The organism is Psychrobacter immobilis (assembly GCF_904846185.1).
GTDB lineage: Bacteria > Pseudomonadota > Gammaproteobacteria > Pseudomonadales > Moraxellaceae > Psychrobacter > Psychrobacter immobilis_B.
In genome coordinates this window covers 1-57,671 of sequence record NZ_CAJGZQ010000019.1, presented here as the reverse complement: position 1 = coordinate 57,671, position 57,671 = coordinate 1, and the positions used below count along the sequence as shown (strand labels likewise).

At 42.8% G+C, this 57,671-nt stretch carries 53 protein-coding genes (1 of these 53 running past the window's edge); 35 read left to right on the top strand and 18 right to left on the bottom strand.

The genetic code is table 11. The features are described 5' to 3' along the window. From JMW94_RS10950 to JMW94_RS10935, 4 genes are all read left to right on the top strand, one after another. Positions 1-487, top strand: partial view of a LysR substrate-binding domain-containing protein gene (locus JMW94_RS10950; RefSeq protein ID WP_201604428.1) — the 3' portion only. The gene continues 461 nt to the left of window position 1, outside the view; the window shows 487 of its 948 coding nt (coding positions 462-948); its start codon lies beyond the left edge, outside the window; its stop codon occupies positions 485-487. A gap of 231 nt (positions 488-718) precedes the next feature. Continuing rightward, positions 719-1,990: an aspartate aminotransferase family protein gene (locus JMW94_RS10945; protein WP_201604427.1), complete on the top strand. Its 1,272-nt coding sequence runs from the start codon at positions 719-721 to the stop codon at positions 1,988-1,990. 259 nt (positions 1,991-2,249) lie between these two features. Next, entirely contained in the window at positions 2,250-3,650 is a 1,401-nt protein-coding gene (locus JMW94_RS10940; RefSeq protein WP_413786196.1) for a VOC family protein, read from the top strand. Between the two features lie 170 nt (positions 3,651-3,820). Continuing rightward, positions 3,821-5,311: an aldehyde dehydrogenase family protein gene (locus JMW94_RS10935; RefSeq protein WP_201604425.1), complete on the top strand. Its 1,491-nt coding sequence runs from the start codon at positions 3,821-3,823 to the stop codon at positions 5,309-5,311. Positions 5,312-5,410: 99 nt separating this feature from the next. On the opposite strand, the gene JMW94_RS15025 is transcribed toward JMW94_RS10935, so the two are convergent. Next, entirely contained in the window at positions 5,411-5,533 is a 123-nt protein-coding gene (locus JMW94_RS15025) for a hypothetical protein (RefSeq protein WP_265088320.1), read from the bottom strand. A gap of 69 nt (positions 5,534-5,602) precedes the next feature. Here JMW94_RS15025 and nhaC point away from each other — a divergent pair, with 69 nt between their 5' ends. The 3 genes from nhaC to JMW94_RS10920 all read left to right on the top strand — a co-directional run bounded on the left by nhaC (position 5,603) and on the right by JMW94_RS10920 (position 9,196). Next, on the top strand, positions 5,603-7,063 hold the full coding sequence (nhaC, locus tag JMW94_RS10930) for a Na+/H+ antiporter NhaC (protein WP_201604424.1): 1,461 nt from the start codon (positions 5,603-5,605) through the stop codon (positions 7,061-7,063). Positions 7,064-7,080: 17 nt separating this feature from the next. Beyond that, a complete protein-coding gene (locus JMW94_RS10925; protein ID WP_201604423.1) occupies positions 7,081-8,367 on the top strand; it encodes an NAD(P)/FAD-dependent oxidoreductase in 1,287 nt (428 codons plus the stop codon). Between the two features lie 373 nt (positions 8,368-8,740). Continuing rightward, on the top strand, positions 8,741-9,196 hold the full coding sequence (locus JMW94_RS10920; protein WP_201604422.1) for a hypothetical protein: 456 nt from the start codon (positions 8,741-8,743) through the stop codon (positions 9,194-9,196). 143 nt (positions 9,197-9,339) lie between these two features. On the opposite strand, the gene JMW94_RS10915 is transcribed toward JMW94_RS10920, so the two are convergent. Next, a complete protein-coding gene (locus tag JMW94_RS10915) occupies positions 9,340-9,978 on the bottom strand; it encodes a TetR/AcrR family transcriptional regulator (protein WP_193009127.1) in 639 nt (212 codons plus the stop codon). Between the two features lie 317 nt (positions 9,979-10,295). Here JMW94_RS10915 and JMW94_RS10910 point away from each other — a divergent pair, with 317 nt between their 5' ends. The 10 genes from JMW94_RS10910 (at position 10,296) to JMW94_RS10865 (ending at position 24,157) form a co-directional block, all read left to right on the top strand. Next, on the top strand, positions 10,296-11,447 hold the full coding sequence (locus tag JMW94_RS10910) for an acyl-CoA dehydrogenase family protein (RefSeq protein ID WP_201604421.1): 1,152 nt from the start codon (positions 10,296-10,298) through the stop codon (positions 11,445-11,447). Positions 11,448-11,551: 104 nt separating this feature from the next. Continuing rightward, on the top strand, positions 11,552-12,760 hold the full coding sequence (locus JMW94_RS10905; RefSeq protein WP_201604420.1) for an acetyl-CoA C-acetyltransferase: 1,209 nt from the start codon (positions 11,552-11,554) through the stop codon (positions 12,758-12,760). An 85-nt stretch (positions 12,761-12,845) separates the two neighbouring features. Beyond that, positions 12,846-15,017 (top strand): 3-hydroxyacyl-CoA dehydrogenase NAD-binding domain-containing protein, encoded by a 2,172-nt coding sequence (locus JMW94_RS10900; RefSeq protein WP_201604419.1) that lies wholly within the window; start codon positions 12,846-12,848, stop codon positions 15,015-15,017. 52 nt (positions 15,018-15,069) lie between these two features. Beyond that, on the top strand, positions 15,070-16,137 hold the full coding sequence (locus tag JMW94_RS10895) for a CaiB/BaiF CoA transferase family protein (RefSeq protein ID WP_201604443.1): 1,068 nt from the start codon (positions 15,070-15,072) through the stop codon (positions 16,135-16,137). A 71-nt stretch (positions 16,138-16,208) separates the two neighbouring features. Further along, on the top strand, positions 16,209-17,894 hold the full coding sequence (locus JMW94_RS10890) for an AMP-binding protein (protein WP_201604418.1): 1,686 nt from the start codon (positions 16,209-16,211) through the stop codon (positions 17,892-17,894). A gap of 443 nt (positions 17,895-18,337) precedes the next feature. Further along, positions 18,338-19,261, top strand: a complete 924-nt coding sequence (locus JMW94_RS10885) for an ABC transporter ATP-binding protein (protein WP_201604417.1) — start codon at positions 18,338-18,340, stop codon at positions 19,259-19,261. 64 nt (positions 19,262-19,325) lie between these two features. Further along, entirely contained in the window at positions 19,326-21,020 is a 1,695-nt protein-coding gene (locus JMW94_RS10880; RefSeq protein WP_201604416.1) for an iron ABC transporter permease, read from the top strand. Between the two features lie 102 nt (positions 21,021-21,122). Continuing rightward, positions 21,123-22,127, top strand: a complete 1,005-nt coding sequence (locus tag JMW94_RS10875) for an ABC transporter substrate-binding protein (RefSeq protein WP_201604415.1) — start codon at positions 21,123-21,125, stop codon at positions 22,125-22,127. A gap of 141 nt (positions 22,128-22,268) precedes the next feature. After that, a complete protein-coding gene (locus JMW94_RS10870) occupies positions 22,269-23,411 on the top strand; it encodes a TIGR03364 family FAD-dependent oxidoreductase (RefSeq protein WP_201604414.1) in 1,143 nt (380 codons plus the stop codon). After that, positions 23,411-24,157: an HAD family hydrolase gene (locus tag JMW94_RS10865; RefSeq protein ID WP_201604413.1), complete on the top strand. Its 747-nt coding sequence runs from the start codon at positions 23,411-23,413 to the stop codon at positions 24,155-24,157. Before JMW94_RS10870 ends, JMW94_RS10865 begins: the two co-directional genes overlap by 1 nt. 191 nt (positions 24,158-24,348) lie before the next feature. Here JMW94_RS10865 and JMW94_RS10860 read toward each other — a convergent pair whose 3' ends face one another. The 4 genes from JMW94_RS10860 to JMW94_RS10845 all read right to left on the bottom strand — a co-directional run bounded on the left by JMW94_RS10860 (position 24,349) and on the right by JMW94_RS10845 (position 27,575). After that, positions 24,349-24,894 (bottom strand): GlcG/HbpS family heme-binding protein, encoded by a 546-nt coding sequence (locus JMW94_RS10860; protein WP_201604412.1) that lies wholly within the window; start codon positions 24,892-24,894, stop codon positions 24,349-24,351. A 70-nt stretch (positions 24,895-24,964) separates the two neighbouring features. Beyond that, entirely contained in the window at positions 24,965-26,176 is a 1,212-nt protein-coding gene (locus JMW94_RS10855) for a CynX/NimT family MFS transporter (protein WP_201604411.1), read from the bottom strand. 152 nt (positions 26,177-26,328) lie between these two features. After that, complete coding sequence (cynS, locus tag JMW94_RS10850; RefSeq protein WP_201604410.1) at positions 26,329-26,799, bottom strand: cyanase; 471 nt, start codon at positions 26,797-26,799, stop codon at positions 26,329-26,331. Between the two features lie 113 nt (positions 26,800-26,912). Then, positions 26,913-27,575, bottom strand: coding sequence for a carbonic anhydrase (locus tag JMW94_RS10845; RefSeq protein WP_201604409.1), 663 nt, complete (start codon positions 27,573-27,575; stop codon positions 26,913-26,915). Positions 27,576-27,713: 138 nt separating this feature from the next. Between JMW94_RS10845 and cynR the strand changes: the two genes are divergently transcribed. Further along, positions 27,714-28,622 (top strand): transcriptional regulator CynR, encoded by a 909-nt coding sequence (cynR, locus tag JMW94_RS10840; protein ID WP_201604408.1) that lies wholly within the window; start codon positions 27,714-27,716, stop codon positions 28,620-28,622. A gap of 47 nt (positions 28,623-28,669) precedes the next feature. Continuing rightward, a complete protein-coding gene (locus JMW94_RS10835; RefSeq protein WP_201604407.1) occupies positions 28,670-29,056 on the top strand; it encodes a DUF6122 family protein in 387 nt (128 codons plus the stop codon). A gap of 212 nt (positions 29,057-29,268) precedes the next feature. On the opposite strand, the gene JMW94_RS10830 is transcribed toward JMW94_RS10835, so the two are convergent. Both JMW94_RS10830 and JMW94_RS10825 read right to left on the bottom strand, forming a co-directional pair. Beyond that, positions 29,269-29,757, bottom strand: a complete 489-nt coding sequence (locus JMW94_RS10830; RefSeq protein WP_201604406.1) for an META domain-containing protein — start codon at positions 29,755-29,757, stop codon at positions 29,269-29,271. Positions 29,758-30,061: 304 nt separating this feature from the next. Then, positions 30,062-30,511, bottom strand: coding sequence for a PACE efflux transporter (locus JMW94_RS10825; RefSeq protein WP_060491354.1), 450 nt, complete (start codon positions 30,509-30,511; stop codon positions 30,062-30,064). Positions 30,512-30,601: 90 nt separating this feature from the next. Here JMW94_RS10825 and JMW94_RS10820 point away from each other — a divergent pair, with 90 nt between their 5' ends. From JMW94_RS10820 to JMW94_RS10790, 7 genes are all read left to right on the top strand, one after another. Further along, entirely contained in the window at positions 30,602-31,480 is an 879-nt protein-coding gene (locus JMW94_RS10820; protein ID WP_201604405.1) for a LysR family transcriptional regulator, read from the top strand. Between the two features lie 644 nt (positions 31,481-32,124). Beyond that, on the top strand, positions 32,125-33,012 hold the full coding sequence (locus tag JMW94_RS10815) for a hypothetical protein (RefSeq protein ID WP_201604404.1): 888 nt from the start codon (positions 32,125-32,127) through the stop codon (positions 33,010-33,012). A gap of 24 nt (positions 33,013-33,036) precedes the next feature. After that, on the top strand, positions 33,037-33,621 hold the full coding sequence (locus JMW94_RS10810; RefSeq protein ID WP_201604403.1) for an alpha/beta hydrolase: 585 nt from the start codon (positions 33,037-33,039) through the stop codon (positions 33,619-33,621). Positions 33,622-33,865: 244 nt separating this feature from the next. Continuing rightward, entirely contained in the window at positions 33,866-34,507 is a 642-nt protein-coding gene (locus JMW94_RS10805) for a hypothetical protein (protein ID WP_087816189.1), read from the top strand. A gap of 74 nt (positions 34,508-34,581) precedes the next feature. Beyond that, entirely contained in the window at positions 34,582-35,295 is a 714-nt protein-coding gene (locus JMW94_RS10800; RefSeq protein ID WP_201604402.1) for a hypothetical protein, read from the top strand. A gap of 118 nt (positions 35,296-35,413) precedes the next feature. Next, positions 35,414-36,148: a DUF6977 family protein gene (locus JMW94_RS10795; RefSeq protein ID WP_407691873.1), complete on the top strand. Its 735-nt coding sequence runs from the start codon at positions 35,414-35,416 to the stop codon at positions 36,146-36,148. A 768-nt stretch (positions 36,149-36,916) separates the two neighbouring features. Continuing rightward, positions 36,917-39,253 carry a FepA family TonB-dependent siderophore receptor gene (locus JMW94_RS10790; RefSeq protein WP_201604401.1) on the top strand — a complete coding sequence of 779 codons (2,337 nt, stop codon included), beginning with the start codon at positions 36,917-36,919 and terminating at the stop codon, positions 39,251-39,253. Positions 39,254-39,509: 256 nt separating this feature from the next. Here JMW94_RS10790 and JMW94_RS10785 read toward each other — a convergent pair whose 3' ends face one another. The 4 genes from JMW94_RS10785 to JMW94_RS10775 form a co-directional block, all read right to left on the bottom strand. Beyond that, positions 39,510-40,280, bottom strand: coding sequence for an ABC transporter ATP-binding protein (locus tag JMW94_RS10785; protein ID WP_201604400.1), 771 nt, complete (start codon positions 40,278-40,280; stop codon positions 39,510-39,512). A gap of 100 nt (positions 40,281-40,380) precedes the next feature. Further along, on the bottom strand, positions 40,381-40,905 hold the full coding sequence (locus tag JMW94_RS10780; protein ID WP_413786195.1) for an iron chelate uptake ABC transporter family permease subunit: 525 nt from the start codon (positions 40,903-40,905) through the stop codon (positions 40,381-40,383). A 35-nt stretch (positions 40,906-40,940) separates the two neighbouring features. Further along, positions 40,941-41,075, bottom strand: coding sequence for a hypothetical protein (locus JMW94_RS15020; RefSeq protein ID WP_265088319.1), 135 nt, complete (start codon positions 41,073-41,075; stop codon positions 40,941-40,943). A gap of 117 nt (positions 41,076-41,192) precedes the next feature. Continuing rightward, complete coding sequence (locus tag JMW94_RS10775; protein ID WP_201604399.1) at positions 41,193-42,236, bottom strand: siderophore ABC transporter substrate-binding protein; 1,044 nt, start codon at positions 42,234-42,236, stop codon at positions 41,193-41,195. A 460-nt stretch (positions 42,237-42,696) separates the two neighbouring features. Here JMW94_RS10775 and JMW94_RS10770 point away from each other — a divergent pair, with 460 nt between their 5' ends. The 3 genes from JMW94_RS10770 to JMW94_RS10760 all read left to right on the top strand — a co-directional run bounded on the left by JMW94_RS10770 (position 42,697) and on the right by JMW94_RS10760 (position 44,970). Continuing rightward, complete coding sequence (locus JMW94_RS10770) at positions 42,697-43,647, top strand: energy transducer TonB (RefSeq protein ID WP_201604398.1); 951 nt, start codon at positions 42,697-42,699, stop codon at positions 43,645-43,647. A 123-nt stretch (positions 43,648-43,770) separates the two neighbouring features. Next, positions 43,771-44,460 (top strand): MotA/TolQ/ExbB proton channel family protein, encoded by a 690-nt coding sequence (locus JMW94_RS10765; RefSeq protein ID WP_201604397.1) that lies wholly within the window; start codon positions 43,771-43,773, stop codon positions 44,458-44,460. 108 nt (positions 44,461-44,568) lie between these two features. Continuing rightward, entirely contained in the window at positions 44,569-44,970 is a 402-nt protein-coding gene (locus JMW94_RS10760) for an ExbD/TolR family protein (protein WP_201604396.1), read from the top strand. Positions 44,971-45,344: 374 nt separating this feature from the next. Here JMW94_RS10760 and JMW94_RS10755 read toward each other — a convergent pair whose 3' ends face one another. Continuing rightward, on the bottom strand, positions 45,345-46,310 hold the full coding sequence (locus tag JMW94_RS10755; protein ID WP_201604395.1) for an alpha/beta hydrolase: 966 nt from the start codon (positions 46,308-46,310) through the stop codon (positions 45,345-45,347). 372 nt (positions 46,311-46,682) lie between these two features. On the opposite strand from JMW94_RS10755, the gene JMW94_RS10750 reads away from it, so the two are divergent. The 3 genes from JMW94_RS10750 (at position 46,683) to JMW94_RS10740 (ending at position 49,932) form a co-directional block, all read left to right on the top strand. Further along, a complete protein-coding gene (locus JMW94_RS10750) occupies positions 46,683-47,351 on the top strand; it encodes a hypothetical protein (protein WP_060491341.1) in 669 nt (222 codons plus the stop codon). Between the two features lie 138 nt (positions 47,352-47,489). Continuing rightward, the gene (locus JMW94_RS10745; RefSeq protein WP_201604394.1) at positions 47,490-48,290 is read left to right on the top strand and encodes a TonB-dependent receptor plug domain-containing protein; all 801 of its coding nucleotides are present in this window, start codon (positions 47,490-47,492) and stop codon (positions 48,288-48,290) included. A 511-nt stretch (positions 48,291-48,801) separates the two neighbouring features. Then, positions 48,802-49,932 carry an SIP domain-containing protein gene (locus JMW94_RS10740; protein WP_201604393.1) on the top strand — a complete coding sequence of 377 codons (1,131 nt, stop codon included), beginning with the start codon at positions 48,802-48,804 and terminating at the stop codon, positions 49,930-49,932. 584 nt (positions 49,933-50,516) lie between these two features. Here the strand turns inward: JMW94_RS10740 and JMW94_RS10735 are convergent. After that, the gene (locus JMW94_RS10735) at positions 50,517-50,846 is read right to left on the bottom strand and encodes a LysR substrate-binding domain-containing protein (RefSeq protein WP_060491337.1); all 330 of its coding nucleotides are present in this window, start codon (positions 50,844-50,846) and stop codon (positions 50,517-50,519) included. Between the two features lie 95 nt (positions 50,847-50,941). Between JMW94_RS10735 and JMW94_RS10730 the strand changes: the two genes are divergently transcribed. Further along, positions 50,942-51,571, top strand: a complete 630-nt coding sequence (locus JMW94_RS10730) for a WG repeat-containing protein (protein ID WP_201604392.1) — start codon at positions 50,942-50,944, stop codon at positions 51,569-51,571. A gap of 47 nt (positions 51,572-51,618) precedes the next feature. On the opposite strand, the gene JMW94_RS10725 is transcribed toward JMW94_RS10730, so the two are convergent. From JMW94_RS10725 to JMW94_RS10715, 3 genes are all read right to left on the bottom strand, one after another. Further along, positions 51,619-52,707 (bottom strand): MFS transporter, encoded by a 1,089-nt coding sequence (locus JMW94_RS10725; protein ID WP_227685487.1) that lies wholly within the window; start codon positions 52,705-52,707, stop codon positions 51,619-51,621. A gap of 303 nt (positions 52,708-53,010) precedes the next feature. Further along, positions 53,011-53,625 carry a nitroreductase family protein gene (locus tag JMW94_RS10720; protein ID WP_201604390.1) on the bottom strand — a complete coding sequence of 205 codons (615 nt, stop codon included), beginning with the start codon at positions 53,623-53,625 and terminating at the stop codon, positions 53,011-53,013. Positions 53,626-53,732: 107 nt separating this feature from the next. Next, positions 53,733-54,695 carry a DMT family transporter gene (locus JMW94_RS10715; protein WP_201604389.1) on the bottom strand — a complete coding sequence of 321 codons (963 nt, stop codon included), beginning with the start codon at positions 54,693-54,695 and terminating at the stop codon, positions 53,733-53,735. A 171-nt stretch (positions 54,696-54,866) separates the two neighbouring features. Here JMW94_RS10715 and JMW94_RS10710 point away from each other — a divergent pair, with 171 nt between their 5' ends. Next, the gene (locus tag JMW94_RS10710; protein WP_201604388.1) at positions 54,867-55,391 is read left to right on the top strand and encodes a MarR family winged helix-turn-helix transcriptional regulator; all 525 of its coding nucleotides are present in this window, start codon (positions 54,867-54,869) and stop codon (positions 55,389-55,391) included. Between the two features lie 347 nt (positions 55,392-55,738). On the opposite strand, the gene JMW94_RS10705 is transcribed toward JMW94_RS10710, so the two are convergent. After that, positions 55,739-56,674 carry a LysR family transcriptional regulator gene (locus tag JMW94_RS10705; protein ID WP_201604387.1) on the bottom strand — a complete coding sequence of 312 codons (936 nt, stop codon included), beginning with the start codon at positions 56,672-56,674 and terminating at the stop codon, positions 55,739-55,741. Between the two features lie 95 nt (positions 56,675-56,769). Here JMW94_RS10705 and JMW94_RS10700 point away from each other — a divergent pair, with 95 nt between their 5' ends. Further along, positions 56,770-57,339, top strand: a complete 570-nt coding sequence (locus JMW94_RS10700) for a DMT family transporter (protein ID WP_201604386.1) — start codon at positions 56,770-56,772, stop codon at positions 57,337-57,339. The last annotated feature ends 332 nt before the right edge of the window (positions 57,340-57,671 follow it).

Here is a 57,671-nt window from a genome sequence, read left to right as displayed (position 1 = left end):
TTTTTTATATGGCGATGGCATGTGGGGCAATATGGAGGCCATAAAATTGTTCGATGAATATTGCGTTGCGGTCTGTCAGCCGCAGTATTTACAAGATAAGACGCTGAGTACCGAGTGTTTAGATGACTATGTCCTATTGCAAATAAGCTCGCGTTTAAGTGCGTGGTATGAGTACTTTAAGCAACAAGATATCAGCGTCGACGGCACCTTTGTAGGGCCACGTTTTGAGACTTTTCATGCTTGCATCTCTGCCGCCTTACTGGGCTATGGTATAGCCTTGGTGCCGTTGCGTTTGGTTGAGCCTGAGCTACAATCAGGCGCTTTAGTCATGGCGTGGGATTATGCGGCAAAGGGTCGCGGCAGCTATTATGTGACTTATCCTGTTTCTTCGGGACAATCGCATAAGGTCAAAGCAGTTTTAGAATGGATTAAGGCTTATTTAACAATCTCAGATCAGCGTGAAAAGGCGTTAGGGCTTGCTTTATAATTTATATCTTATTATTGTATTCTACAAAGTTATCTGCTGTGAAAATTTAACAAGCTAAAAAAACAAAAAAACTGCCTTAATACGCAGTTTTTTTGTTTTTAAAGGATTCGTTTAGGAAGTTGATTCACTGGTAATGACAAAAAGGAATGCCACCACAACTATTATTCGTTTGCTGCCGGAATGATGTTTTGTTGAAATGAGTCTAACTCAAGGAAGAGATAGAGATTCATCATGGATAAGCTTTATAACGTGACCGATGCCTTTACGATGGTGCATACGCTCACGCTCGTCAAAGGCAAAAATGCCAGAGTTTGGGACAACAATGACCGCAGCTATATCGATTTTGTCGGTGGAATTGGTGTTTTAAACTTTGGTCATTGCCACCCTCACATCGTTGACGCCATCATTAATCAAGCCCAGTCGCTGATTCACTATGCCTACAATGCGGCAGCGCATCAGCCGTACCAAACCTTTATGCCGCGATTGTGTGAGCTTGTACCTATTAGCGGCGAGCTGGCAGGGATGCTCACCAACTGCGGTGCAGAAGCGACTGAAAACGCCATAAAAATAGCACGCATAAAAACGGGTCGCACAGGCGTCATTGCCTTTGATGGTGGCTTTCATGGGCGCACACTGGCTGCCGTCAATCTCAATGGTAAGGTCGCGCCTTATAAGCGCGGGCTTGGTGCATTAGGGAGCGGCGTTTATCATATTCCTTTTCCCAGTCCTGATAACAACGTCAGCGACGAGCAAGCGATTGACGCGCTCCAGCGTTTATTTATGGTAGAAACCGATATCGACAATATCGGTGCCATCATCGTCGAACCTGTACAAGGGGAAGGCGGTTTTCAATTGATGTCGCCCACCTTTGCGCAGTATCTACGTAAGTTTTGTGATGAGCATGGCATGTTACTTATCATGGACGAAATCCAATCCGGTTATGGTCGTACGGGTACGCCGTTTGCTTTTACCCATTTAGGGATTGAGCCTGACCTTATTTTACTTGGCAAGAGTATTGCGGGCGGCTTGCCCTTAGGCGCAGTTATAGGCAAGGCTAGTGTGGTCAATGGTCTAACTAAAGGCAGTTTGGGCGGCACTTATTCGGGCAATCCAGTTGCTTGCGCCGCTGCCAATGCCACGCTTGATATCATGCAAGCCAATGACGTTTGGCAGTCAGCCAAGCATTATGCAGAAACAATTCAGACGACCATCAGCCAATGGCAGAAAGAAGGTATCTCGCCTTGGTTATTTGGTCTTACCGGTATCGGCGCGATGCGCGGTATCGAGCTGCGCCATCCTGAGCATGATGTGCATCCAAGTGTGATGGCGCAAGTATTAACCAAAGCCCGCGAGCGTGGTCTATTGCTCATGCCAAGTGGGCAACATCGCCATATTATTCGCTTATTACCGCCACTTACCATAGAGCCTGACACCCTAAAAGAAGGGTTGGATATTCTAAAGGAGGTACTCATCGCGCTTCCTGATGGATTGCCTGCCGCTTAATGCTTAGGAATGCTTAGGAATGCTTAGGAATGCTTAGGAATGCTTAGGAATGCTTAGGAATGCTTAGGAATGCTTAGGAATGCTTAGGAATGCTTAGGATAGATAGCGCATCGTCATAAGCAAATGCTCGAAATCAAATACTTATTATTAAGCTAAAGATTTATTAACTCTATTACAAGGATGTTTATTTGTGAAAAATAGTAGCGTCAGTCCAGATAAGGATTTTATCTGCAGCGATGATATCCGTCATCATTTTTCTATGGCGATGTCAGCCATGTATCAGAACGAGGTGCCGCTATACGGTGACTTGGTTGATTTGGTCAGTGATGTCAATGCAGAGGTGTTGACCTCACATCCCGATGTCAAATCACAACTGCTACATACGGGCGAGATTGAGCGTCTGAGCATGGAGCGCCACGGGGCGATTCGACTGGGTACCGCAGCAGAGCTGAGCATGATGCGCCGTCTCTTTGCGGTGATGGGTATGTACCCTGTTGGCTACTACGATTTAGCGCCTGCTGGTGTGCCAGTCCACTCAACTGCTTTTCGTGCTCTTGACTCGCATTCATTGCATAAAAGTCCCTTTCGCGTCTTTACCTCGTTATTGCGTTTAGATTTGATTGCCGATGAAACTTTACAACAAGAAGCCACGGCCACACTGGCGCAGCGTCAGATATTCACTACTGGCGTTATTGAGCTTATCGAGATTTTTGAGGCGCAAGGTGGCTTGACCACTGAGCAAGCACAGCAGTTTGTCCAAGAAGCGCTAGAGACATTTCGTTGGCATGATAAAACGCCGGTGGCAAAAGCGCTCTATCAGCGTCTACTAGATCAGCATCCACTTGTCGCTGATGTGGTCGGCTTTAAAGGTCCGCATATCAATCATTTAACGCCTCGAACCTTGGATATTGATGCTGTACAACAAGGCATGCAAGCCCGTGGCATACCTTCAAAAGCCATTATCGAAGGGCCACCGCGTAGAGCGTGTCCTATATTATTAAGGCAAACCAGTTTTAAGGCGCTACAAGAAGCGGTTAGCTTTAAAGTTGCTAATAACTTAGACGCTAGCCATGAAGAGTATGAGCAAGGGTATCATACCGCGCGCTTTGGAGAGATTGAGCAACGCGGTGTGGCATTAACGCAAAAGGGTCGCGCGCTTTATGATGAATTATTGGCTGCAGCTCGCCGCCAGCTTGGCGCTACCCCAAATGAGGATAATGCGGCTCAGTACAATCAAATTTTAGCCGAAGTATTTACCGCTTTTCCTGATAATTATCAAACTCTACACGATGAAGGGCTGGCGTATTTTTATTACCAGTTGACGGATAGCACCCTAGATTCTGAAGATGGTCAAGCATTATTGGCCGCTACCTTAACCAATGATGATTTGAATAAAGTGCCTAATGCTAAGCTGAGCGCTCTGATTAATGATGAGGTGCTTCGCATTGAACCTATCGTTTATGAGGATTTTTTGCCCGTCAGTGCCGCCGGTATCTTTCAATCAAACCTACAACAGGCGCAGCCAAGCCAATATGACGGTTACTCAAGCCAACAAAATTTTGAGCGTGATTTGGGAGCAGCTATTCACGATGAGATGGCATTGTATGAAGCGATGCAAGCTCAAAGTCTTGAGCAGTGCCTTTCTAGTGTCAGTATTTAGTACAAATTATGCTAGAAATGTCTAGCGTATAGCCGACTTATTAGCACGTCATTCCAAAAAGGAATGACTGCAAGAAATTTATTATTTTGCAACTTAGTAGGTAGCAGGGTAATTTTATAAGTCAGTCAAGGACGTAGTAAACCATTATACCAATATGCAAGGGATTGATTATGATTAAGCAATATATGTCTGCAATGGGCGTAGAAGAAGCACACTATCAAAATGGCGATTTTGAAGTCACCACCCCAATTGATGGCTCAGTCATCGGTAAAGTCACGTTAGATACAGTGGCCGACGTCGATACTAAAATCCAAAATGCCAAACAAGCCTTCCAAGAATGGCGTGTCGTTCCTGCCCCTAAACGTGGTGAGCTGATTCGTCTATTGGGTGAAGTCCTGCGTGAGCATAAAGAAGATTTAGGTATCTTAGTATCGCTAGAAGCCGGAAAAATTAAAGAAGAAGGCCTTGGCGAAGTTCAAGAAATGATTGATATCTGTGACTTCGCCGTGGGCGTATCGCGTCAGCTTTATGGTCTAACCATCGCCTCAGAACGCCCAGGTCACCACATGCGTGAGACATGGCATCCACTTGGTGTCATCGGCGTCATCTCGGCCTTTAACTTTCCAGTCGCCGTTTGGTCTTGGAACACGGCACTGGCCATCGTCTGTGGCAACCCTGTCATTTGGAAACCTTCAGAAAAAACCCCACTTGTCGCCTTAGCTTGCCAAGCTTTATTTGAAAAAGCCTTGGCAAAATTTGGTGAAGCACCAGCACATTTATCGCAAATCATATTGGGTGAAACCGATATTGGTAATGCTTTGGTTGAAAATAAAGACATCGCCTTGGTCAGTGCCACCGGTAGTACGCGCATGGGCCGAGAAGTAGGACCGAAAGTGGCTGAGCGTTTTGGTAAATGTTTGCTTGAGCTTGGTGGTAATAACGCCATGATTTTGGCACCAACGGCGGACTTGGATTTGGCGCTACGTGGCATTCTATTCTCTGCAGTGGGAACGGCAGGTCAGCGCTGCACAACCTTACGCCGTCTGTTCGTTCATGAGTCGGTCAAAAACGATATCTTACCGCGCGTTAAGTCTGCTTACGAGACGGTGAGCATCGGTCATCCGCTTGAAGGCAATTTGGTCGGTCCACTGATTGATGAAGACAGCTTTAATAACATGCAAGCGGCGTTAGAAAAGGCTCGCAATACTGGCGGTAAAGTCACGGGCGGCGAACGTGTACTAATGGATAAATTCCCCGATGCTTATTATGTGACCCCTGCGATTGTTGAGCTTGATGAGCAAAATGACGTGGCACGTAGTGAGACGTTTGCACCGATTTTATATGTCATGCCTTATAAAGAATTTGACGATGCGCTAGCGATGCAAAACGATGTGCCACAAGGGCTGTCATCTTGTATCTTTACCAATGACTTACGTGAAGCTGAAACTTTCCTCAGCGACCGTGGTAGTGATTGCGGTATCGCCAACGTCAACATCGGCACCAGTGGCGCTGAGATTGGCGGCGCATTTGGCGGCGAAAAAGAAACCGGCGGTGGTCGTGAATCAGGTTCGGACGCATGGAAAGCCTATATGCGTCGTCAAACCAATACAGTCAACTACTCAACCGAGCTACCACTCGCGCAAGGCATCAACTTTGGCTAATAGTAGTTTGATTTGACGTGATGTGATGCTTGTTAAGTAGGCTCAGCGCTTATTTAGCAAGCCAATTATTAGCTATTTTGGTCGCCAATTATTAAGTATTTATTGTTTTAGTATGAAAGCCTGCGGAAGTGATGAGTAACTATTCACGGTTTCAAAAACAGGCTTTTTTACTCCCTTTGCCGTAACCTTTTTCGCACTTTTTTCAGCATTATCAGCAGCCATGGATTGGTTGTTTCCACTACTGTTATATCTATGACAGCAGTATCCACTACTAAGGAAGGTAGGTATCTTATGATGGATGATAAACCTTATGACGAAGCTAAAGATGGCTACGGTCCGTCTTCTAGTTTTTTATTAGATATTGCACCTCTGGTGTTGACTGCCATTATTCTGATGGTGCAGTTTTTCGTATTCAAAGATTTTACCCCTCACATTCCCTTAGCTTGCGGTATTTTAATCACTGGCTTGTTTATGAAGCTGCGTGGCCGTGACTGGGATGGCATGGAACAACGCTTTTTAAAAGTTGTCAAAATTGGTCTACCGGCCATGATTATCTTGATGGGCGTTGGTATGCTTATCGGCGCTTGGATTATCGCTGGTACCGTTCCTACGATTTTATACTACGGTTTTAGCGTTTTCTCTCCTTCATCATTCCTAGTTTCTGTCTGTATCATCTGTGCCATTATTTCTGTCGCAACCGGTACCTCGTGGGGCACGGTTGGTACGGTCGGTCTTGCCATGATGGGTATTGGGCTAGGCTTGGGCATCCCGCCGTCACTAACGGGCGGTGCTATTGTTTCTGGCGCTTTTTTCGGTGACAAAATGTCTCCATTATCTGACACCACCAACTTAACCCCAGCCGCTGCTGGTGTTGACCTTTGGGAACATATCCGCGGTATGCTGCCAACGACGGTACCTGCCATGGTAACTGCATTGATTATCTACGCTTGGATCGGTATGAGCTACGGCGCAGAAAATGTCGATTTAACCTCAATTAAAGAAATTCAAACTTCGCTAGCGGCCAATTATAACCTCAGTATTATTACGTTATTACCGGCTGTTGTCGTTGTCATTGCAGCGGTGATGAAAATGCCTGCCATTCCAACGGTATTGTCTGGTGTGGTGGTCGCAGGATTGGTCGCCTTCTTTATGCAAGGCGTGGGTGTGCATGACATTTTTACGGTCTTACAAAATGGCTTTGTCAGTGAAACCGGCTTTGCTGTCGTGGATCAACTGCTGTCTAAAGGCGGCATTATGTCGATGACGTGGGTCGTGACTTTGACCATCTTTGCTTTAGCATTCGTTGGCTCAATTGAGCATTACGGTACGCTCAAAGCCATCATGGCAAAAATTAATAGAATGGTGAAATCGAGATTTGGTTTAGTAATGACCACTTATGCCAGCACGCTTGGTGTCGGTACGCTCATCGGTGACGTCTATACCACACTGGTGTTGCCAGGTCGTTTATTAAAAGACAAATATCAAGAAATGGGCTACAAGCGTACCATGCTCACACGCTCTATTGAAGATACCGGAACCCTGTTATCTCCCCTTATTCCTTGGAACATGGGTGGTAGTTTCGTCGCGGCAACATTAGGTATTGCGACACTCACTTATGCACCATTCGCCTTTGCCTGTTGGTTATCACCGCTATTTGGTTTGTTATGGGTGTTCTTAGACAAATTTATCCCCCGTGAAGAACCTATTGTTAATAACGACACAAACACGCTCTCCACTGTAGATAATGCGTAATTTAGAAGGAATATGAGATGTTGCAAGAGCAATGTTTGTGGAATATGACCGCACCTATTATTGATACCTACAGCCAGATGAATAGCGATACTGAAGCGACTATCTGTATCATAGGTGGCGGTTATACAGGGTTATCGGCGGCGATTCATTTGGCAGAAAAAGGCGTCAAAGTTATCCTCTTAGAGAGTCATACGATAGGCAGTGGTGGCTCTGGTAAAAGCGTAGGGCTCGTCAATGCAGGTACTTGGGCGCGCCCTGATGATTTGAATATTGCGCTAGGTGAAGCGGCAGGTGAGCGTCTAACTGAAGCCCTCGGACAAGCGCCAAGCTTAGTATTCGACTTAATCAAACGTTATAATATCGACGCCCAAGCCACTCAAGCCGGTAATATCCACATGGCACATAACGCTAAAGGTGAAGTCGATGTCGATATTAGATACGAGCAGTTGAGTCGTCGCGGTGCGAATGTTGAAGTGCTAACTGGTAGCAAATGCCATGAATATTGCGGTACCAAAAGTATCAATAAAGCACTACTCGATCATCGGGCTGGTACGATAAATCCACTGGCTTATGTCAGAGGACTCGCAAAAGTCGCTACCAGTCTTGGTGTGACTATCTACGAGCATTCCGCCGTAGAAGCACTAGAAAAAGTAGACGGTCATTGGTATGCAAGGACTTCTAAAGCGCGCGTGAAATCTGAGCGCGTCATTATTGCGACTAACGCCTATACCGAAGGCGAGTGGACAGAAATTACAAAGACCTTTTATTTGGTTTATTACTATCAGATTGCATCCGAGCCGCTTAGCGGCGAGGCGGCAGATCGAATTTTGCCATACAAAACAGGGGCATGGGATACACGCTTGGCCTTGTCTAGCTTTCGCCGTGATGACGACGATCGCCTATTATTGGGAACGGTGGGTGGTACACAGCTTAAACCAAAATCCTTTTATCAATCATGGGCCAATGCGGTGCAAAAGAGCTATTATCCAGATTTGCCAGCATTCAAGTGGCAGTATGAGTGGACTGGTAGTTTTGGCTTTACGCAAGATCATATTTTTCGAGTCATGGAGCCCGACGAGGGCTTGCTGACCGCAACGGCTTATAATGGTCGCGGCATTACGACAGGCACGCTAATGGGTAAGTGCTTTGCAGATTATATAATGACCGGTAATAGAGGCAGTATTCCCTTGCCATTTAAGACCTTAGAAGAGGCAAAAGTCTCTTTTGGCGGGATGAAGTCTGGCTTTACTGAGTTGGGACTGACTTTATATCATGCAGGACAATGTCTAAAAATAATTAGATAGCTTTGCTGAGTCATCGTCTGATTTTTTCTACCGTTTTTAAATATAAAGGTATTCAGACTTTGACGGCAACAGAGAGGCCGTAACAATCGTGTGATTACCAAAGCGTATTAATATCAGTATTTATTTTCTATTATCTGATATGCTATCATCTTTAAGTCATTATCGTGGGTTTAACAGTTTTGTCATTGCCAGCCATTATCGTTATAAATGGTGGCGTACAAACCTTGCAACTTCCAGCACGATATAAAATAATTCTGGTAAAGCGCATGAGCCTGTACTCCGACATCCTCATTTGTGCCTGATTTTATTTGCCTATTTGGGCGTATTTCACCCTTTTTCGTCGGAGTTACAGGAGTCTAAGGTGTTCAATATCATGAGCCACATTGCTAACCAATCCAAATATACCCGTCATTACCACCCACGTCATCTTCTCGCCCAGTATGCGATCAATCAGATAGCGACGCTTGAGCTGCGTTCGCAAGATATTGTCAAAGCCATGGGCTATCCTTTGAAACACACTATGCCTGCTTGTGAGCGCCTGCGTCACGTATTATCAAACAAATACCTTGGGCTTGATGGCAGCTATATGGATAAATATTTTACCGCTGATGAATTTTTAGCCACGCTATTTTCTGTGCTGGATATCCCTCATACGCCGTTTGCAGAAGACATTGCCCAGATCAAAGATGCTGCTGTGCACGCTCAGCATGATAATAAAAATTCATCCTATGGTAGTGTGAGCAATGGCTATCAACAGATGAGTGAACAAGATTATGAAATGGTTGATAGAGTAGAAGAATATAAGCTAAAAAAATCTAAGGAATGTTGATTTTTAAGCATTAGTTTTTAAGCATTAAGTAAAGCCTCACTACAAAGTGAGGCTTTTTTCGTTGTGATCTTTAATGATGAAATTGAAAATTGGCTGGTATGAATATTTCATAATATCGTACAAGTGATTGTATATCAAACTGATTATATGTCAGGCTTTGATATGGCTCGCCATAAAATCACGAATAACGCATCAAACTCTGCATTAATGGGTGTATCGGTCTGACGAATAATGTGCATCAAGCCAAGGCGACTAATGAATCCCATAAACACATCAAAAAGTATATAAAGGGGCACGGTGTCATTCAGTACGCCACGTTTTTGACCATCTTCCAACACATTCAAAAATGCCCCAATCAGCTCTTTATTTTCATAAATCGCAATGTTACGTATACGCGATGCCGATACCGAAGACAGCACCATAACCGCATCGGGATGTGAATCTACAAAGTCAAAACAAACCCATAATGTCTTGCGTAGCCTATCTTGCACGCTATCAATGCCTTGCAAATGATCCATGATGCGCGCTGCCAACCTGCCTAATACAATATCCATGATGGTATAAAACAGTGTTTGCTTATCACCAAAATATTTATACAGCGTCTGTAGTGAGACATTGGCAGACTTTGCAATTTGTGCCATGGTCACCTCATTAGAGTCAAAACCTGCAAACACTTTACGAACGGCTTTTTCAATTTTTTCTAAAGTAGCAGGGCGCATATCGGATAAGGGTGCCAAAGCTCGGGCTGTATTCATACTAGATATCTGACTCGTAGATTGCATGCTTGATGATTCCTGTGCGGTGAGAATTTTTATACTGTGCTACAGCGTCTTATTTATCGGCTTGATAAGCTAGAGTTGAAATAGGTAATATAAATTACTATTGTTTGTTAATAGGTTGCGCATTGTCTTTTACTGTCCTAGTATAAGTCTTGCATGATATTAAATATAAAGAATACTAAGATTGTATATAACGGTAATTAAAATTACCATAAGTAATATGTTTACACTCAATAGTATTTTATATTAGGGCGTGTCCTCGTTTGAATTGAGGACACGCCCTAGCCATTATCAACTTCCCATCGTCAAGGACAGACAATATGAGTATTGAAAAATTCACCCCGAACTGGATGACCGAAGAGCACCAGATGGTGCATGACAGCGCGCTTAAAATGTTTCAATCGTGGGAGCCAAAGGACGAGCAGTGGCGTAAAAACGGCATGATTGACCGCGCTGCGTGGGAAGAGGCTGGCGCGATGGGATTCTTATGTGCATCGATACCAGAAGAATATGGCGGCGGCGGCGGTGACTTTGGTCATGAAGCGGCGCTTCTTTATGCGCAAGCTGAGGCTAATCAATCCGGATTCGGCGGCATGGTGCATTCAGGTATTGTCGCGCCTTATATCTTGAGTCATGGTACGGAAGCGCAGAAAAAAGAATGGCTACCTAAGATGGCGACGGGTGAGTATGTGGCTGCGATTGCTATGACCGAACCGGGTACAGGCTCAGACTTGCAGAACATCAAAACCTATGCGGTAAAAGATGGCGATGATTACGTTATCAATGGCTCAAAAACCTTTATTACCAATGGTCAGCATGCCAACCTGATTTTGCTCGCCTGCAAAACCGATCGTGAAAAAGGGGCGCAAGGTGTTTCGCTTATCGTGGTAGAAACGGACAAAGTAGAAGGGTTTGAGCGTGGTCGTAATCTCGATAAGATTGGTCTGACCTCACAAGATACTTCGGAGTTATTTTTCAGCAATGTACGTGTGCCGCAAAAGAATTTGCTTGGCACAGTAGAGGGCATGGGTTTTATTCAAATGATGCAAGAGCTGCCACGTGAGCGTCTAATTATTGCTTTAACGGGCGTTGGTGCGATGAAGCTCGCGATTAATTTGACCCTAGAGTATGTCAAAGGTCGGGAAGCCTTTGGTAAACCTATTTGGAAGTTTCAAAATACGCGCTTTAAAATGGCAGAATGCTACGCTGATTATCTCGCTGCCAGCACGATGTGTGATGCCGCTGTCGATGCCATGTTAGAAGGCAAGTTGACAGTACCGCAGGCGTCTTTGATTAAATACTGGGTGACGCAAAAGCAGTGTGATGTGATCGACGAATGCGTACAGCTGTTTGGCGGTTATGGCTACATGACAGAATACCCGATTGCTCGTTTGTACGCTGATGCGCGAGTACAAAAAATCTACGGCGGCACCAATGAAATCATGAAAGAGCTGGCGTCACGCTTTATGTAAGCGGCTGATTTGCTTTTTGGTTCTACTTCTTGATTCTAAGACATAGATTATATTGCCATCATCCATCATGGTTATTTATTCAAAAAAGATAAAAAGGGATTTTTATGACTGAGACTGCTTACATTTATGATGCTATCCGTACCCCGCGTGGTAAAGGCAAAAAGGATGGATCTTTGTATCAGGCGTCACCAATTTGGCTTGCCCGTAACTTGTTAAAGGAAATTCAACAGCGTCATCATTTGGATACCAGTTTGGTTGATGATGTGGTGCTTGGTTGCGTGACGCCCGTTGGCGAGCAAGGTTCTGATATTGCCCGTATAGCCGTCATTGATGCAGGATGGGCGCAAAGTGTCGCGGGTGTCACTTTATCTCGGTTCTGTGCCTCAGGTCTAGAGTCTATCAATCTGGCCGCTGCCAAAATCATGTCAGGTATGGAGGACATGGTGGTTGCAGGCGGCGTAGAATCGATGAGCCGCGTACCGATGGGATCTGATGGCGGTGCATGGTATATGGATCCACGGGTTAATGAAGCGACGCATTTTGTCCCGCAAGGCGTTGGCGCGGATACCATAGCGACGCTAAAAGGCTTTAGTCGCACCGATGTCGACGAGTTTGCTACCGAGTCGCATCGCCGCGCTGCGTATGCTTGGGAGCAGGGCTATTATGACAAATCGGTCGTTCCCGTCACCGATATCAATGGCATGACATTATTGGATAAAGACGAAACCATTCGTCCTAACACCAATGTCGAAACCTTAGCTGGTCTCAATCCCTCCTTTATTATGCCGGGCAAGATGGGCTTTGATAGCGTTATCTTGGACAGATATACCACCATTGAAAAAGTGAATCACGTACATCATGCGGGCAATTCATCAGGCATCGTCGATGGTGCCGCAATTTGCTTAGTGGGTAGTGCTGCTGCTGGTCAAAAAGCAGGTCTAAAACCACGCGCCAAAATCACCATGGCCTCAGTCATTGGCTCAGAACCTGCCATTATGCTGACAGGGCCAACGCCTGCCTGCCAAAAAGCGCTCAAAAAAGCGGGCATGCAAGCTTCAGATATAGATCTATGGGAAATCAATGAAGCCTTTGCTGCCGTTCCGTTAAATACTGCCGATGACTTCGGACTCTCTCTTGATATCGTCAACGTCAATGGCGGCGCTATTGCTATGGGTCATCCACTTGGCGCCACGGGCGCGATGCTCATGACGACTGTGCTTGACGAGTTAGAACGTCGCGATCTAAAAACCGCGATGATTACGCTGTGTGTGGGCGGCGGTATGGGCATCGCCACTATCATTGAGCGCGTGTAGTGCTGATAGTGCTAATAGATTTTAGTGATTGTCATTAGTTTCTAGTGACTGATATCGACATAGAATAATATAAAAAGGACTTGAAATGAGCATAAACAGCGTAGACGCCATCAATGCATTGAACCACTTTTCTGCCGAATCTGATAATGGCATTATCACCGTTACGATTGACCAAAGCAGTCGCAAAATGAATGTCATCGGCGACGGTTTCACCGATAATTTTGCAGTGATGACTGACAGCTTTATTAACGATGCGTCTGCCAAAGGTTTGATTTTAACCTCTGGCAAAGAGACCTTTGTCGTCGGTGCCGATATTGACCAATTGGCTGATATTGAAACTGCTGAACAAGCCTTTGAGCTGGTCGAAGAGCTGAAAGCTAGCTTACGCAAGCTAGAAACCTCAGGTAAACCTGTCGTCGCTGCTATGACTGGAACGGCACTTGGCGGTGGTTTGGAGTTGGCATTGGCCTGTCATTATCGTATCGCGATTGATTCGCCTAAGACTAAATTGGGTTTACCTGAAGTCAAATTGGGCTTGCTGCCGGGCGGCGGAGGTACTCAGCGTTTACCGCGATTGGTTGGTATTCAATCAGCTTTAGAGCTGATGACCCAAGGTAAAGAGCTGCGTCCAACTGCTGCTAAAGACATGGGTCTAATTAATGCCGTTGCCACTGACAAAGCAGATATGCTCAAGCAGGCGAAAGACTGGATTAACGCCAATCCCAGTGCCCAGCAGCCATGGGATAGAAAGGGCTTTAAAATTCCCGGCGGTGATAGTAAGCATCCTAGTATTGTGCCGATATTTTCTATCGCGCCTGCCATGGCCAACCAAAAGTCACACGGCAATTATCCAGCCATTACTCACATCATGTCTTGCGTTTTCGAGGGCTGCTTAGTGGATATCGATACGGGACTTGAGCTTGAGTCGCGTTACTTCGCCGCTTGTGTGCTGTCTGCTGAATCTAGAAATATGATTAATACGCTATGGACTCAGCTGAATAGTATTAAAAAAGGTCAATCTCGTCCTGATGGTTTTGAGCGCTATAAAACCAAAAAAGTTGGTATTTTAGGTGCAGGCATGATGGGTGCGGGCATTGCTTATGTCACCGCAAAGGCGGGGATCGACGTTGTACTCCTCGACACTGAAATGGCAGGCGCTGAAAAAGGCAAATCATATTCTGCCACCATTTTGGACAAAGCCATTAGCCGTAAACGCTCCACTGAAGAGAAAAAGCAAGCGTTACTCAATCGCATCAAGCCAACAGTGTTTTATGAGGATTTGGCAGAATGTGATCTGATTATCGAAGCGGTGTTTGAAAATCGTGAGATTAAAGCCAAGTGTACTCAGCAATCTGAGGCAGTGATTCCTAACACAGCTGTCTATGCATCTAATACGTCGACACTTCCCATCACTGGATTGGCAAAAGCCAGCACCCGACCCAATCAATTTATCGGGCTGCATTTCTTCTCACCAGTCGATAAGATGCCGTTGGTTGAGATTATCATGGGCGAGCAAACGGATGACGCCACTTTAGCAAAAGCCTTTGATTATGTGCTACAAATCGGTAAAACACCTATCGTCGTTAATGACAGTCGTGGCTTTTATACGTCACGAGTATTTGGCACTTATGTGTCAGAAGGGGTTGCGATGTTAGGCGAGGGCGTCCATCCGCGCAGCATCGAAGTTGCTGGCATGAAAACTGGCATGCCCATGCCGCCACTGGCATTGCAAGATGAGGTGTCATTAAGTTTGGCGTTGCACGTGAGCGAACAGCAGCAGCTAGATATGGAGGCTGAAGGTAAACCCATTGCTGTGCGTCCTTCATACGAGATACTCAAAACGCTAGTCAAAGAACACAATCGCGAAGGTAAAAAAAATGGCAAGGGCTTTTATGAGTATACCGATAAGGGCGACAAATACTTGTGGCCTGAGCTGATGAATTTATACCCAGCAAAAGCAGAGCAGCCATCACAGCAAGATTTAATCGATCGTTTGATGTTTATCCAAGCCAACGAATCTGCTAAATGTTATCAAGAAAACGTCGTGTGCTCTGTCGCTGATACCAATATCGGCTCTATTTTTGGTTGGGGCTTTGCGCCACATCAAGGCGGTACGCTACAGTTTATCAATGCGATGGGGTTAGAGGCGTTCATCACCCGTAGCCGTGAACTCGCGGCTCAATGCGGTGAGCGTTTTGAACCAGCACAAATTCTGCTAGACATGGCAGATAAAGGTGAGGTGTTTGCTGATGACTGAGCTGATGGTTAATTCTACGATTCATTCTGCAATTAATACGAGTAGTGGTTCAATGATAGATTTAATGGCAGATTGCTTACAAGGGCTGCGCGTCGTTGATTTGACTCGTAATTTACCGGGACCCTTTGCCACACGTTTGCTTGCAGATTTGGGCGCAGAAATCATTAAGATTGAACCTAAAAATGGTGATCCTGCCAGAGCCTTTGGCGAATTGTTTAAAGCACTAAATCATGGCAAAACTACCGAGAAACACGACTTCCGTGATCCTCAAGGTATTGCTGCGATCAAAGCGCATCTTAAAGATGCTGATGTGCTGTTTGACAGCTTTCGCCCTAGCGTCCTAGAAGGTATGGGACTAGATGCCAAAACATTGCATGCGATTAATCCAAAGCTGGTCATGGTATCAATCACTGGTTACGGTTTGGCATCTAGCGATTCGAAAACTGAGATTAATCATGACTGGGCTGATAAAGCTGGTCATGATATTAATTTTATGGCGATGAGCGGTGTTTTAGACCAATTAAAGACGGCGAGTGGCGAGCAGGCGATGCCTAACGTTCAATTTGCAGATTTGGCAGGCGGCAGTGATACCGCTGTGATTGCACTGCTTGCTGCTGTATTCGCCGCCCAGCGGACGGGCAAAGGTCGTCATGTTGCCGTTAGTATGACGCACAGCTTGTACCAGCATATGGTCATGCCAAAGGCAACGGGAACGCTGGTGAAAAGTTTCTCAGGGCAACAACCAGCACCGCAGCATGATTTTTTGGGTGGATCATTGCCTTGCTATCGCCTATACAAAACTTCAGACGAGCGCTATATGGCCGTTGGTTCGTTAGAGCTGAAATTCTGGCAGGGCTTGTGTAGGGCATTGGATTTGTCTGCGCTCAAAAACAGCCATTGGCAACTTGGAGTTATGCCAAATACCTCTGAAAGCCAAGCGGCGGCTAAGACGGTAAGCGATAAATTTGCCAGTCAAACGCTTGAGCATTGGCAACAAGTTTTTGCGCTCGTTGATGTCTGCGTGACTCCTGTGCTTAGCCTGAGTGAAGCAAAAGCACATCCCTTATTTGCCCACCAAGATGAGTATGATGCAACGTCAGGATGGCAGCAAGTTGAGTAGTTATGTTTTTTATGAGAAATGCTTCAAAGCCATTGAGTTTTTCATAAGTTGATTACCAAGGAAGGTAAATTATGGATCAGTTTTGGACGCAGCATTATCCTAAAGGGATAAATGCACAGATAGCGCCGCCACATAATACATTGATTGACATGTTTGATGACAAATTAACAGAATATGCCAGCCATGAATTTATCACCAACATGGGTGTTACTTATTCTTATGAGCAAGTGGATAGCCTGTCATTGGCTATTGCGGCTTGGATTCAAAGTCTGGGTCTAGCAAAGGGTTCGGTCATAGGCATCATGATGCCCAATGTCAACCAGTACCTGCCTATTGTCATAGGGATAATTCGCGCTGGTATGGTCACAACGCTCATCAATCCACTGTATAGTCCTCGTGAATTGAGACATCAATTGGCTGACTCAGATACTGCTGTATTATTTATATTAGAACCATTTTGTAAAACGTTAGAGAAAATTATCAAAGACACCCCTGTCAAAACTGTGGTCATCAGCAAGATTGGCGATATGTTAGGAGTAGTGAAAGGTGCGTTTGTTAATATCGCTGCCAAATATGTCAAAAAAGCCATTCCCTGTTATCAGTTGAAATCCAATTCTCGCTATACCGTGACTCGCTATAAAGCCTTTTTAAAACGTGCCAAAAAATTAAGCTATTCTCGCCCTAGCATTCAAGCGGACGACTTATTAATGCTGCAATATACTGGCGGTACGACAGGTGTTGCCAAAGGTATCTTGATTACCAATCAAAATGTTGTGACCGCCACTTATCAGTTTGTCGAATGGTTCAAGCCAGTCTATGACACCATGTCTGATAGTACTCAAATAAATACCATTGTCGCTTTACCGCTGTATCATATTTATGCGTTTATCTGCTCAATAGTTGGGTTGAGTGTGGGTCAGCATCTCACACTGGTGACCAATCCACGTGATATTGAAGGGTTTATCAAGATATTGCGCAAGCGTCCTTTTCATCTATTGCCTGGTGTTAATACTTTGTTCCAAGCCCTGCTGATGAACCCCAAATTTAAGGATCTGGATTTTTCCGCATGCAAGTTAACTGTAGTTGGTGGTATGGCAGCGACCCCTGAAACCGCTAAGCGCTGGCGTGAAGTCACAGGTCTGCCTATCCTCGAAGGCTGGGGTATGTCTGAGACGCTAGGCGTGGGTACCGCCAATCCATTTAATGGCACTGAATATAGTGGCAATGTAGGGTTTCCACTGCCTAGTGTCGATATCAATATCCGTGATGACGATGAAAATATCCTCGCCATAAATGAAGTTGGTGAGATGTGTATCAAAGGTGACAACGTCATTACTCATTATCATAATATTGACAATACGACGTTTTTTACTGCTGATGGTTACTTAAAGACAGGTGATATTGCATCTATGAACGAGCAGGGTGCTATTAAGATATATGACCGTAAAAAAGACATGATTATCGTCAGTGGTTTCAACGTTTATCCTAACGAAGTAGAAAACATCATTGAGGAGCACCCTAAGGTTGCCGAATGTTCAGTGGTGGGTATCGATGATAAGTTGCAGGGTCAGTCGGTCAAAGCCTATGTTGTAAAATCTGATGATAGCTTAAATGAGGATGATATTAGAGCGCTGTGCCAAGCAAATTTGGCCGCCTATAAATGCCCGCGTCATATCGAATTCATAGACGAGTTACCCAAATCAACTGTCGGAAAAATACTGCGTCACAAGCTGAGAAAATTGGCTCATGAAGCGTAACGACTACTCAACAGACTCTCATCAATAACATCTACGTTTAACGCATTTTGTCTGTCATCTATTGGCAGGCTTTCTGTTTTTAGAAGGCCTCATTTAATGGTATTAAATGAGGTCTTCTATTTTGATAAATGCTCACGGGATTGTTTTCGATACTTTATCTAGGGCGTGTCCTCATTTTAAAAATGGTGATAAAAATGAGATAAATTGCCGTCAAACAAGGAAGATAGCGCCGTTAATATCGAGATATTGATAAGCTATTTGACGATGTTTAACAAAATTTAGCCATGTTTAGCCCATTTAGAAAGTAATTGATTGAATTGAGGACACGCCCTAACGTTGTTTGATGTCATCGTATTGTCATGGCTCTTTAACCAAAATGTCACAACTACTGGCTACACTGCTGACCTAGGCAACACAAATAATAAATGATCAGGTTGGTTGATATGTTAGAGCTTAGAGGTGTGACGAAAAAGTATGAGAATAAAGTTATCTTTGAAGATATTTCCCTCAAAATTAATAAGGGCGAAATTGTCTCAATCTTAGGGCCTTCTGGCTGTGGTAAAACGACTTTATTGCATATTATCTTAGGTTTGACAGGTATCAATGGCGGTCGTCTTGCTTATAACGGCGAAGACATTACACGAGTGCCGATGAAAAAAAGAGGCTTCAATATTGTCTTTCAAGACTATGCACTGTTTCCCAATCTAAATGTCAAACAAAACATTGAATACGGTTTACGCAATAATCCTCATATTAGCACGCAAGCAGAAGTCGATGAACTGGTCGACTTACTCGATATCAAAGCCCACCTAAATAAACGCATCAGCCAACTGTCTGGTGGTCAAAAGCAACGCGTGGCACTCGCACGCACTTTGGTGATGAAGCCTAAAATCCTGTTATTAGATGAGCCTTTGTCTGCGCTAGATGGTGTCATCAAAGAAACCATCAAAGCACGTATTCGCGAGATTTCCGTTCGCTATCAGTTGACGACTTTAATAGTCACTCATGATCCAGAAGAAGCCATGACGTTATCTGATCGTATTTTACTGCTCTCAGACGGCAAAGTGGCACAGTTCGCGACACCAACGGAAATCATTCGCAACCCAGCCAATGATTTTGTCAAAAACTTCATTCTCAATCAGCTCAATATCAAGCGTCGCAATATCTTAAGTTTATTTGCAGATAATGGCGCAAACATTGACCCCTTAAGCAAATATACCCAGCGCCAACATTATGGTCAGGATGACAGTGTGGTGACTCATCGTTATGACGATATCGATGGTATGGACATTATCGACAATACCGACGATCTTAATGTTATTAAAGACAGTCATCAGCAAAAACGAAAAGATGCCACCATCAATTAATATTGATTAAAAATAAAAATGCCGTGAATGACCGTATTTGACCATTTGATCGTCTTGGATATTTATGAAATTGAGCAATTCACCCCTCGTAAAAGCAATTTGGCTATTCGTTGCTGTTTTATTCGTCATGTTTATGTTTGTTCCATTAGTCAAACTGCTGGCACTGTCTTTGAATGTCGGTGATGCATTAGGGCTAGAAAACTACACCAGTATTTTGAGCAGTGATGGCTTTTTGCAGACCATGAAAAACAGCTTTTTTGTGGCGACGATGAGTGCGCTTAGCGCGACGTTTTTGGGCTTTATTTTGGCTTATACCGTGCATTGGACTAATTTGCCCAAAATTTTTAAACAATTTATTAAGCTGGCGGCATTATTTCCTATGTTGTTGCCAACCGTAACCTACGGCTTTGCCATTATTTATACCTTTGGCAAACAAGGTTTGCTTACTCAGATTCTTGGCTTTCAGCTGTTTGAGGACATATACGGCTTTTATGGCATGTGGCTTGGTTATACCATTTATACCTTGCCCATTGCTTTTTTATTATTGAACAATACTTTCCAGTATTTGGACAAAAAGTTCGTCGTTGTATCAGAGTTGATGGGAGACTCTCCTTATCGCCAGTTTGATATGACTGTGGTGCGTCCTCTAATCGGCACCTTTGCAGCAGCGATGATTCAATGTTTCTTTTTAGCCTTTACAGACTTTGGTATTCCAGCGTCGATTGGGGGGCAATATAGCGTCATCGCCACTGAGCTTTATACCCAAATCTTAGGCGCGTCACCTTCATTCGAAAAGGGGGCAGTGGTTGCGTTATTTATGCTGGTGCCATCGATCCTAAGCATCGCCATACTATGGTACGTGGCACGCTTTAATGTGCGCTATGACTCAGTTGAAATGATTGATCTGCCCACCTCAAAAATCAAAGACCGTGTTTTGGCGGTGTTATCGAGTGTGATTTTAGCCTTACTGTTACTGGTATTCGCCGTGATATTCATCATCCCATGGATTAAATCATGGCCTTATCAGATGGTCTTCACCACCGAGATTGTCAGCGAGGCTTTAGAGTCTGCCAATCTGATGCGGGTCTATAAAAACTCATTACTTGTGGCGGTATTAACAGCGGTGTTTGGCACTTTGATTACGTATTTTTCAGCCTTGCTATACGAGCGCTCAAGCCTGTTTAAACTGGGTAAATTCAGTATTGAAAGCTCGGCATTGGTAACCAATACGGTGCCTGGAATGGTCGTCGGTATTGCCTATTTGATGGTGTTTTCGGGGTCGGCGGTCGCCAATACTATTTTTATCATCGTGATTAGCAACATCATTCATTACTTTGCCACGCCTTATTTGATGAGTAAAAACGCACTGTCTAAAATGAATTTGGGCTGGGAGACGACGGCTGGTCTGTTGGGTGACTCATGGTTTGCATCGTTACGCCGCATCGTCGTGCCCAATTCGTTTTTTACGCTGATTGAAGTCGCTTCATTCTATTTTATCAGTGCCATGGTGACGATTAGCGCGGTTATCTTTATTTCAGGTGCCAAAACAATGGTACTCACCACCAAGATAGTCGAGCTACAGCACTTTGCGCGCTTCGATGAGATTTTTATCTTGTCGCTGATGATATTGCTGACCAATATTGGCGCACTGATGTTGTTTGCTATTGTCCGTCATATTTATAGCAAACGGCTCTCTGGTAGAGCGGCAATAAAAACCAAGAAAAAACCTAAGTCAATGGTGATATCAACGTCTTCTTAGTCTTACTCATCGGTCAAGCGCATTGATAAGATTTATTTTCGTTTTATATTTTAAGCAACAACTTTTTCATTATTAAAACATCAACAAATAATAGGACAAATAATGTTTTTATTTAAAACGTTAGTGGCAAGTTTCGCGTGTGGAATCGTCTTAGCAGGTTGTAATTCACCTGAGTCAGAAGGAGGTGCTTCTAGCAACGTCGAAGAAGTGGTCATTTATAGCAATGCCGACGAAGAAGCGGTCGAGGTCATCCAAGAAGTTTTAGACGAAGCAGGCTATGAGGGTCAGTATGTCTTTCAGTCTTTTGGGACAGGGGAGTTGGGTGGGCGTTTGCTGGCAGAAGGCGATAATACAGAGGCCGATATGGTGACGATGAGCTCATTCTACTTAGAAAGCGCCCAAGCCAAGCATCCTATGTTTAAAGAATTGACCTTTGACGTTGACCCGCAAGTGGCGGTCCCCAATTACTATGCACCAATACTGGGCTTTACGGGCGCTATTATTTTAAACACAAAAGAGATGGCGGCGCAAAATCTGCCCAGACCAACCAGTGCCAAGGATTTGGCAAACCCGATCTACAAAAATAAAATTGCGATGGTGGATCCTAATGGCTCATCGACAGGTTGGCTGTTTATTCAAGACGTCACCGCTACTTATGGAATGGGCGCTGAAGGGCAGAAAATTATGAACGATATCCGCACCAATGCGGGTCCAAACTTGGAGTTGTCAGGCTCAGGTCCGATCAAAAAAGTGATGGCAGGTGAGGTGCCGATTGGTTTTGGCTTGCGTCATCAAGCAATCGCAAACAAAGCACAAGGCTTGCCTATTGATTATGTTGACCCAAGTGAAGGAAATTATACGCTAACGGAATCGGTAGCCGTTATTGATAAAGGCGAGAACACCAATCCAAATGCGATGAAAATGGCTGAAATCATTGTTAAAAATGCGCGTCCAAAATTATTGACGATATACCCAAATGTGATTTATGACGGTGAAACAGTCGCTCCTGACAATCACATAAAAAACAGTAAAACGTACGGCGAGCCACTGACGGCTGAGCTGTTAGATAAGCACAGAGCGTTTTTCCATGGACAAACTGAATCGTAAATGAATCTATAAAAACCGTGATGAGTAGTCATTATTCAAATGCACTATTTCATAGGCTAGTGAAATCCTTAAAACAAGGATTGAGCCGCTAAAACATAAATTGAGTATCATTTTTAATCAATCATAAAGAAGAAAAAAGCTATGACAGGGACAAGTAAATTATCAGATAAACAGTATGATGTGGTCGTCGTTGGGGGCGGTATCGTTGGTCTTGCCAGCGCTTATGCTGCCGTAAAAAAAGGGCTGAAAGTGGCACTGGTAGAACGAGAAGCACAGAACAAAGATGCCTCGATTCGTAACTTTGGCTTTGTGACGGTTAGTGGTCAGCGTAGCGGTGAGCATTGGCAACGTGCCATGCACTCACGCAATATCTGGGCGGACATCGCGCCAAAAGCCGGTATCAAGGTTGAGCATACCGGTCTGCACATGCTGGTTCAGCGCCCTGAAGCGATGAGCGTTGCCGATGCGTTTTTGAAGACTGATATGGGCGAGTCCTGTCGCTTATTGAGCCAATCAGAAATACAGGAGCAGACGCCTTATCTTAGAACAGGGTTGGGCGTTTTATATAGCCCGCACGAGCTGAGAGTCGAGTCAAATACCGCGATTGGCAAATTGGCGGACTGGTTAGCACAAGTGCATGGCGTGGATTTTTATAACAAAACCACGGTTCAGGTGGTTGACTTGCCCACTGTTCATACCAGTCGAGGGACATTACATACGGCGCATTGTGTGATCTGTCCTGGGGCAGATTTACATGGCTTATATCCTGATACTTTAGCGCAGTCTGATGCCAAACTCTGTACCCTCAATATGATGCGCGTGATGCCAAGGCAAGCGTTCAAACTAAATGCTGCTGTCATGTCAGATCTGAGTTTTGCTCGTTATGATGGGTTTGCGCAGCTACCAGAAGCTCGTGCGCTTATCAGCTTACTAGATGACACCCAAGCTGCTGAGCGCAAGGCTGGCGTACATTTAATCGTTGTTCAATCAGCGGATGGCTCACTTATCATTGGTGACAGTCATAATTACTGTGATAAAGAGCTGCCCTTTAGAGACACTTATCAAGATAACTTAATCATCAACGAGTTCAAAAAAGTCATGGATATCGGTGAGGTAGACATCACCCAGCACTGGTTAGGGGTCTATCCAAGTGCCGACAATGTCGTGTTTAAAGCATTACCAGAAGCAGGAGTTGCCATCGGTACCATCACAAGCGGCACAGGCGCATCAACGGGATTTGCCTTTGGTGAAGAGTTAATTAATTTAGTATTGGAGTCAAAATAATGAATACAGATATTCATCGTATCAAAGCCCCATTCGACGCGATCAAACTGTGTGTCTTTGATATGGCAGGCACGACCGTCAATGAAAACAATTTGGTTTATAAGACCGTATGTGATGCGATCAATCACACCCTACAACAGGTTGGTCAAACAGACATTCAGGTTAATCTAGAGGTGTGTTTAGAGTTTGGGGCTGGCAAAGAAAAGCGACAAGCCATTAGCGATATACTCAATGAAGTATGCAAAAATGACAATACCGCGACCGCTGATAGTGAAAAATGGACGGATGCTGCCTTTAATACCTTTAAATCAGCGTTGGCATCAGCCTATACCAAGGACACGGTAGCAACCTTCGATGGCATGCTAGATTTTTTCACTCAGTTAAAGCAGTCAGGTAGAAAAGTCGTGCTAAATACGGGCTACGATATTCAGACTGCCAATAAGATATTGACTCTTTTAGGATGGTCAGTGGGTCGTGATATTGACGCTTTGATTACAGCGGATGATGTGCATAATGGTCGTCCTGCGCCAGATATGATTACCCTTGCTATGGGCAAGTTTGGGATTGAGCATTCGCAACAGGTATTGAAAGCAGGGGACAGCGGCATCGATATCGAAGAAGGCAAAAATGCCCATTGTGGTCTATGTGTTGGGGTGCTGACTGGTGCTCAAACCCATGTGCAACTGGAAAAATATTCACCAGATATTGTGCTTGAGCAGCTCACGGATCTAGCGGCATTGATCTAGAGTATGTCCTCAATTTAATTGAGGCATCTGCATGGACTACTTTAATGGCGCATTTTAGAAGGAGAGAAATCATTACATGGTTTCTCTCCTTCTTATTTTATAGAAGTAACGATAAACATAAGAACAGGCAGGCTTATCGATTGTTGAACAGCCTAATATGTGGAATATTTATCTTAAAATTTTAGCGCGCTCTACTGCTGCTCTAATGCTTTTAGACCTGCTTTGGCGATGTGTACATCTTCGCTACCATGTGCGCCGCCCACCCCGATACCACCAACTACGATACCATCGATATAAATGGGCACGCCGCCATCTAAGATAAGGATGTTTTCATCCAGATAGCGTAGGTCTTCAGGAATCGTGCCGTCTTTGATGCCTTTGGCGATGACCGCCGTTTCTCTTTTTTGTGAGTTTGCGGTATAGGCTTTTTTATAACTGGCACGCACGGTATGCACGCCTGCGCGGTGATCTCTGAGCACTGCTAAGGTTTGTCCAGAGGCGTCAACGACGGTCACAGATACCATCAAATTGTTGTTTTTGGCTTCTAATGCGGCGGCATTCACCATGTTTTGTGCCATCTCGCCAGTCAATAATGGAATGGTTGCCATCTCTGCTCCTTGGGTTATTATGTTTGGTTTGATCACTTGTACTTGATACTGTGAGTGTGAGGTGTTGGCACACGCGGAGATGGACAACAGCGAGGTTGCAAGCGCGGCATAGATAACGAGTTTTTTCATAATCAGTCCTTTTATAGTTAATCCTTGAGGTTGTTTTGAATATTGCATGACGTGACTCAATACGCCTGAATCAAAGCTTAGACAAGTTAATTGCCTGATGATAACTTGCTGGGGCAAACTTGATGGTGACAAACAGCATACCGATAAGGCTGATCAATAGCATCCACCAAACCGCCTGAAAACTGCCAGTCGACTCGCGTAGCACACCTGCGATATAAGGCGCGATGGCGGTAATAATAAAGCCGATGCCTTGGACAAATGCTGCTAGTGCTCCAGCGAGTTTGGGTTTTGACAAATGATCTAACGCGACGGTCAATGTCAATGAAAAGCAGGCACCAAGACCACAGCCAATCAAGGCAATCCACAAGATGAGCAAAGCTGTCGGCATGGTAATCAAACCTATAAATCCAGCGATTTGTATGCCTACGGCAAAAAACAACCAAGGTCGGCGGTCGAGACGATGGGCGGACAACATTGGAATAACCAGCGCACCAATGACCTGAAAAATCGTCATGATACCGATCAGCTCGCCACTACTTTGCGCGCTCCAGCCCAAAGTCTGCGCATAGCTTGGCAACCATGCAATCATACAAGCATATCCGGCGTTCGCCAGACCAAAATAACTTGCCAGCAGCCAAGCACGGCGATTGCCAAAAAAGTTGATTTTTACCCCGTCATCTCGATTTTCCATCTGCTCGGAGGGGCGCCGCCACCACAGCACGAGGGCAAAAACTGGCACTACCAGCCAGATACCCAAACCGGATTGCCAACTGCCGTAATGTTGAGCGACCACTGGACTCAAGATAGCGGCAACCCCGCCACCAGTCATCAGTGCGGCAGAGTAAACGCCCATAGCAAGTGGTACGCGTGCAGGATACCAACGCTTGACCACACCAGGTGCCATTGCTTGCACGATGGCGATACCCGTACCGCCTACTAAGGCACTGGCTATCAGCGTACCTCCAGTATCTAACCACAAGCGCCATAAACCCGCGAAGGCAATTGCAAACAGACCGCCTGTGATCCACGCGCTTTCACTAAATCGTCGCCCAATCCAAGGCAATAGTAGCGGAAATATACCCATACACAGCATCGGCAGCACCACCAATAAAGAGGCGGCTTGCAAACCCATACCTGTGCTTAGGCGAATTTCTGTTAGCAACGGACCAGTAGAAGTGATCGTTGGGCGCAGCGTCATCGCCAACCCAGCAATCACCAGCATAGGAAACAACAAGGTCAGTATCGACGAACGCGCCGTGGAGGAGATATGATCGGTACTCATGAATAATATAAAATCCATATTAAGAAAGGCAGTATCAAAAAATCACCGCCTGAGTCGCCAAAAAAGCCGACGTCACTATATGTCGAACGCCGACTTTTTCAATAAGTACTACTTTTACAAACCGCTGATAAAACTGCTATTTAAAGCGTCATTTAGAAAGGTTTGAACGGTAGGAATTTGCCATCTAAAGTAATCACTGCGCGGTCACCACCTTCAGGGTCAGCTGCTTTTTTGATATCCATTTTGAAATTAATGGCACTGATGATACCATCACCAAATTGCTCATGAACCAAGGCTTTTAGCGTGGTGCCATATACCTGCATCATCTCATAAAAACGGTAAATTGTCGGGTCAGTAGGAATCTCACTACCAACGCTGCCTCGTGATGGAATGCATTGTAGTAACGCGATGGCGTCCTCATCAAGTCCTAAAGTTTCACCAACTTTTTGGGCGGCATCAGCAGGTAGCGGATGCTGACCTAGCAAAGCGGCAGTGACAAAGACATCACTCAAGCCTGTTCCTGAAGCGATTTGCTCGAATGATAGGTTCTTTGCCGATTTGGCAGCAATGATGGTGTCAGTTAATGTTTGACGTGCGGTGTTGCTTACTTGAGACTGAATCATAATAATACCTTTTGAGGTTGGTGGTGGTTATTGGGTTAATGATGCTTATGAATCATTTGGGTTAATTGATTTTCTGATTATGCATAGTCATTGATAATGACAGTTATATAATGCTAAACGGCGACTGCCAGCGGCGATATCGGATAAGCACGAACCTCAGTGTGCGTTGCCAATGAGACAAATTCATTGGTCACGCCATCTAAGGCATCGATGTCACCGGACTCGATATCGTAAACCCAGCCATGTAGTGCCAAACGATTTTCTCTTAGCGCCAAACGTATAGATGGATGGGTTTTGATATTTTCGATTTGAGCGATGACATTTTCACGAACCATAGAGGCGACCCGCTCGCTATCACTGGCGTGTTCACGGGCTTCATTGACGACTCGTGCTGAGTCAGCGTAGCGTAGCCAGCTGCCTACCGCTGGCATATGATCCATGCAGGTGCAGTTGGCAATTGCGGTCATCGCGCCGCAGTCTGAGTGCCCGCAAATGACCACATCCGTGACTTTTAAAGCGGTAACGGCGTACTCAACTGACGCCGATACACCGCCAGGCTCAGGACCATAAGATGGGACGATATTACCCGCATTGCGAATCACAAACAGACCACCGGGTTCGTGTTGAGTAACGAGCTCTGGTACTAAGCGGCTGTCTGAACAAGAAATAAACAGTGTGCGCGGGTTTTGTTTGGTCGCCAAATTTTTGAATAAATCGGCGCGCTTAGGATAGGCGTCACTGTGAAATTTTAGAAAACCTTCAATAATATCTTTCATCGCGGTGGTCTCTGTGTAGTTGATGAAAAGAATGATACGCCGCTATCGTTATAAGGTAAAATACTAGTATGTTATGATATCGATAATAATTACTTATGGGAAAACCTTGAGCAATCCCTAATTCACACGAGATGACCCATGATTCTTCGGCATATTAAGTATTTTTTGGCAGTGGCAGAGTACCAAAGCTTTACCCAAGCAGCAGCGTCTTTGTACGTGTCACAGCCAGCGTTATCACAGCAGATTAAACAGTTGGAAGAGGGTCTAGGCGCGACTTTATTTGATCGCTCTGGTCGCCGTGTCACATTGACCGATGCCGGTAATGTCTATGCGCGCTATGCCCATAGAGCCTTGCAGGATTTGGAGGAAGGACGGCGCGCCATTCACGATGTGCAGGATCTCAGTCGCGGTGCGTTGCGGATTGCGATTACGCCTACTTTTACCACGTATTTGCTTGGACCTTTAATCAAAGCGTTTCATACTCGTTATCCGAGCCTTACGCTAAGCGTGCAGGAGATGTCACAGGAGCAGATGGAAAAGCAAATACTCGATGATGAGTTTGATGCGGGTATTGCTTTTGAAGATGTGCAGTCTGCCGATATCGATACACAAACCTTGCTGATAGAGACGCTCGCACTGGTTGTTAGTAAACATAACCCTCTTGCTAAGCAAGCGGCGATTGACTTGCCAACGCTAAACGCACAGTCATTGGTATTGCTGAGCCGCGAATTTGCCACGCGCGAACAGATTGAGCATTATTGTCGCCAGCATGACATTGCTCCAAACGTACTGATGGAGGCAAACTCGCTCAGCGCAGTGATCGAAATGGTGCGCCATACCCAACTGACCACCTTATTACCTTCCAACATCGCTCATAATTATGATGAGCTGGTGGCGATTACCTTAGCGCCGTCTTTGCTCCAGCGTACAGCGGTATTACTACAACGAAAAGGTGCGTATCAGAGCGCTGCTACCAAGGCATTTGTTGCGTTGGCACATGAGGTTTGTTCGAACACGGTTGAATCCAAGGCACTGTTTTTCAAATAGAATAAACTTAGAAAACGAACGGTCACGATGAGATAGGCAAAAGGTCAATGACGCAAACCTTAATTCACTACTTTTTTCACTTCGGCATGCCTTTAATCTTGGCTTATGTGTTTTTCCGCAATGATTACAAAAGGGTTTATCTGATACTGCTCGCCACTATGTTGGTTGATTTGGATCATCTGCTAGCAACGCCTATTTTCTCGCCCAATCGCTGTAGTATTAACTTTCACCCGCTGCACAGTTATTATGCAATGGCAGTATATGTGACTATGTTAGTGCTGCCTAAGCCATATAGAGTCATAGGTTTGGGCTTGCTGTTGCATATGCTGACGGATTTAAATGACTGCGTTATGACGTATGCCCAAATCCCCCAAGCGTTGGATGATGCGCCAGCTCGTGAGCTGGTCATATGGCTAGCAAATAGGTTTAAGTAGTATTTTTTAACTTTCCATCGCATGCTCATTAATTCCGTATTTATTATGGGCACATTATATTTTCTAAAAAATCGTATTATTTACTGAGAATTTAGTTCTGCGCTAAGCCTAAATTCAGTATTCAGACAATAAATATAGACAAAAAAAGCCTCACTTATTAATAGTGAGGCTTTTTTATTGAGTGACTCGTTTAGCACTCTATACGGCAATGATTATTTGGCAACCGCTTTAAAATTCGCTACTTGGTTCGCATTGGTAATGGTCAAGACAGGCACGTTATTGGCATTTTTTCTCATGCTATATTTACCATTTACGGTTGCTAGTGCGGCACTATCAAAGCTGGCTTGTGGGGCAGGGCAAGCCATTCTTGTGCTTCTTACTGGACCCAAGGTTACCTCGCCATTTGCTACCTTATACTCAGCACTCATATTGTTACAAGTATTCATCAAAGTAACGATATTGCTCCCATTCGCCGTCACAAAATCGAGGGTTAATGGTTCGGCTGGATTAAAGAATAATGGAGTAATGGTCTCGCCCTTGGTGTTTTTGGCATCCACGAGTTGCCAATGATAGGCTTGCAAGGCATCCGAGGTAATAGGCTGGGTAACGGGTGCACTTGGCGTAGATGTGGTTTGACAACCTGCTGCCAATGTTCCCACTGCTAAAACGCTTACCATCATTACCTTGGTCATATTTTTCATATAAAGTCCTTTATTGCTTCAATTATTATATAGAGACATTTATCTCAAAATTATTGTGCTTGCTGCCCCAATAACTGACATGAGACGCTAGCAGATGCAGGCATTATTACAAAGCAATGATAGCGATACAAGCGCCAGTAACCATTCAAATACCAAGTTGTTTTTATGTTGATATAGTCGGTTCAATATAATTTGGATACAAGGAAGGCAAGCGAAAGTACTACAAATAGTAGACTAAGCGAGCCTGACACCGTATCTGATTTATATAGGATTGACTATAAATCTTTAGCATGGCTCATTGCTATTAGGCGATCACATCATTACGTTGAGATAGCAGATGGTTTGCTGGAATAGGAAACACATTGTCATAAATCCAGTTATAAACAAAAGCATGTACCAAGTAAAAAGTAGCCATCGTAATATCCATGATAAAGGCTTGCCAGAGGCTGATGCCTAAGTGCCACGCAATTATTGGTAGGAATAATAACAGTAGACCACCTTCAAATAAAAACGCGTGCAACATCCGTAGTGGAACCGTCTTATGTACATTGCCGCGTAGCTTCAGCATGCTGTGGTCAAATAACAGGTTGTAAAAATAGTTCCATAACGTCGCGATAATCGAAGCAGCCACGGCGATAAGACCTATCGACTGAATATCAAAGCCAAATAACCAGCTTGCCAACGGTACAAATATAATTAAACCTATTATCTCAAAACCCAAGGTATGACGAATACGATCTTTCACGGTGCGCATGAAGCTTCCTAGTTGAATCAGTTATTTTCGCGCCTATTGTATCTGTTAAACTATTATAACCAAGTTAGAACCTATAGGATTTTTAGATAGATGAGCCTTTCATTAGAGCAACTGCAAGCCTTTGTCACCACGGTAGAGACCGGTTCTTTCTCAGCCGCCGCCCGTTATCTAGGCAAGGCGCAGTCTGCTATTAGCACGGCGGTATCAAATTTAGAAATTGATTTGGACAACAGCTTATTTGTCCGCAGTGGACGCTATCCAGTCCTGACGCCAGCTGGAGAGCGCTTACTGGTAGAGGCGCGAGTGATATTAGAGCGTTGTGAACATTTTCGCGGGGTGGCCAAAAGTCTGGGCGAAGGAGTAGAGAGTCGATTGGTACTGGCGGTTGATGAGCTGTATCCCGAAGCAACGTTGGGCGGTTTGATGGAAGAGTTTTCGCGCCGATTTCCTAGTGTGGAGCTGGAACTATTGTTTCCGCTGATGGAAGATGTCAGCCGCTTGGTGCTAGAAGATCGCGCCGATTTGGGTATTATGTGGCGTCAAGAGATACTACCTTCAGCGCTGAATTTTCATGGGCTTGGTTGGGTGTCGATGAAAATGGTGTGCGCGCCGAACCATGAGCTAGCTCGTCAGCCAGTGGGGTGGGAGGAGTTGAAACGCTATCGGCAATTGATGGTGGCAACACGTAACCATAGCGAAGAAAAAGCACGGTTGCGAATAGCATCTGATGTCTGGTGGGTTGAAAGCCAATGGGTTATCGTTGAGCTGGTACAGCGCAATTTAGGCTGGGCATTCGTACCTGAACATGTGGTAGCCAGTGCCTTGGATAATGGTTTTTTAGTCGAGCCAATATTGGACTTTAACGATCATGATTGGCCAGTGGCTTTAGAAATCGTATGGCACAAGCAGCGTCCTCTAGGTAAAGCAGCTGCTTGGTTGAAGTCGGCTGCGATTGCGCTAAATAAGTGATATTAAGCGGTCAATAATAGTGAGTTTTAAAGGGTCGTCTATTTATTGCGGGTGCACTATCTATAAAATTTATAATCTCGCCTATATATTCTAGTAGGTTATAATTTTGAACGGTTTTTAATATAAGCGCTTTAGTGGTCAAGTTATACTATGCTTCAATCCAAATTATGTTTTTAACTTAAGTATTGGATACTGCTGAGCGACAGCAGTTGTCGCCCGCTTTAATTAGACGCTTTATTTTTCTCAGTTTTTATATTATAGTTACTGAGTTAGGACGTTATTCAGTCAGGAAAACAGCAACATAGAGTTAATCCTCGAGGCGCAACGCTTCACCCTATAACTTCGCTGTTGCTGTTAATTATCAATACTCTGGCTGGCATTAATCATTATTTTTCTAATTAACTAAAACCAATCTACTCATAAATTATAGCTGTCATATCGATGATGGCACAGATTTCATATTGTTAAAAATAAGTTTAAATAACTTCTAAAATCATCATTGAAACACTCATTTTACTTTTTAACGTTGCTCTAAAAGCGGCGGACAAGCTCGGCTGACTTAAATTTGATCTGAGAATCACACAAAATTAAAAATACTACAAGCTACTGATATTTAAAATAAATTAAAAAGTAAGGACAATATTATGACAAACACAACTAACACTTTTGAGCAAAAACGTATCGATAATTTAAATTGGTCAAGTGGATCAAAACTGCCTAAATCCATTCAAGATAAGGTACAAAATAAACCAAAGATACCGCTGTTTTATCTGCATAACGAGTCTATCAATAACTATGAAGATGATATCTACTTTGTGAATAATAGCGATGAGACATTGAGCTTTGTTGCTCCCTATGAGCTGATGAAGAGAGATTTAGATTGTCCTGAGGTAGTGGTTGCTGCCGAACCAAGTGAACGTGACATATCCCTCACTTATACTGATGTATTGCCCAAGCAAGGCGTGAGAATTGATCGTCAACATATCATCTATGATAGTGATTATCTCAATCAGATTATTGTCTATACCATGAGTCGTGCTAGCAAGGAGATGTGGGGAATATGGCGTTTGAATGTGTGCGAAAAAGGTATGTTTTCGTCTTGTCCCTTGCTATGGGAAGGTGGCGCCAAACCCTTATCTGTTGTGAGTGCCGATAAATTGAATGATCCCAAAGATCGTCCTATTTTACCTTGTGTATTGCCCATACGTCAGCAGTTATACCAAGAGTGGATCAATCATTATGATAAGGCGAGTGCAAGCTTGATGAGGTCTATCACCGATATGATCTATCGCTATGACTTTGGTATTGTGGGATGTTATTACAATGATACTTGGGATGAGTACAGCAGTGAGGCAGAGCAAATCGCTAACAGGCTAATCAAGGAGAGCGCTGATAGTGCCGATGAGGTTCTCGCGATGATGACTACGGTCTATGACGTGTCATTTGGTGCTGGATATACGAGGATTCCTATGGATGTCGCTGAGCACATTTATGGTCTATGGTTGAAGTATAAAAGTAATGCTAATAAATAAAAAAATCCTTAAAAGGAGAGCACAATGATGTTTCCTATTGAAAATAACGACATGTTTTTACTGTTCTTTCACGGTCTTGATTCAAGCAATGAAACCACTAAATATACTTGTATTAGCCGTGAGCCCAAATATTGCCAAACCGTTAATTATCGAGAAAATTTCAACGAGATTTTTGATATTTATGAGGCATTAGTTTTAGAAAAAATGAAGCAGTATCCGCGAGTCGTCTTGGCAGGGCATTCACTTGGTGGCTGGTTCGCCAATTATTTCGCCCATAAATACAATTTGCGTGCGCTATTAATAGCGCCTTGCATTTATCCCAATGAGGTTTTAGCCGATCGCATACCAGACGTGGCTGATATGAAACTGTCATTTCCGACCTCGAATACTGAGATGGTAAGAGTCATGGTTGAGGTTGATGATGAATGCTTAGATGTGGCCGTTGCCAGACGTACGCTCGTCAACTTACCTGATAGCTGGGAAGTGGAGTATTTTGAGCGTGGTCATCACCGTATTGCCCGTAGCGAAGATATTTGGTATCACTTGGTTCATCTGTGCGAAGACCCCATTGTCTGGATGGATGACGCGACATACCATGAGGAAGATTAAATACCATCAGCCTTGCAGTAAGGCCTTATTAATTACTATTATAAAGAACTAAAAAACTATCGTGGGTTTAACGGTTTGCCAAGTTTTTTAATAATCACTTAGCAAACATTGCAACTTCCAGCACGATATAAAACCACTCTGGTAAAGCGCATGAGCCTGTACTCCGACAAGGCTATCCATGCCTGATTTGACTTGCCTATTTGGGCTTATTTTATTTATTGTTGTCGGAGTTCAGGAGTCACTGATGTCTCATATCAATAGCCAAAATCTCACGCCTTGCAAATATACTCATCGTTATACGCCGCGGCATCCTTTGGCAAAAGAGGCGGTTAGCCAAATAGAGAAATGTGAACGACGTTCGCAAGATATTGTCCAAGCCATGGGTTATCCGCCAAAACACATCATATCCGCCTGTGATCGTCTGCGCCATGTATTGTCTAGCGACATACTAGGACTTAATGCGACAGATATTGATAGCTACTTTACTGCTCATGAATTCTTAAAAGCACTATTATCCGTGCTCGATATAAAGTACGACACCTTTGCAGAGGATATTGCGCAAATTCAATATGACTTGGCGCATTATCCTTATCCGCTACCGCAATATCAATTGCGAGCGGTCATCGACTTTACATGGAGTGAGGGCGCTAACTGGATGTCGCGCGGCGTGGCTAGCAGTAAAGCTGTTGCGTATTTACCGCAAAATATTGCCAAAATGAATGCGGCAAAGCGTGAGTTGGTGATTCAACAATGTCTGGCTGCGCATTATGCAGAATATAACGGTCACTTGCCGTATAATGGCGTGATTAACGGTTATCAACTTATCATTGAACAGCGTCATGAGATGGTTGATAGCATCGAGTATGATCTGCCGCAGTGTGAGTAGGATGTGATACATCACTCATCAATTGGTAGCATTAACATTTAACACAGCATACCCAAATAAAAAGGCCGTCCCCAATGACCGATAATAATCCTTATAACCCGTATAATTTTTTACCTTTACAGCCGACTGGTAGAAACGAGACCGATACTGCCAACACTTATGCGCCTGAAGACATGATTAAAATATATGAGCAGCAGTTTTTGATACCAGTACCTGAAGAAAAGCTGACCGAGTTTTTACCCGCGCTAAAAAGTTTCTATGATATTGACGATCATACGTTAGACGTCAGCGCCATTATTTTTGACGCAATCGCAGAGTCCGCTATCATTTACAATCATAAGGTCAAAACAGGACGCTATGAAATTCTAGGGGAGTTGGTAAAAGAAGCGATTGAATATGATGAAGACAATAAAAACGACAAAGATGCAGAAGACAAAGAGATTCAAGCTTATACATTAGACTGCAAGCGTACCTTTTTTATTAACGATGTAGAAATTCCTTATCATTTTAATCTATTCATTTATGGTGACGGTTATTCTACTTTAACCAAAAAAGAAACCGTGCTAGAAAAAATGTACTGGTTCGTTAGAGGACGCTTCGAAGAAAATCTATTAGACGACACTGAAGATAATGACAGTTTAGACTCGATCAATGAGCAGCTAGCCAGTTTGGGTATTCGGGAAATGGATTTGACCACCATAGACGAAGTAATAAGCTATGTGGAAGACAGTATCATAGATGATGCCATGGTAGAGGCGCTTAACAAGTTATTAGATGCGGCTGAGTAGGCAGCTATCCGTAAAATTGATGTCAGGACAATACGTTTTAATGTCAGTTTTTATGAGAGCAGTTATATAAGAACATTTATACCAGTTATAAAAGACTATTGATATAAGGCACATTGCTATGCAACAAACACAGAATTCTGTGGATCAAAGACAAGATATTGTAGAACACAGACCCGTATTTATGCCGAGAACCAACAGTGACAATCTGGTAAAAACAGACATGGTTAGGTTTGAGCGGCATGTGGGGTTTGCCAGTCGCCAAAAGAAAAAATCCATCAATGATATGCATCAAGTCATTCGCAAAAAGTATGGGTTTAGTCATGTCCTTGAGCTATCGAGCAAGTCTGGCAATAAATTGAGTTTTCCGCTGAGTCCATTGAGCTTGAAGCTAACAAATGAACAAGATGGGCAGCAGTACAGTGTCGAAAATGCCTTTCAAAGCAGTATGGTTTTTGAGGATGGTGGTCCCTATACTGACTTGTTAAGTGCGCCGCCAAGACAAGCCAGAAAGGACGAGCGCTTAATGACCTCGGGTGAACTGATTGGCTATAATTATTTTGGCATGGAGTGGAGCGTAGAGCCATTGACCACATTTTATGATTGGCTCTATGTGAATGCCCTAAAGCAAAACCCGCATTTGCATGAAGAGGTTATGCAATATCAAGCCTTTACGGATCGTGAGTTCAATCCTAAAAAGTCTATCCATTGTGCGGCTTATGCACTGGCGATGTTTGTGGCGCTCAATAAACGCGAGTTGCTCGATAACATTGAAGACCCCGCAGTATTTTTTAATCTATATCATGAATTCAAAATAAGTAATACTGAGCAGCTTTTGGAAGCGGGTTGGGTTTGATCGTTAAAGCGGTAATTTATGCAGTAAAAATTATCAAGATAAACTTATGCTAATCAAGTGACTTTATGATATATGAGAATAGCCAAGCTTGTCTTGGCTTTTTCATGCCTAAAAACTTTTGATACCTAAAAAATCAAGCACCTTAGTCTGGTTGATTTTAGCGTTATATATTTCAACAGAACGCTTATTACTCTTAATTATGTAGATGCGATGTAAACTTACGAATACTAGGGCGTGTCCTCATTTTTAACCCATTTAGATAACTATCGATTGAATTGAGGACACGACCTAAGTATGACTATAATTCTAGAAAATTAGACAAAAAAAATCTCCACTTCTTATTTAAGAAATACGCGTTTTAGAAATATAGAAGAGGCGTGACAAGTGACCTATCCCGTCAAATCCGTAGACCTCAATTTGGGAAACTTTAGCTACATGATATGAAGATAGGTGTAGTGGTTAACTGCCTTAGTATATATAAAAATAATGCAAATACTAATGATAACTATTATCATTAGTATTTGCATTATTTTTATAATGTTGCTAAAGTGTGCACTCTTTATTAATAAGCATCGATCAGTTCTTTGCGTGCTCTATTTTCAAGGTCTTATCGATATCAATGCTTCATTTATTCTGTTGTTATAACATTAAAAAATAACCACTTTTGCATGCTTTTCTAGTGCTTACCCATAATGTTATAGCGAATCTGCTCTATCAGAAAATTTGCAAAGTATTGGTAAACACTAAATATTTCTAGGATTTTCATCTATGCCAACATTACCAATTTCTTCTGCTTCTATAAATGCTCTTTACCTACCAAAGCCGTTACGCTTAGCGACTGGCAAAGCTTTGCTTGGCATTGCTATCGCCTCTATTTTGAGTACAACTGCATTCGCTGCTGAGATAGATAGCCGTAACGTACCACAAATAGCAGCGCAAGAAATTGATGAACAGCAGGCAATGCCTTCTGTTGAGCTAGATACCATTGTTGTTAAGGCGGCAAGAGAGGAGCTCGAACAAGCAGCTGGGCTTTCAGTGATTAGTGAAGAGGCTATCAAAAAAGCTTCTGTTTCCAATGATATTGCAGAGATCGTGCGCAAAATGCCTGGGGTGAACCTATCTGGCTCCTCAACTTCTGGTCAGCGTGGTAACCAGCGCCAGATTGATCTACGTGGTATGGGCCCGAATAACACGCTGATTTTAATCGACGGCCGTCCTGTTACTTCTCGCAATGCCGTTCGCCCTGGTAGGGCTAGCGAGCAAGATACCCGTGGAGACTCGCAATGGGTGCCGCCGAGCGCTATTGAACGAATCGAAGTATTGCGTGGTCCAGCCGCGGCTCGCTATGGTTCTGGTAGTATGGGCGGGGTAGTCAACATCATCACCAAAGCGCCTACTAAAAAAGAGTTTTCGGTCACCGGTCACTATGAGTCCCCAGAAAGTGACTTGGAAGGTAAAGACTGGCGCACCAATATCAATATGGCTGGCTCTTTAAGCGACAAGCTGTCCTTCCGTACCACGCTTGGCTACCACGACAGTGAAGGTGATGACCCTTATATCAATGCCGAAGACGCCCAAATTGTTGATGGGCGTGACGGACCAGCAGCTTCTATTGCAGCTGGGGTTGAGGGTGTCGAAAATATAGATGTCCGCCAGCTTTTTGAATACGCTATGGATGCGATGAACACGGTAGGTTTTGAAGTCAACTATAGTACCCAGGATAATCGCTGGGCGGGCGACTCACAATTTCAAAATATCAATAATGATTTGGTCGAAACCTTAGCTGGAGAATCTACCAATAAGATGCGACGCTATGGTGCTGCCATCACGCACCGCGGTGACTATGATAATACTCGTAGCAACAGCTACTTAGAGTTTAGCCGTACTAATAATGAGCGTTTGGCAGAGGGTACCGCGGGTGGCGGTGAAGGTCAAATTAAACCGCCTGTCGAAGGAGAGGATTATCAATGGAACAAAGCAACCTATGACACACTAAACGCCAAATCAGAATGGGATGTATTTTTTGACCGTCATACTTTGACTGCAGGAGCTGAATTCCGCGGTGAAAAACTGACCAATCCTTTAGTGTCTGACTTAACCTTTGATGATGGTTTTGACTTCGGTGATGTCGAAACCGATCCTGCTAAGCGCGATCCAAAATCAGATGCCTATCTTGTCGGTGCTTATGTAGAAGATAACTACCAAATTACTCCAGATTGGTACGTGACCCCAGGGCTACGTTTTGATTACCACAGCGAAGCTGGTAGTAATTGGTCGCCTAGTATAAATACTACTTGGGACTTTAGCCCTAACTGGTCATTAAAAACAGGTGTAAGCCGTGCCTTTAAGGCGCCTGACCTCTATTTATTAGACTCTAACTATATTTACTACACTAGAGGCAATGGCTGTCCTTCTTGGGTTCCTGAAGATCAAAGAGGCTGTCAAGTATTGGGAAATCCTGATCTTGAGCATGAAACTTCTTGGAACAAAGAGCTGACTTTTACTTATGATGATGGTACAGGAGTGAATGCTGGATTGACTTATTATCATAACGCCTATGATAACCGTATTGGTGCAGGTGTAGACAGGGTGGCAGTCGATGGTGCAACGAACCGCTCTATTTTCCAATGGGAAAACCAAGGGGAAGCCATTATTGAAGGTCTTGAAGGCTTTGTCACAGTTCCAGTGACTGACGCACTCTCTTGGTACACCAACGTTACGGGAAATCTGCGTTCAGAACGTAAAGATACGGGTGAGCCGCTATCGCTAATTCCTAAATTTACTGTCAACTCCAATGTTAACTGGGACATTACCCCTCGCTGGAATGCCGACTTAGGCGTCAGCTATTATGGCCGTATTGAAGCGCCAGAAGTTTCGGTCACTACTGGTGATGAACTCACCACCTTAAATCTTGACCGTAAGCCTTATGCGCTGGCAAATATCAGCACGCGCTATAACTTGACGGACGGTATTACTGTTGGCGCAGGGATTAAAAATCTATTTGATAAGCAAATTAAGCGCGAAGGCACGGGTACCAATGCGGGTGCTCGAACCTTTAATGAGCCAGGCCGTGCTTATGTCTTTGATGTTAGTTTTGATTTCTAATCTTTAGATACAGTATTTTCTTTAAGACGCAAAAAGGTCTGAACTAATTGTTCAGACCTTTTGATTTGTACAACCAATCTTGCTTATGATCTTACAAATAATCATTAAAACAGATAACACATAGCCATCATCTTGTAGTTCTTAATTGAATTCGGTTGAAAAAATAGTTAACAGTCATTTCTATTAAAATATTACCTATATTTTATGAACAGCATTTCTTATATGGACTCATTTTTTTAATTTATTAGATAATGGGTTATAAGCTATCAACGATAATTGGACGACCTTGATGATTCAAGACGGTCACGTCAACGTTATACAGATCCTTCATAGTTGCTTGGGTGATGACCTCTGCAGGTTGACCGACAGCCATTACCTGACCCTCTTTCATCGTGACCACGGTATCGGCAAATTGTGCGGCTTGATTGATATCGTGCAGCACGATGACCACGGTTTTTTGCTGAGTATGGCTTAACTCGCGCAGCTCACGCATCAGGCGACCAGCATGGTACATATCCAAATTATTCAGTGGCTCATCGAGCAATAAATACGGCGTATCTTGGCAAACAATCATCGCAATTAACACCCGCTGACGCTGACCACCCGATAGTGTCGATAAAAAACGCTCGGCTAACGGCGCAAGCTCAAAACGTTCGATAATTTCTTGCACTTTTTGCTGATCATCAGCCGTCGGTTGCCCTTGATGATAAGGATAACGCCCAAACATCAGCAGCTCATGCACGCGCAGTCGCCCTTGCACTTGGTTGTCTTGTCCAAGCATCGCCACAGTTTTAGACAAAGTTCGCGCATGACAGCTAACAATATCACGTTCCTCATTATCTACAGCGAAACTGACTTGTCCCGACTGTAGCGGTTGCAAGCGCGCCATGACTGAAAATAAGGTAGATTTACCTGCGCCATTGGGACCAATCAGGGCAATCACTTGGGCGCTTGGTAACGACAACGTAATGTCATGAAGAATTTGCTGTTTACCAATATGGTACGAGATGTTATTGAGTTTAATCATAGTGGTTCTTATTTTTACAAAGGATCTAATTTTTCATTAATATATCAATGGTTTTTAGATGATTGGCTACTAGGTCAATGACTATTAAATAAGCACGATATTAACGACGCTGAGTCATAAAAATCAATATTAAGAATACCAAACCACCAGCCAATTCAATCACCACCGATAGCACACCCGCCATGCCCAATAATTGCTCAAATATCATCTGACCGAGTACCAAGCAAATCATCGCCACCAAACTGACCAATATCAGACGCTCGCTGTGATACATATGGCGAGCGATACGATTGGTTAGCGCACAAACCAACAGCCCAAAGAAGGTCACTGGACCGACCAATGAGGTTGCCGTGGCGACCAATACCGCAATGACCGTTAATAGCCCAAACGCTAGACGTTGGTAATTGATACCCAAGTTAATGGCTTGTGATTTGCCAAGCATCAATACATCACATTGATAACGCCAGCGCCAGATAAATAGCGCGCTAATGGCACAAATAATAAAGCTAATGCCAAGTAGCTGCGGATTGACGGTATTAAATTGCGCGTAACTGGCAGATTGCACAACGACAAAATCATCAGGATTGATCAGCCGTGCAATTAAGGCGGATAAGCTACGAAACAAGACCCCATAATAATGAAGCTGCCCGTGTTGATGACCTACGGCGATATAGAAGCACGGCGATTTTTAGAGCTGAGACCACGGCTTGCGCTTTTTTGCCAACTCGTTGATGCGGTTGGTAAAGTAGGGCGGGCTTTGACGCTGGTCTGCGCACGAGAGGAAAATAACGGCATATCAGCTACTGGCTTAAAGTGAGGGTTGGCAACTGACAGTGATGACAGTTGCCTAAAAACGAATGACGCTTATTCAACATGTTGCTTGTTTAGCATATTACTTATTTAACGCATCATTTATTTAGCGTTAGCAAAAGCCTTTTTAATGGTCGTCAAATCCTGCATCCATTGATAATAACCGCCAAAGGCAAGATATGAGTCTGGGCTAAGGTAAACCACTTGATTGTTACTCCATGCGTTGGTTTGCGCGACCAATGGATTGTCTAATACGGCTTTGGCACCAGCACCATCTTCACCAATGGCGGCACTGCGATCGACGACGAATAACCAGTCTGGATTGGTTTTTTGGATGTATTCAAACGAGATTGGCTGACCGTGATTACCATCTTTAATTTGATTATCTGCTATTGGGATATTAAGTACGGTATGAATAAAACCATAGCGTGACTCAGTACCATATACTGACATTTTATTGCCATTGACCATGACGACTAGGCCTGTACCCTTATCTTTGGTGGCAGCTTTGGTTTCTGCTAACAGACCATCAATGTCACCTTGCAGTTTTGCCGCTTGCTCGCTTTTACCAAATAAGGCGCCTAAGTCAGATAAGCGACGTTTGCTCGATTCATAAATATCGGCCGTATCGACACTCATATCAAGAGTAGGAGCAATGCTTGACAATTCATCATATTTTTTAGCAGTGCGGCTTCCAATCAATATTGCCTGTGGCTGTAGTGCATTCAAGGCTTCAAGATCCGGCTCAAACAAGGTACCTACTTCTTTTGGCTCCGGTTGATTTTTTGCTTGCAGATTGTCTAACAACATATTGCTTGGCATACCTTGAATAGGTACTTCAAGAGCCGCTAAATCTTGCATTAACGTCATGTCATATACTGCAATGGGTGACGGATTAACTGGTAAGCTCATCTCACCTTTTGCAGTATCAATTTTTATACTAGTGGCAGATTCGCCATTATTAGTAGTATTCGATACGGTATCTGCCGTTTCATTCTCTGTTGTAATCGTTGCAGTTTCAGAATCGCTAGAGTCGGGTGAGGTACAGCCTGTCAAGCTGACGGTAGCTACTAATGTTGCCATCATAGTTGTTAATAAAAAACGTTTGAATACGGGCACTGGTATAGATAGTAAATTAGTAAACATAAGTAACTCATTATATTGCAAGTTATAGAAAGTTGATTAATCAAATGACTGCAAAATATGGGGTGGTTAGTAAAGAGGCTGCATAGCAGTATTCATAATGGAGCTCTTCGCAAATTAATTTGTCTTTAAGGCTATTGACTACTTCAGGATTGATGCTTACTTGAACTTTTTAAAGTTCAAAAGATTAAACAGCGATTATCATAAAGTAGTTAACAGTATTTATCAATGATAATGAGAATTATTGTCATTGTTTGGCTTATCTGGTTTCATAGGTTGAGGCATTTAACTATATCAAGACTTTTAAGTAATACCTTAGTGGTAGTAAGAATTATTCTTAAATCTATTAAGATGAGAGAGGGTAGTTTGGTAAGCAGGAATTAATATTTAAAAGAAATTTATTGATAATAATTATCGTTTGCATTATTATTACAATTTTATTTCATAGACTTATTAGGCTGTTATGGGTTCAACAAGTTTCAATGTGCCATCACTTAAATTAACATCAACAGTTATGGGTTGTGTTGTCGCATTACATTTGCTGACAGCAATTGCATTGGTGATGGTCAAAACCCCTGTGATTACTATTAAGCCACTTGAAATAACACCGCCTATAGAAATACAGTTGGTGTCAGAAGTTACGACAATTGCAGAGCCGGTGACGGCAGTCGCAGAAGTCGAACCTATTAAAGCGCCTAAACCACAATCTGTTAGCGTACCTGAGGCAAAACCAGAGCCTAAAAAAGCCGTGCAACCAGTTGTGAAAAAAGAGACATCAAAGCCTCAGGTTGATACTAAACCAGCTCCTGCGACAACAAAAATAGTAGAGAGCAAGCCTGTCATCAAACAACCAATAAAATCACAAGAATCAGAAGCAGCAGCTCAAGCAAGCGCTTTAGCAGCCGATAACGAACGTAAGATATTGGCAGCACAGGCTGAAAAGGCTACTCAACAAGCGCATGCCAAAGCTATGCGAGAGGCTCAGGCGGCAGCAGATGCCAAAGCAAAGGCAGATCGTGAAGCGCAAGCTGAATCCGATGCCAAAGCTGCAAGAGAAGCCGCACAAGCCGCTGCTCGTGAGAAAGCCAATCAACAAGCTGCCGCCGCCGCAAGTAATACCCCAGTCAATTTTACTGCCACTAACGCTAACTGGGCCTCAGCACCGAGTTTTAGTTTTCCTGCTCGTGCCAGACGAGCTGCCAAATCAGGCGAAACCTTTAGGGTGGTTTTGATATTACAAGTTAATAAGCAAGGCGGCATTGATAATGTGAGCTTAGCGCAATCTTCTGGCAACGCTGCACTCGATAGAGAAGCTCAGCAACAAGTACGTTCTGGTAAATTTAAACCCTTTACGAAGAACGGCGTACCAGTGGTGGGTAATGTGACTTTACCTATCAGTTATGCAGTGCCGTAAAAGTTAGTTATTTACCAGGCCCATTATTTTCAAAGCATCACTATTTATAATTTTTCATAATAAGTCGATATGCGGTACTCGCAACGAACTCATATGATTGCATAACATATTAAGGAGTCTGATATGGACTTTACAAGCTACTGGCAATACAGCGATTTGGTGACCAAAAGCTTGTTTTTCTTGCTATTGGTCTTATCGGTGCTCTCTTGGGTAACTGGTATTATTCGCATATTACAAAGCCGAAAATTGGCCGCCTGTGTTGCTGATGATTTGAGTCAGCAGGTTGAGATGAAGCGTTCAGCTGTGATTAACTCTGATGCTGCTATGCGTCGATTAGTCATTGAGCAAGCGTTATTAAAGCATATCGGACGTTACCGTTTTGCTAGCGAACGCGGCCTACCTATTTTAGGTACAACCGCAGCAATCGCGCCATTTATTGGGTTATTTGGTACAGTGTGGGGTATTTTTCACGCGTTACATAATATCGGTACCAGTGGGCAAGCAGGACTTGGACAAGTGGCAGGGCCAGTTGGCGAGGCGCTCATTATGACAGGTCTCGGTATTGCCGTTGCAATTCCAGCAGTGGTGTTTTATAACCTTGCCGTACGTATCAATCGACGGGTAATGTACCATGCCAATGATAGAGCCCATGATTTATTGGCGCAGTCTGTTGATTTAGCAGCAATACAAACTTCAATGGAGCCTCATAATGTAGCTGAAAAGCAGGGTATAACCACTAATGTCACTGGTAGCAAGAGTGCTCATGGCAATAGTAGTATTCATACTGATAAACAAGAAGCTTATCAACAGTAGCAGTGCTAGCTTTTATTTATAAAGCTGTTGTAAACAGTAGGACTGCATGGTTTTTTTCAAGCAAAAGTTTATGATTTTGTATAAGACGGATACACGATTGAGAATATTATGGCATTTCAGTTAGGTGATGATGACGTCCAAAGTATGAATGAGATGAACCTCATTCCACTTATTGATATCATGTTGGTATTGATGATTATCTTTTTATTGACAGCGACTGTTTTGAACCCAACAGTACCGCTTGATTTACCCAAGACCAGTGCGCTAATCAATGAGCAGCCACCTGAAGCAATCCAAATCAGTATTGATAAAGATGCCGGTATTTTTTGGGATAGCGATCCTATTAGTATGGAAGAACTAGGGGTGCGTCTACAACAGCAAAGTGGAGCTGGTAAAGACCCTTCCGTGCTATTTAGAGCAGATAAAGAAAGTAGATATGAGACGGTGGCGCAGGTACTGGCGGTAGCCAGTCAAGCAGGGCTGAACAAAATAGTCTTTGTAAATGAATAGTAATGAAAACTAGGAGCTATTTAGCAGAGTTGGCTTTCAATATAATCAATCCCGCTATTATTAAATACAAATAAGATAATAATAAACATAAATATCATAACAACCTTTCTCTCCCGCTTTGCTTGGGTAACCTAGCGAGGTTTTTCTTATCTAGTAGATAAGGTCTGAGTGCTAAATGTATCTTGAACATACTCAATCTTAAAATCACTCATCGCTAGGAGGTCTAAACCATAATTATTAAGGTAATGATTTTTTAAGAAATAGGTATCATTCCAATTGATAGGGGGAGTTGAAGAGTCTTAAAGTATAGGTTTTAAAATATCTGCTATAGATCCATAAGAATAAGCCTACAGTTTTTCTATGAAAAGTCAGTCTTAGAAACGTTTTAAGCTCTCCAATAGAGAGGTTGTAAATACTTCTCCGTGTGATTGATTGTAAAACTGATAACTACAACTCTTCTCAAAGTGGTCACAGACTTCCTTGGCGAATTCTTTTTTACTCATCAGAGTGGGCACTACTACTGGGATAGTGGTTTGCTCTGCAGAGTGACTAAAAGTGAGTCGTATTTGTTTGTGTTTATTATTGGATATATCTGCAAGTTGCGCTTCAGGAAGGTTTTGATACGCTTGCCAATAGTTAATCATCTCTCCATCTTGCCACCATAGCGAAGGATCAGCACTGAAGTACTGCTGATAAGCTTCAGGGTGCTTGAACAAATTATACAATACAAACAAACCACCGTAAGAGTGTCCCCAAATCGCTTCTTGCTTTGGTTTTTCGCCTAGCTGCTCATATACCCACGGCTTAATTTCTTTTTCTATCAGCCCATAAAAATGCTCTGCACCACCATTTAATCGCTCTCTACCTTCTTCTGTAAACGCACTGTTATCTATAGTGTTGGCTAATAATGGTGGGGTATAGTCGTAGGCGCGGGCATCGACATCGAAGCGATAAGGTGTTTGGTAACCTATAAAGACTAAAGCAGGCGCTGATTTTTTTGGCGTAGACTTGGATAAGGCGTGCAGCGTTTCTGTATCTAAATCATCAATAGCCGCATTACCATCCAGTATATAAAGTAATTTACTAGGAGTTTTTACAGAATTGTTAGAGAGTTGATGATCGGTTGTTTGCTCAGGAATAGCTAACCATACTTGATAATGACGAGGTTTTGCATAGGCTTTCAGCGTTTTCAATTGTGAATCTGTTACGCTAGAGGAGGGTAGTTCTGGTGCAGATTTAATGAAGGTATGATATACGAAACGATATCCGGTATCTTTGGCATGCAATAAGCTCATATCTACTGTCTTGGTCAAGTCAGGTTTAGCATAGCTTGGTGACATCATTACTCCTGCTATGGTTATCGTTATAATTGAAAATTTTGTCTGAAATTTTGACATACCTATCCTTTATCATATTCAAAAAGCCTTGAGCATAGTATTGCTTATATGAAAACTGTAAGAGAATTAACAAATGTATTTTATATCCTTGATAAGGATTGACAACTAGTTACATTATCGTAATAATAATGCATATGATAATCGTTATCAATTACAATTTTTTTCTAGTAGTTCTGCATTTCACAAAAATCCTTCTTATGAGATTAAATTATGTCACGTTCAACTCAGTCATGTTTCAGCAAAAATCTATTATCTAAATTTTCAGTTTTATCTATTGCGCTGTTATCTTTAGGGATTATAGGATGTCAAAATACGATGTCACCATCGAGCGTAACGCCTGTATCTACCTCTCATTCTGTGACCAACGGTCTCATGAAAACGCAAAGCAACTATGCCGATAGTCGTTATTTGACGATTGACGGCAAAGACTATCCCGTTTCTGAAAACTCTGCTCGAGTAGTCATCAATAAAGCGAAAAATGCACCAGAATTGGTCGCAGATATTTTTGATGGAAAAGGTAAAGTTGCGGTACCAGGTTATAAAGTGATGTTGATGGCTCGAACCAATTCAGTCGCTGTAGAAGCCAGAAAACTAGATAATGGTAAAGTTATCGATAATCGCATGATTCACCGTGGCAGCAAGTCTCTTGTTGGTATTCCTGTTGTCAACGGACAAGCAAAACTTGATCAGGCACAATTATTAGATTTCGATATTATTTATGATGATTTAACGAAAGTCGTTGCAGAGGGCGAAGTGGTCAAACCACGGGGTACAAAATTAACCAAAGCAGAAACACCCATTACCAATAAGAAAGTGGTCGTGCATTCACTGACCTTGCCGAACATTGCTAGCGGTGAAAGTGCAGGTGGTGGTGTTAATTTCGAAGCCAGTGCAACGGTAGACGGTAAAGTTGTCAAAACTGGCGCTAATAGTGCCTTCAATATCTTTTATACCGCTACTAGTGATAATGCTAGAGGATTTTAGTTGTTGAGTGCTAACCGGTAAGAGCAGGCTCTGACTTCACTAGATGAAGTTAGAGTTGTTTTTATTTAATAGCTATCTGTTTTTAATGCCATTAACAAACCCAATGGGTTATCTACTATGGCTTTAAGGAATACTAACGTGGTTCATAATACCTCAAATCAATCCTCGCATTTTAGACTGTCACCGCTGTGCTATTCTATATTATCTTTACTCTTTATGTCACCAGCGATAGCGGCTGAATCAGAAGATAGTGCTGATGCATTGCCTAGTACCACTTTAGATACGATTGTGGTAACCGTGAATCCTTTATATGCCATTGATCCAAGTGAAGATAATGACTTATATAATGACAATGTCGCGACGGTCGGTACCAAGATACCAGATTATCTAGAAAATATTCCCCAGTCTATCAGTTTGATCACCCAAGCAAAAATTGATGACTTAAATCTTGATACGTTAGACCAAATTGCTAAGCGCACGACCGGTTTACGAGTTCTGAAAGATGATGATGGGCGCTCATCTATTTACTCTCGTGGTTATGAATATGATCAATATAGTATTGATGGGCTCGCATCTCCCATGGCAAGTATCAATGACACCTTGCCTAATTTAGCCGCATTTGACCGAGTAGAGGTTATGCGCGGAACTTCTGGCTTGTTTAACTCAGCGTCAGAGGTGGGCGGTGTGGTGAATTTGGTTCGAAAGCGTGGTAAAGCCAATATTAGCAATCCAGAATGCTATGGCGTATCTGCTGGTCTTCAGGGCAGCTTGAGCGCCGATGACAGTCTCGTTGGTCGCACGGTGCTGCAATACAATCAGCGCTCCAATTCAGTAGTTGATGACATCTGTGGTAAATACAATCAAAACGGTACGACCTACGTCAGTGTTGATAAGCAATTGAATGATACCAGTAAATTTGGTCTGGGTTATTTGATGTAAGATCGACAAATCACCCCCAATAATGGTCTGCCTACCTTTGCTGATAAATCTTTAATCTCCCTACCTAATAATGATTTTTATGGGGCTAAGTGGAACGACTTTAACAGTCAGAGCCATGATGTGTTTGCTGATTTTGAGCATCGTCTGGCTAGTGCTGGTGTCATAAGTGTCGGTATTCGCTATTCTGATAGAGAGGCTGATTATCATTATGCCTAAGTTGCAGGTATCTGGTGGTTATAGCTATCTAGATAGTGATATCAAACAGACCTCAATACCGGTCAATTAAACGTTTATAACCTGTTAAATAAAGACCGTTATGTCCGCGTCGGCTCACTCAATACCTCTAATATGCCAGGTGATGAGCGTGAAGTAAAAGCGTCGCTGTCTTATAAGTTCTAGTTTTGATTCTAGTTAAAAGTATTGTTATCACACAATATTAATGGATCAGGCGATTAAGTGAATCATGCGCCTTGTCTTTTTTATAAAACCAACTTTTTATAAAGGGTGCATTATGTCCCAAGTTTTTGATCAACATCATACAGACAAAGTGCCATTACCCATGGTAGCTAAAATAAAGTTCATGAACCATGTCAATGATGAACACCAAGACGAATTGGCGCTGTTTGTAGAAGCATTTGCTGACACCAAGCTCAGTAATGATATGGCAGTTGTGGTAGCAGAGGTTTATAGCAATGGATTATTGCTCGAAGCATCAGTCCAAAATGTAGAAGCTTTGCCAAATCACAAAGTAGAAATGTTATCTGATGGCATCAGCCAGTTTTTTATTGAATTTGAAAATGTGATTGATGAAACCATTACTTTGAAGTCGCAATATATTAACCTTTTGCAAGTGGCTTCAAAGAAACTTGGCAAGCTCGCGATAAAACAGCAAGAGCGTTATTTCACTGTGATTGATGGTTATTACGCCAGCCCGAATATGTTCCGATTGGTAGTCGCTGCACCTGCTGATACGCCACTGAATCATGCAGGATACGCCTATCTGTTTGAAATGAATACTGACGTATCAATTAGTCATAACTCTGCCGCCGCCTCGGAGAAATTACAGCGTTACTATACCTTGCGAAAAGCATGGCAAGATGCAGAAACTCAGCAAATACAAGGTTGGGTGGATACTTATATTCATGGTGATACACCTGGCGGTAATTGGGCGAGAGCGGTTCAAGCAGGAACACAGCTTAAAAGTGTACGCGATTATCCAGAAAAGATTGCGCATTTAAATGAGGGTCAGTGCCTGCTTATCTGCGACGAAACCTCTATGCCGACAGTCGCTAATTTATTAGAAAATTGGCAAAATCCGATAGCGCCAATCGTCATTGTCATGACGAATGATGGTGCAGAGCTGTCTTATCTACAAGAGATCGAATTAAGTCAGACATTGGCAGAGATAAATAGTTTTAAACAAGACAATATAGTGCATATTTTGAATACACCTTCTATTGATCTTCCTGATGCTATTGTCTCAGCTATAGATACACGTTTAGAAGACGGCTCTATTCTTATAGAGAAGGTTTGGGGCGCGCTTAGCGCAGCTGATGCCAAAATATTAAGGCGCCAATTAAAAACTAAGTTTGATTTATCTCGCCAAGATATGGTTATGAAGGTGTATTGGCGAACGTCTTAAGGAGTAGGTGTATCTTATTATTGAATCTCATACTTATTTAAATAAAAATAAGGCTAATAAAAATAAGGCTAATAAAAATTTGTATTTTCAAAATTACAATAAGGAGATAGTCATGGATAGACGAAGTTTCCTCGAAATTGGTTCAGGATCTTTAGCGATCAGTGCAATGAGTATGAGTAGCACTGCATCGGCTCTGCTCAATTGTAGTTTACATGACTATTAAGGCATACAGCAATGTGATGCTAGTATAGATAGTAGACTAGCTTTTATGAGTGCAAGAGTCCAAAGAAATACTCAGTGGTGCTGGTGAGCTATGCTGAAGGAATCTTGGAGAAGAAGTTGGTAAACTAACGACTCTATGAGGAGTTTATCATGACTAAGAAAACCAGAGTCTATAGTACAGTTTCCAAAGCTGAAGCTGTTAAATAAATAGAAGGCAACAACAGCAATGTTTCACTGACTGCAAGGCAGCTAGACATATCGGGTCTTCGACGGTACTGGTGCTGTTCAGTTATAAGTGGTATGTTAATAGGTTTGAAGGGTGAAGTAGCTGGTTTCCTTGGGGTATAGCTATTACAGACTAATCAACCAATAACCAAGTTTTCAATAAACCACTCCCATACCGCATCTACAGCAGGTCGTGATACTGATGTGCGTTTACGAATAAGGTAGTAATCAGGCTCAACAGTTAAATCTAACTTACTAACTTGTACCAAACGCCCCGCAGACAAATCTGCTTGTACGAACGCCTGACAAGTAATCGCAACTCCCTGCCCTGCTAAAGCAGCATCTAAAGACAGCGCGGTTTGGTTAAATACTGCACCTGACAGCTTATCTGCCGTGTTAAGAAAACGTTGCCAATGGTTGTGTGAATCATGTAGCAGTGGCATCCCTTTTAATTGCTTGAGTGACATAGGAACCCCTAAATTTAATACCCATAGTAGCAGTGTTATATAGGCCAGTTTTTATCAATGCTATATCGCTTCCACACCTTATAACCGAGATTAAGATGAAAATATATAATAAAAAAACGTCACTGGTTTTAGGTCTCTGTGGCGTATTTGCGATATTACCTGCTGTGGCCGCATTGCAGAGTTTTGAGGTAGAGAATAATAATGATTTTAAGTGTGGCTATAAAAATGATAACGGGAAGGGTTTTGTAGCTGCAGAATATTATAGTTATGGCAATTTCTCTGAGGGCATGGCTCGTGTCTCATTAATGAAAATGGGTATGGTCAAAGGTTACGATGGCGCTGAGGATTACGAAGACTATTTATACATGCAAGGCTATATCAATGAAGCTGGCAAACTAGTCATACCGGTTGAACATCAAGCACCGCTTTTTTATGGGGTGATTATTGACTATCGTGACTTTAAAGAAGGCTTGGTTGCCGTCTATAAAAACGGTAAATATGGCTATATGAATAAAACGGGTAAAATGGTCATACCCTATGCTTACCAAACGGCAGGCGATTTCAGTGATGGTAGGGTAGTCGTCAGTAAAAATGATAAGTATGGCGTCATCGATAAAACGGGTAAGACCGTAGTGCCTTTTAAATTCAACTGGTTAGATGATTACTATGAAGGTTTGGCTAGATATAATACCTTGAGCATAGCTCAAATAAATTGGTGTCCATAATTAGAATATATCCTTTCTTTTAGTTCCTACTTTTATCTTAAAGTATACTAATAACGAACCACAAAATCTTGTGGAGAGAATTTATTACAAATAGTGAATAACAGTAAAACCCCAATAATCATTCCAATCCATGCTCCCGTTAACTCACTTGAAGCATCAATCAAAACACCTGCCATGAACGGGAATACTGAAGCAATTAAGTATCCACCACCTTGCACAAAAGCTAATAAAGTCACTGCTTGCTTGGCGTTAGAGGCGTAATCAAGCGCTATGATTAAAGATAAAGGAAATAAAGCACCAATCCCTAAACCTAAAATTATAACGGTTAAAAATGCAAGCTTTGAGGGGATATAGATAAGCAATATTAAACCAACTAATATGAGCGATAAAGTGACAAATAATGGCTTTCGGCGATCGGTGAATTTTTTGATAAATATAGAAATTAAAATGCCAGAAACTACTTCTGCTACCGTTAAAATACTTAGTAAAGCGCCAGAAGCATCTCTACTCCACCCAAGCTGGGTGTAACTTAGTGGCAACCAAGCTAGAACCAATGTGTATGCACCTGTTCCTATGCCAAAAAAAAGCATTAACAGCCATGCATTTTTAGATTTTATAGGTAGAGGTAAATAACCGTTTCTACTGCTCTTGATATGTGGCATACCAGAGAAAAACAGTATAATTGCCAATATGGCAGGGATAGCCATAATCGATAAAGCGATATTCCAGCCAAATACTCCTTCTAAAGGAGAGGTTGTAGCAGCTGATATTGCAGCCCCCGCCATAATACCTGTTGTAAATAACCCCATAAAAACGCTAGCATTGTCTGGCGCAATTCTTTTTAAATAGGCGGGCATTAGAGTTTGGATGATTGCTATACCAATGCCTCCAATGAGAGAAGTCAGTAGTAGAAGTAATGTAGAGTCAGCAAAAAATCGGTAGCCACAAGAAAGCGCTATCGCCAACAATCCAACTAATATACCTATATACTCGCTTACTCTAGATTGAATTCTGGGACCTAAAAGCGCAAAGCAGCCCATCATTGCAACTGGCAAAGTAGTCAATAGTCCAGCAGTTTGATTATTGATTCCTATGGCATCTGCTAACACGGGTATGATTGGAGATATGGAGGCCATAATAGGCCTAAGATTAAGACCTACGAGTATTATTATGGTGACTAGTACCCATTGGTTATGACTAAACTTATTCATTTCCTACCTCACACTATTGGCTATGTGTCTTTTTTAGTTATGAGTCGATGCAGCATCACAACTTTAATTGGTTATCTTTTGCAGTAGTACCAAGCAATAATCAAATATACGCTAGCATTTTAGATCTAAAAAATCGTAAAAATTAAGGGCTCTGTCTACTGTATATATTCGAGAAAATCTGACTTTAGAATGTCCAAACATACTGACATTAGCATCAAGGCCTTGTTACTACAGTCCAAACACTCTGATACGTTCACTGGCTGACTGATAGGTTTTTTCGCCAGCTGGCTCAACGATGTTACCAAATGGCATTTGAGCAACCAGTTCCCACTGCTTAGGAATTGAAAAAGCTGATGCAATATCATTATTGATTAGTGGATTATAATGCTGAAGATTTGCACCAATATTTAAAGCACTTAATTCTAGCCACATAGCATATTGATGCATTGCTGAGGTTTGCTGCGCCCAAATAGGAAATCTATCAGCATATAGCTCAAACTTATCTTGCAACGATTGTATAACCTCCTTATCTTCGTAGAACATAACTGTACCCACAGCCGCACGAAAACCATCCATTTTTTGTTTACTACCTGAAAAGTCGTTACTGCCAACCGCCTTACGTAAATGGGTTTCAGTGATATCCCATAGCTGCTTATGCTGCTTACCAAACAACACTACCAGACGTGTCGTCTGTGAATTGAAGGCTGAAGGGGTATTTAGTATTGTGCGCTCAGCAATATCAATAATTGCTTGTGGTTTTACTGGTAAGTTGCCACCTAAAGCATAAATGGACCGACGTTTAGTGAAAGCTTGTTGTAGGTTGGCTGAATTGGATTGCGGCATATTTTTATCCTTTTAAATTTTGTTAAATAGAATGTTATTTATATCGTGTGATTAAGGTTGGTCAGGCTTATTGAATAAACTTACAAAGGAAATCAAACTTTTTAAATTCAGGTCTTATCAGGCACTTCAAGTTTTTGTTTCGATAGTGTCATCATTTTCATACCACCCCATGTAACAAGTGCCACACCGAGTGCAATCAAAGAGGCGCCTAGAATGAGCCCGTCCGGTGGAGATTCGCCTTGTAAAAAAACAGCGACAGGGACACCTACAATGGCTCCAACAGATCCTAATAAGCTTAATAAAACCGGGCCACCCGTTTTTTGAAGTAGAAACAATAATTGAAACTGACCGGCGAATATGAAGGCCTGTAAGGTAATTAAACCAAGTGGCAGGAAACCTCCCAGTGGAACAGTCAGTGAGAAGTTCGGTAGGAGGCTTGTTGCGCCAAGTAAGACTACAGCCGCAATAAGCATGCCTGGAGCAAGCGCATTGGGAGACGCTCCTTCCGGCCAACGCAATGTACGATAGAGGTTACCAATAGCGAGCAAAACAGGGCCACAGAGTGCTATCAAAATCCAAAACACACTGGCATCTGGTGCAGAAAATTTACGGGCAGCTAGGACACCTGCACCGGCAAGTGCAGCTGCAACCCCAAGAGCTCGAACCGTCTGAAATCGCTCCATTCCTAATGCTAGCGCCCCAAGATAGGTGAGAAGCGGTGGTAAGGAAATGATTAGGGCTACAAAACCGGCACCGACATGGGGAATAGCGGAGAAGAAAAGTAAGTTAGAGCCTGCAACGCTGACCAAAGCAGAGATAAAGTAATATTCAAAGCTGCGTTTATTGAGAGGTGGAAGCTCATGGCGTAGTAACGCAATAACTAACAAGATTGTGGCAGCACCAGCAATTGACCAAAATAAAAAGGCAAGCGGAGACAAATCTATTTCACCCGCATATTTTGCAACGTTGGTAGAGATACCAAGTAACGCGCCTCCAACTAGAAGGCAAGTTAAAGGTACTAGCCATACACTTTTACAAGGAGAGCTATTTCGTTCTGTAAATTTAGTCATATAATATCCTAACGGCCTAAAATGTGGCTTGATGTCAGAATATCATTAAATGTCTTGATGTCAAGATAATAATCTTGCTATTATTATCGTTATGAGCAATTTCTCAGTAGAAATAGACTTTTTAATATCTCCAAAATCATAAGTGTTTTGATCATAACGAGGAGTAAATCAATGCAAACTGAAGAGTGTATACAAGAAGATGCGGTACAGAAGATTATTAGTCAGTGGCAAAACCAAGGATTTGCTACTGATAGTTTGTTGGCAATGGAGACTATAGGGCGTATCAAGCGGTTAGAAGTAATATTAATGCGAAAGCTATCTGCTAACTATAAGATAAATTATCAAATATCACATTGGGAATTTGATGTGTTGGCGACATTACGACGCGCAGGCACCCCATATCTAATGAGCCCAACCGTTTTATTTGATAGCATGATGGTGAGTTCTGGTACGATGACCAATCGCTTACAGCATTTAGAAAAGAAGGAACTTATTGAGCGCATTGATAACCCAGAGGACAAACGAAGCTTATTAGTCAAACTAACCCCAAAAGGTCTTGAATTGATTGATAGAGCCGTCGCATCACACGTACAATTGGAGAATGACTTAATGAGTAATATGAGTGAGGAAGAGCTACTTATTCTCAATTTATTATTAAAGAAAATTGAGAATAACCTGCCTATTGATTATATATAAAAATATCTTTATATAGAGATAAATAGTACGTAATCGAAAACAATTGAACCTACTCTCAAAAAGCTTACTTAATGTGCATTACAAGTAAATCTTAATTCCATACCTTACGGAAGATATCAGTAGCCTACAGCCTAATATACAAGTCCTCATTAAGGTACAGAACTTATTGAATCAGTTCAGCAATTATCAGCTCATTAAATTCGTTCAGTGAGATATACAGTCATCGAAATATTAATGTTATTTTCTACATATGCAACAGCATAGATCAAACATCGCTATGAACACATTGATGATCAACAGGCTATTATTGATGATAGGTATATACGTTGTTAGACTGAGTCATTGTTTTAGGTGGTTCTGCTAACTTCTTCGTTAAGTTCTGAATTGAGCAGACTAATAATTAATTGCCTTAGCCAATTATGCGCCGCATCGCCCTCACGGCGTTGATGCCATAGCAATTTAAAGTCGAATGATTCAATTGGAAAAGGCGGTTCGAATATTTGAACCTGTGAGTTGCTATCAGTCATATCAAAGCTACGCCGCGCCGCTGTCAAAATCAGATCGGTACCAGCCACTAATTGATTGGCAATTCCCCAATGTGGCAAAGTCATTACAACATGACGACTTAACCCTGCATCACTAAGTGCGCGTTCAATTTCATTATTAGCACCTGATTGCATGGCAACGAGGATATGCGGTCGAGCCAACCAACTATCTTTATCGAGAATACCAGTCTCTGGCAAAGTTTTTTTGTCTGCTAAACAAGCAAAAGACTCAACAAATAAGGTGTGCATACGAAGCGCTTCTGGCACTTTATCTGGGAATACACCGAAAGCCATGTCAGTTTCACCATCGAACACATCCGCCATCATCGCTTCGCGGCTTCCTTGACTCATCTCAAGCTCAATGCCAGGAGCAAGCACTCTTAATGAGTGCACCAAACTCGGCATAAATACACGTGCGCCATAGTCAGACATAGCCAGACGAAATACTCGCTTCGCATTGAGAGGATTGAATTCTGGGGTCTCAATCAACGCACCAAGCTGCTCTAGAACATCAGTCAAGGGCAGAATCAATTCGCTCGCTCGCGAAGTCAATTCCAATTTTCCTGAACGTCGAACCAATAGAGGGTCATCAAATAGGGTACGTAAATGGGCCAGTGCGTGGCTAACTGCCGGCTGACTTTTATGTAACCGGAGAGCGGCTCGTGATACGTGCTTTTCTACTAATAATGCGTGCAACGTCACGAGCAAATTAAGGTCAATACGTCTTAAGTTATTCATATAACGAATAGTGAAGTAAAAAAACAATAATTTCAATTCAAATTTTTAATATGAAATAATTATTCCAGAAAATTAAATAAATCTGGAGCAAACATATGAATCTATCACTTACTGGCATCTCTTTTGCCATTATCGCCTTAGTTGCTGGCGCTTTAGTCCCTCTCCAAGCTGCGAGTAATGCTGAATTAGGCCGTGCTCTTGGACATCCTCTTTGGGCAACGGTATTGTCGCTATTGGTGAGTGTACTTATAGCGATACCTGTCATTCTTTCTATGCGTGTCCCTACGCCCATATTGAGTGAAATCGGACAATTACCAATGTGGGTCTGGTTTGGTGGCATAGCTGGCGTCATCTATATTACATCCGCATTAATTTTAGTCCCTCGTTTAGGCGCAACTCGCTTTATTGTTTGCGTGATAGCAGGTCAAATGCTTATTTCGTTAATATTAGACCAATACGGTTTTATGAATTTACCGGTGAAAGAGATAAATGCTGGCCGTTTAGTAGGTGTTACTTTTGTTCTACTAGGCATGATCATGGTGCTGTGGCTCACGCCCTCATCTACCAATTCAAGTAACGTTAAAGCTAGCATCACTGGCAATTTAAATACCATAGAAAGTACGTCGACAAGTAGTGCTAAGTCTGTTTCTCATTTTGAAAGCTAGTCATATCTATATCAATGCGTAAGCCATGGGGGTTAATTATTCAAATACTATTTGGTGATCTTGTTAAGCCTGTATTTGAAAAAAGATAACTGGGGTATGCTATTAAGTCCCTAGAACCAAACTTGGGAGATTTTAATCAAGCGGCGTTGCAATAAAACTCATGATAAACCTGTCTAGGTGATTTTATCCCCAAATCCTTTTGAATTATATAGTCAGTCTTTTATAAATAAGATACAATACTTTTAAAATAAGCGACACGGCAGAAGAATACATGACCTATTCAGCAGACTTTCGAGCGCAAGTGATCAAAAGTGTCCAAAACAAAGACATGA

Coding starts and splice junctions, on each gene's coding strand:
- JMW94_RS10795 (WP_407691873.1), top strand. CDS start 35,414: ATGCAACAAACACAGAATTCTGTGGATCAAAGACAAGATATTGTAGAA.
- JMW94_RS10855 (WP_201604411.1), bottom strand. CDS start 26,176: ATGAGTACCGATCATATCTCCTCCACGGCGCGTTCGTCGATACTGACC.
- JMW94_RS15020 (WP_265088319.1), bottom strand. CDS start 41,075: ATGCCGTTATTTTCCTCTCGTGCGCAGACCAGCGTCAAAGCCCGCCCT.
- JMW94_RS10740 (WP_201604393.1), top strand. CDS start 48,802: ATGTCCCAAGTTTTTGATCAACATCATACAGACAAAGTGCCATTACCC.
- cynR (WP_201604408.1), top strand. CDS start 27,714: ATGATTCTTCGGCATATTAAGTATTTTTTGGCAGTGGCAGAGTACCAA.
- JMW94_RS10700 (WP_201604386.1), top strand. CDS start 56,770: ATGAATCTATCACTTACTGGCATCTCTTTTGCCATTATCGCCTTAGTT.
- JMW94_RS10785 (WP_201604400.1), bottom strand. CDS start 40,280: ATGATTAAACTCAATAACATCTCGTACCATATTGGTAAACAGCAAATT.
- JMW94_RS10820 (WP_201604405.1), top strand. CDS start 30,602: ATGAGCCTTTCATTAGAGCAACTGCAAGCCTTTGTCACCACGGTAGAG.
- JMW94_RS10775 (WP_201604399.1), bottom strand. CDS start 42,236: ATGTTTACTAATTTACTATCTATACCAGTGCCCGTATTCAAACGTTTT.
- JMW94_RS10910 (WP_201604421.1), top strand. CDS start 10,296: ATGAGTATTGAAAAATTCACCCCGAACTGGATGACCGAAGAGCACCAG.
- JMW94_RS10870 (WP_201604414.1), top strand. CDS start 22,269: ATGACAGGGACAAGTAAATTATCAGATAAACAGTATGATGTGGTCGTC.
- JMW94_RS10765 (WP_201604397.1), top strand. CDS start 43,771: ATGGACTTTACAAGCTACTGGCAATACAGCGATTTGGTGACCAAAAGC.
- JMW94_RS10920 (WP_201604422.1), top strand. CDS start 8,741: ATGAGCCACATTGCTAACCAATCCAAATATACCCGTCATTACCACCCA.
- JMW94_RS10825 (WP_060491354.1), bottom strand. CDS start 30,511: ATGCGCACCGTGAAAGATCGTATTCGTCATACCTTGGGTTTTGAGATA.
- JMW94_RS10905 (WP_201604420.1), top strand. CDS start 11,552: ATGACTGAGACTGCTTACATTTATGATGCTATCCGTACCCCGCGTGGT.
- JMW94_RS10895 (WP_201604443.1), top strand. CDS start 15,070: ATGATAGATTTAATGGCAGATTGCTTACAAGGGCTGCGCGTCGTTGAT.
- JMW94_RS10880 (WP_201604416.1), top strand. CDS start 19,326: ATGAAATTGAGCAATTCACCCCTCGTAAAAGCAATTTGGCTATTCGTT.
- JMW94_RS10900 (WP_201604419.1), top strand. CDS start 12,846: ATGAGCATAAACAGCGTAGACGCCATCAATGCATTGAACCACTTTTCT.
- JMW94_RS10810 (WP_201604403.1), top strand. CDS start 33,037: ATGATGTTTCCTATTGAAAATAACGACATGTTTTTACTGTTCTTTCAC.
- cynS (WP_201604410.1), bottom strand. CDS start 26,799: ATGATTCAGTCTCAAGTAAGCAACACCGCACGTCAAACATTAACTGAC.
- JMW94_RS10845 (WP_201604409.1), bottom strand. CDS start 27,575: ATGAAAGATATTATTGAAGGTTTTCTAAAATTTCACAGTGACGCCTAT.
- JMW94_RS10915 (WP_193009127.1), bottom strand. CDS start 9,978: ATGCAATCTACGAGTCAGATATCTAGTATGAATACAGCCCGAGCTTTG.
- JMW94_RS10705 (WP_201604387.1), bottom strand. CDS start 56,674: ATGAATAACTTAAGACGTATTGACCTTAATTTGCTCGTGACGTTGCAC.
- JMW94_RS10885 (WP_201604417.1), top strand. CDS start 18,338: ATGTTAGAGCTTAGAGGTGTGACGAAAAAGTATGAGAATAAAGTTATC.
- JMW94_RS10710 (WP_201604388.1), top strand. CDS start 54,867: ATGCAAACTGAAGAGTGTATACAAGAAGATGCGGTACAGAAGATTATT.
- JMW94_RS10720 (WP_201604390.1), bottom strand. CDS start 53,625: ATGCCGCAATCCAATTCAGCCAACCTACAACAAGCTTTCACTAAACGT.
- JMW94_RS10935 (WP_201604425.1), top strand. CDS start 3,821: ATGATTAAGCAATATATGTCTGCAATGGGCGTAGAAGAAGCACACTAT.
- JMW94_RS10800 (WP_201604402.1), top strand. CDS start 34,582: ATGACCGATAATAATCCTTATAACCCGTATAATTTTTTACCTTTACAG.
- JMW94_RS10730 (WP_201604392.1), top strand. CDS start 50,942: ATGAAAATATATAATAAAAAAACGTCACTGGTTTTAGGTCTCTGTGGC.
- JMW94_RS10770 (WP_201604398.1), top strand. CDS start 42,697: ATGGGTTCAACAAGTTTCAATGTGCCATCACTTAAATTAACATCAACA.
- JMW94_RS10760 (WP_201604396.1), top strand. CDS start 44,569: ATGGCATTTCAGTTAGGTGATGATGACGTCCAAAGTATGAATGAGATG.
- JMW94_RS10790 (WP_201604401.1), top strand. CDS start 36,917: ATGCCAACATTACCAATTTCTTCTGCTTCTATAAATGCTCTTTACCTA.
- JMW94_RS15025 (WP_265088320.1), bottom strand. CDS start 5,533: ATGGCTGCTGATAATGCTGAAAAAAGTGCGAAAAAGGTTACGGCAAAG.
- JMW94_RS10925 (WP_201604423.1), top strand. CDS start 7,081: ATGTTGCAAGAGCAATGTTTGTGGAATATGACCGCACCTATTATTGAT.
- JMW94_RS10755 (WP_201604395.1), bottom strand. CDS start 46,310: ATGTCACCAAGCTATGCTAAACCTGACTTGACCAAGACAGTAGATATG.
- JMW94_RS10945 (WP_201604427.1), top strand. CDS start 719: ATGGATAAGCTTTATAACGTGACCGATGCCTTTACGATGGTGCATACG.
- JMW94_RS10805 (WP_087816189.1), top strand. CDS start 33,866: ATGTCTCATATCAATAGCCAAAATCTCACGCCTTGCAAATATACTCAT.
- JMW94_RS10890 (WP_201604418.1), top strand. CDS start 16,209: ATGGATCAGTTTTGGACGCAGCATTATCCTAAAGGGATAAATGCACAG.
- JMW94_RS10735 (WP_060491337.1), bottom strand. CDS start 50,846: ATGTCACTCAAGCAATTAAAAGGGATGCCACTGCTACATGATTCACAC.
- JMW94_RS10715 (WP_201604389.1), bottom strand. CDS start 54,695: ATGACTAAATTTACAGAACGAAATAGCTCTCCTTGTAAAAGTGTATGG.
- nhaC (WP_201604424.1), top strand. CDS start 5,603: ATGATGGATGATAAACCTTATGACGAAGCTAAAGATGGCTACGGTCCG.
- JMW94_RS10940 (WP_413786196.1), top strand. CDS start 2,250: ATGGCGATGTCAGCCATGTATCAGAACGAGGTGCCGCTATACGGTGAC.
- JMW94_RS10830 (WP_201604406.1), bottom strand. CDS start 29,757: ATGAAAAATATGACCAAGGTAATGATGGTAAGCGTTTTAGCAGTGGGA.
- JMW94_RS10750 (WP_060491341.1), top strand. CDS start 46,683: ATGTCACCATCGAGCGTAACGCCTGTATCTACCTCTCATTCTGTGACC.
- JMW94_RS10725 (WP_227685487.1), bottom strand. CDS start 52,707: ATGGCCTCCATATCTCCAATCATACCCGTGTTAGCAGATGCCATAGGA.
- JMW94_RS10875 (WP_201604415.1), top strand. CDS start 21,123: ATGTTTTTATTTAAAACGTTAGTGGCAAGTTTCGCGTGTGGAATCGTC.
- JMW94_RS10835 (WP_201604407.1), top strand. CDS start 28,670: ATGACGCAAACCTTAATTCACTACTTTTTTCACTTCGGCATGCCTTTA.
- JMW94_RS10815 (WP_201604404.1), top strand. CDS start 32,125: ATGACAAACACAACTAACACTTTTGAGCAAAAACGTATCGATAATTTA.
- JMW94_RS10860 (WP_201604412.1), bottom strand. CDS start 24,894: ATGAAAAAACTCGTTATCTATGCCGCGCTTGCAACCTCGCTGTTGTCC.
- JMW94_RS10865 (WP_201604413.1), top strand. CDS start 23,411: ATGAATACAGATATTCATCGTATCAAAGCCCCATTCGACGCGATCAAA.